At 33.5% G+C, this 57,671-nt stretch carries 42 protein-coding genes and 1 tRNA gene (1 of these 43 running past the window's edge); 32 read left to right on the top strand and 11 right to left on the bottom strand.

Annotation, left to right across the window (positions count from 1 at the left end):
* The 3 genes in view from glf to NTX22_17320 are tightly spaced (each overlapping or abutting the next) and all read left to right on the top strand, a layout consistent with a single transcriptional unit that may run on beyond the window.
* Positions 1 to 434, top strand: the end of a protein-coding gene (gene glf, locus NTX22_17330; protein ID MCX6152291.1) for a UDP-galactopyranose mutase. 658 nt of this gene lie to the left of the window's left edge; the window shows 434 of its 1,092 coding nt (coding positions 659-1,092); its start codon lies beyond the left edge, outside the window; its stop codon occupies positions 432 to 434.
* Complete coding sequence (locus NTX22_17325) at positions 431 to 1,369, top strand: glycosyltransferase family 2 protein (GenBank protein MCX6152290.1); 939 nt, start codon at positions 431 to 433, stop codon at positions 1,367 to 1,369. Before glf ends, NTX22_17325 begins: the two co-directional genes overlap by 4 nt.
* On the top strand, positions 1,362 to 2,423 hold the full coding sequence (locus tag NTX22_17320) for a glycosyltransferase family 4 protein (GenBank protein ID MCX6152289.1): 1,062 nt from the start codon (positions 1,362 to 1,364) through the stop codon (positions 2,421 to 2,423). Before NTX22_17325 ends, NTX22_17320 begins: the two co-directional genes overlap by 8 nt.
* A 428-nt stretch (positions 2,424 to 2,851) precedes the next feature.
* Here NTX22_17320 and NTX22_17315 read toward each other — a convergent pair whose 3' ends face one another.
* Positions 2,852 to 3,010 carry a hypothetical protein gene (locus tag NTX22_17315; GenBank protein MCX6152288.1) on the bottom strand — a complete coding sequence of 53 codons (159 nt, stop codon included), beginning with the start codon at positions 3,008 to 3,010 and terminating at the stop codon, positions 2,852 to 2,854.
* Positions 3,011 to 3,337: 327 nt separating this feature from the next.
* Here NTX22_17315 and NTX22_17310 point away from each other — a divergent pair, with 327 nt between their 5' ends.
* Genes NTX22_17310 through NTX22_17300 form a run of 3 tightly spaced genes read left to right on the top strand, consistent with a single transcriptional unit; the run spans position 3,338 to position 5,720 of the window.
* Positions 3,338 to 4,006, top strand: a complete 669-nt coding sequence (locus NTX22_17310; protein MCX6152287.1) for a hypothetical protein — start codon at positions 3,338 to 3,340, stop codon at positions 4,004 to 4,006.
* Position 4,007: 1 nt separating this feature from the next.
* A complete protein-coding gene (locus tag NTX22_17305) occupies positions 4,008 to 4,970 on the top strand; it encodes a glycosyltransferase (protein ID MCX6152286.1) in 963 nt (320 codons plus the stop codon).
* A gap of 9 nt (positions 4,971 to 4,979) precedes the next feature.
* Entirely contained in the window at positions 4,980 to 5,720 is a 741-nt protein-coding gene (locus NTX22_17300) for a class I SAM-dependent methyltransferase (protein ID MCX6152285.1), read from the top strand.
* A 62-nt stretch (positions 5,721 to 5,782) separates the two neighbouring features.
* On the opposite strand, the gene NTX22_17295 is transcribed toward NTX22_17300, so the two are convergent.
* On the bottom strand, positions 5,783 to 6,481 hold the full coding sequence (locus NTX22_17295) for a glycosyltransferase family 4 protein (GenBank protein MCX6152284.1): 699 nt from the start codon (positions 6,479 to 6,481) through the stop codon (positions 5,783 to 5,785).
* A gap of 332 nt (positions 6,482 to 6,813) precedes the next feature.
* Positions 6,814 to 7,593 (bottom strand): WecB/TagA/CpsF family glycosyltransferase, encoded by a 780-nt coding sequence (locus NTX22_17290; GenBank protein MCX6152283.1) that lies wholly within the window; start codon positions 7,591 to 7,593, stop codon positions 6,814 to 6,816.
* Between the two features lie 86 nt (positions 7,594 to 7,679).
* On the opposite strand from NTX22_17290, the gene NTX22_17285 reads away from it, so the two are divergent.
* The 4 genes from NTX22_17285 to NTX22_17270 all read left to right on the top strand — a co-directional run bounded on the left by NTX22_17285 (position 7,680) and on the right by NTX22_17270 (position 15,625).
* Entirely contained in the window at positions 7,680 to 12,992 is a 5,313-nt protein-coding gene (locus NTX22_17285; protein MCX6152282.1) for a C25 family cysteine peptidase, read from the top strand.
* Positions 12,993 to 13,025: 33 nt separating this feature from the next.
* On the top strand, positions 13,026 to 13,748 hold the full coding sequence (locus NTX22_17280; GenBank protein ID MCX6152281.1) for a T9SS type A sorting domain-containing protein: 723 nt from the start codon (positions 13,026 to 13,028) through the stop codon (positions 13,746 to 13,748).
* A 16-nt stretch (positions 13,749 to 13,764) separates the two neighbouring features.
* Positions 13,765 to 15,123: a hypothetical protein gene (locus tag NTX22_17275; GenBank protein ID MCX6152280.1), complete on the top strand. Its 1,359-nt coding sequence runs from the start codon at positions 13,765 to 13,767 to the stop codon at positions 15,121 to 15,123.
* A gap of 133 nt (positions 15,124 to 15,256) precedes the next feature.
* A complete protein-coding gene (locus tag NTX22_17270; GenBank protein ID MCX6152279.1) occupies positions 15,257 to 15,625 on the top strand; it encodes a VOC family protein in 369 nt (122 codons plus the stop codon).
* Between the two features lie 115 nt (positions 15,626 to 15,740).
* Here NTX22_17270 and NTX22_17265 read toward each other — a convergent pair whose 3' ends face one another.
* Complete coding sequence (locus NTX22_17265) at positions 15,741 to 16,133, bottom strand: DUF3795 domain-containing protein (GenBank protein MCX6152278.1); 393 nt, start codon at positions 16,131 to 16,133, stop codon at positions 15,741 to 15,743.
* A 30-nt stretch (positions 16,134 to 16,163) separates the two neighbouring features.
* Positions 16,164 to 16,496, bottom strand: a complete 333-nt coding sequence (locus tag NTX22_17260) for a cupin domain-containing protein (protein ID MCX6152277.1) — start codon at positions 16,494 to 16,496, stop codon at positions 16,164 to 16,166.
* 221 nt (positions 16,497 to 16,717) lie between these two features.
* On the opposite strand from NTX22_17260, the gene NTX22_17255 reads away from it, so the two are divergent.
* The 6 genes from NTX22_17255 (at position 16,718) to NTX22_17230 (ending at position 24,209) form a co-directional block, all read left to right on the top strand.
* Positions 16,718 to 19,087: a TonB-dependent receptor gene (locus NTX22_17255; GenBank protein ID MCX6152276.1), complete on the top strand. Its 2,370-nt coding sequence runs from the start codon at positions 16,718 to 16,720 to the stop codon at positions 19,085 to 19,087.
* 51 nt (positions 19,088 to 19,138) lie between these two features.
* Positions 19,139 to 20,302, top strand: coding sequence for an isoprenylcysteine carboxylmethyltransferase family protein (locus NTX22_17250; protein ID MCX6152275.1), 1,164 nt, complete (start codon positions 19,139 to 19,141; stop codon positions 20,300 to 20,302).
* A gap of 14 nt (positions 20,303 to 20,316) precedes the next feature.
* Positions 20,317 to 21,360 carry an MBL fold metallo-hydrolase gene (locus tag NTX22_17245; protein ID MCX6152274.1) on the top strand — a complete coding sequence of 348 codons (1,044 nt, stop codon included), beginning with the start codon at positions 20,317 to 20,319 and terminating at the stop codon, positions 21,358 to 21,360.
* 176 nt (positions 21,361 to 21,536) lie between these two features.
* Positions 21,537 to 21,992 (top strand): methyltransferase domain-containing protein, encoded by a 456-nt coding sequence (locus NTX22_17240; GenBank protein ID MCX6152273.1) that lies wholly within the window; start codon positions 21,537 to 21,539, stop codon positions 21,990 to 21,992.
* A 172-nt stretch (positions 21,993 to 22,164) separates the two neighbouring features.
* A complete protein-coding gene (locus NTX22_17235) occupies positions 22,165 to 22,842 on the top strand; it encodes a response regulator transcription factor (protein ID MCX6152272.1) in 678 nt (225 codons plus the stop codon).
* Positions 22,842 to 24,209, top strand: coding sequence for a HAMP domain-containing sensor histidine kinase (locus tag NTX22_17230; protein ID MCX6152271.1), 1,368 nt, complete (start codon positions 22,842 to 22,844; stop codon positions 24,207 to 24,209). The genes NTX22_17235 and NTX22_17230 overlap by 1 nt, the downstream gene beginning before the upstream one ends.
* A gap of 58 nt (positions 24,210 to 24,267) precedes the next feature.
* On the opposite strand, the gene NTX22_17225 is transcribed toward NTX22_17230, so the two are convergent.
* A complete protein-coding gene (locus NTX22_17225) occupies positions 24,268 to 24,669 on the bottom strand; it encodes a GNAT family N-acetyltransferase (GenBank protein MCX6152270.1) in 402 nt (133 codons plus the stop codon).
* A gap of 66 nt (positions 24,670 to 24,735) precedes the next feature.
* On the opposite strand from NTX22_17225, the gene NTX22_17220 reads away from it, so the two are divergent.
* Positions 24,736 to 25,860: a helix-turn-helix domain-containing protein gene (locus NTX22_17220; GenBank protein ID MCX6152269.1), complete on the top strand. Its 1,125-nt coding sequence runs from the start codon at positions 24,736 to 24,738 to the stop codon at positions 25,858 to 25,860.
* A 126-nt stretch (positions 25,861 to 25,986) separates the two neighbouring features.
* On the top strand, positions 25,987 to 28,293 hold the full coding sequence (locus NTX22_17215; protein ID MCX6152268.1) for a TonB-dependent receptor: 2,307 nt from the start codon (positions 25,987 to 25,989) through the stop codon (positions 28,291 to 28,293).
* A 136-nt stretch (positions 28,294 to 28,429) separates the two neighbouring features.
* On the opposite strand, the gene NTX22_17210 is transcribed toward NTX22_17215, so the two are convergent.
* Complete coding sequence (locus NTX22_17210; GenBank protein MCX6152267.1) at positions 28,430 to 29,464, bottom strand: fatty acid desaturase; 1,035 nt, start codon at positions 29,462 to 29,464, stop codon at positions 28,430 to 28,432.
* 257 nt (positions 29,465 to 29,721) lie between these two features.
* Complete coding sequence (locus NTX22_17205) at positions 29,722 to 32,493, bottom strand: UPF0182 family protein (GenBank protein ID MCX6152266.1); 2,772 nt, start codon at positions 32,491 to 32,493, stop codon at positions 29,722 to 29,724.
* 286 nt (positions 32,494 to 32,779) lie between these two features.
* Between NTX22_17205 and NTX22_17200 the strand changes: the two genes are divergently transcribed.
* A complete protein-coding gene (locus NTX22_17200) occupies positions 32,780 to 33,187 on the top strand; it encodes a PEGA domain-containing protein (GenBank protein ID MCX6152265.1) in 408 nt (135 codons plus the stop codon).
* A 30-nt stretch (positions 33,188 to 33,217) separates the two neighbouring features.
* Here the strand turns inward: NTX22_17200 and uvrA are convergent, their stop codons facing one another.
* Positions 33,218 to 36,049 carry an excinuclease ABC subunit UvrA gene (gene uvrA, locus NTX22_17195; GenBank protein ID MCX6152264.1) on the bottom strand — a complete coding sequence of 944 codons (2,832 nt, stop codon included), beginning with the start codon at positions 36,047 to 36,049 and terminating at the stop codon, positions 33,218 to 33,220.
* Between the two features lie 92 nt (positions 36,050 to 36,141).
* On the opposite strand from uvrA, the gene NTX22_17190 reads away from it, so the two are divergent.
* From NTX22_17190 to NTX22_17155, 8 genes are all read left to right on the top strand, one after another.
* The gene (locus NTX22_17190) at positions 36,142 to 36,759 is read left to right on the top strand and encodes a YigZ family protein (protein MCX6152263.1); all 618 of its coding nucleotides are present in this window, start codon (positions 36,142 to 36,144) and stop codon (positions 36,757 to 36,759) included.
* Positions 36,760 to 37,024: 265 nt separating this feature from the next.
* Positions 37,025 to 37,453 (top strand): Rrf2 family transcriptional regulator, encoded by a 429-nt coding sequence (locus NTX22_17185; protein MCX6152262.1) that lies wholly within the window; start codon positions 37,025 to 37,027, stop codon positions 37,451 to 37,453.
* A 15-nt stretch (positions 37,454 to 37,468) separates the two neighbouring features.
* Entirely contained in the window at positions 37,469 to 40,123 is a 2,655-nt protein-coding gene (locus NTX22_17180; protein ID MCX6152261.1) for a cytochrome c3 family protein, read from the top strand.
* Positions 40,124 to 40,224: 101 nt separating this feature from the next.
* On the top strand, positions 40,225 to 40,785 hold the full coding sequence (locus NTX22_17175; GenBank protein MCX6152260.1) for a cytochrome c family protein: 561 nt from the start codon (positions 40,225 to 40,227) through the stop codon (positions 40,783 to 40,785).
* 163 nt (positions 40,786 to 40,948) lie between these two features.
* On the top strand, positions 40,949 to 42,226 hold the full coding sequence (locus tag NTX22_17170) for a hypothetical protein (protein MCX6152259.1): 1,278 nt from the start codon (positions 40,949 to 40,951) through the stop codon (positions 42,224 to 42,226).
* Position 42,227: 1 nt separating this feature from the next.
* Positions 42,228 to 43,433, top strand: a complete 1,206-nt coding sequence (locus NTX22_17165; GenBank protein ID MCX6152258.1) for a cytochrome C — start codon at positions 42,228 to 42,230, stop codon at positions 43,431 to 43,433.
* Positions 43,434 to 43,446: 13 nt separating this feature from the next.
* Positions 43,447 to 44,322, top strand: a complete 876-nt coding sequence (locus NTX22_17160) for a CxxxxCH/CxxCH domain-containing protein (GenBank protein MCX6152257.1) — start codon at positions 43,447 to 43,449, stop codon at positions 44,320 to 44,322.
* Between the two features lie 56 nt (positions 44,323 to 44,378).
* On the top strand, positions 44,379 to 45,566 hold the full coding sequence (locus NTX22_17155) for a hypothetical protein (GenBank protein MCX6152256.1): 1,188 nt from the start codon (positions 44,379 to 44,381) through the stop codon (positions 45,564 to 45,566).
* 306 nt (positions 45,567 to 45,872) lie between these two features.
* On the opposite strand, the gene NTX22_17150 is transcribed toward NTX22_17155, so the two are convergent.
* The gene (locus NTX22_17150; GenBank protein MCX6152255.1) at positions 45,873 to 46,010 is read right to left on the bottom strand and encodes a hypothetical protein; all 138 of its coding nucleotides are present in this window, start codon (positions 46,008 to 46,010) and stop codon (positions 45,873 to 45,875) included.
* 162 nt (positions 46,011 to 46,172) lie between these two features.
* On the opposite strand from NTX22_17150, the gene NTX22_17145 reads away from it, so the two are divergent.
* The 4 genes from NTX22_17145 to NTX22_17130 all read left to right on the top strand — a co-directional run bounded on the left by NTX22_17145 (position 46,173) and on the right by NTX22_17130 (position 55,123).
* The gene (locus NTX22_17145; protein ID MCX6152254.1) at positions 46,173 to 47,891 is read left to right on the top strand and encodes a hypothetical protein; all 1,719 of its coding nucleotides are present in this window, start codon (positions 46,173 to 46,175) and stop codon (positions 47,889 to 47,891) included.
* Positions 47,892 to 47,914: 23 nt separating this feature from the next.
* Positions 47,915 to 50,542, top strand: a complete 2,628-nt coding sequence (locus tag NTX22_17140; GenBank protein MCX6152253.1) for a glycoside hydrolase family 3 C-terminal domain-containing protein — start codon at positions 47,915 to 47,917, stop codon at positions 50,540 to 50,542.
* A 105-nt stretch (positions 50,543 to 50,647) separates the two neighbouring features.
* Positions 50,648 to 52,468, top strand: coding sequence for a right-handed parallel beta-helix repeat-containing protein (locus tag NTX22_17135; GenBank protein ID MCX6152252.1), 1,821 nt, complete (start codon positions 50,648 to 50,650; stop codon positions 52,466 to 52,468).
* A gap of 159 nt (positions 52,469 to 52,627) precedes the next feature.
* Positions 52,628 to 55,123: a T9SS type A sorting domain-containing protein gene (locus tag NTX22_17130; protein MCX6152251.1), complete on the top strand. Its 2,496-nt coding sequence runs from the start codon at positions 52,628 to 52,630 to the stop codon at positions 55,121 to 55,123.
* Positions 55,124 to 55,482: 359 nt separating this feature from the next.
* Here NTX22_17130 and NTX22_17125 read toward each other — a convergent pair.
* Positions 55,483 to 55,557, bottom strand: a tRNA-Asn gene (locus NTX22_17125).
* A gap of 259 nt (positions 55,558 to 55,816) precedes the next feature.
* Here NTX22_17125 and NTX22_17120 point away from each other — a divergent pair.
* A complete protein-coding gene (locus NTX22_17120) occupies positions 55,817 to 57,502 on the top strand; it encodes a methylmalonyl-CoA mutase family protein (GenBank protein MCX6152250.1) in 1,686 nt (561 codons plus the stop codon).
* The last annotated feature ends 169 nt before the right edge of the window (positions 57,503 to 57,671 follow it).

The raw sequence follows: 57,671 nt of genomic DNA, 5'->3' as shown, positions 1-57,671 counted from the left end.
TTATGAATAATGTAAAATTTAATAAAATAATTTATACAGGACCGATTGATTACTTTTTTGATTATGAGTTTGGAAAGTTGCCATATAGGTCTATTAGGTTTGAATTTGAAAAAATAGAAAGTAAAAAATACCAGGAAGCAGCAGTTATAAATTATGTTGAACCATCATTTGAATTTACAAGGGTTACAGAGTACAAATACTTTTATGATCAAAATTCCGATAGAACGACAATTTCCAAAGAATATTTTCAGGAGGAAGGTGAACCATATTACCCGATACCAAATAAAAGGAATTTTGATATTTATAAAAAGTATGAAATGCTTATCGAAAGTATAAAGAATGTTCTTTTTGTTGGAAGGTTAGCAGAATATAAGTATTACAATATGGATCAGGTGGTGGCTAATACTTTAAGAATTTCATTTAGAAATATATGAATGTGGACAATTACAAAATAGCTGCTGTTATAGTTACTTATAACAGATTAGAATTGTTAAAACAATGTTTAGATTCCATAAATAAACAAACAAGAAAATTAGATGAAATTATAGTTATAAATAATTCTAGTACAGATGGTACCTTCGAATGGCTGAATGAACAAAACGATTTAACAATTATTTCTCAAGAGAATAGTGGGGGTGCCGGTGGATTTTACACTGGGATTAAAACAGCTTATGAAAAAGGATATGATTGGATTTGGTGTATGGATGATGATGTGATTCCAGAAAAGAACACCTTGTTTAATTTAATTTGTTTTTTAAGTGATCAAGTCGATAATATATCGGCAGTTGCTAGCAAAAGAATCAGAGAAGTTTCTCAGGAAAAAGCTATTGGAGAGATTATTTGTACAGATTTTTCAAAAATTAGGCATGACTTAAGGTATAAAATAAAAATCCCTGAAAGTGAGATTGAAAATAAACCTAGAACCATATTTGCAGCTACTTTTGAAGGAATGATGATTAACAAAGATGCCATTCATAAGGTTGGATTTCCTAATGAAAAATTCTTCATTTGGTATGATGATTTGGAATACTGTATTAGGTTGAATCAATTTGGAAAAATATACTTAATCCCATTTTCCATTCTAATTAAAAAAGCGATAAATCAATTAGGAATTCAAAACTCCAAATGGGAAATAAAGAAACATTTGTATGGGATAAGAAATCTTACTTATATAGAATTTCATTGCATTCATAATCAAAGACTAAACCGAATTATTCAAATATTAAGTCTTATATCTTATTTTACAAGATTTTTAAGGATCGTTTTTTATAGTTCTGAAAAGTTTTACTTGAAAGGAAGATATATTATGCAAGGATTCGAGCAATTATATTTTGGATATAAAAAGAAACTTGGATTGATTAATGACTAACAGAGTATTAATACTTACAGATGATTTAAAATTTACATGTGGTATATCGAGTTATTTATATAATTTTTTATTGGAAAATAAATCAACTGAATTCGATTATTATATCTTATGTTCAGGAGGAGATGCTGTTGAGCGTTTTCAAGAAATAAATGCGCAAATATACGTTGATAATATCTTCAGTGAAAAAAGGAAAAGTTATTTAAGATTCTTTATAGCAATTATTAAATTATTCTTATTTATAAGGAAATATTCTCCTTCTATTATTCATTCTCAAAATTATTATGCTGCAAATATAGCCAGGTTTGTTTCAAGGTTAACTAAAATTAAAACTGTTCAAACACATCATAATTTTTTTAAGAAAACAAACAAATTAAAATTATTGGCAAGCGAATATCAGATTGTTGTTAACGATGATATAAAAAAGTATATATGTTTAAACTATACTAATAATGGAAATAGAATTCAAACAATCAGATACGGGATAATTGAACAAAATGTTAGTTTGCCTAAGAGGAATAATTTGTTGAGAGTAATTAATGCAGGTAGGTTAATTCCAGAGAAAGGATTTGATCTGTATCTGGATGCCATAAAGCAACTACCAAAAAATATTTTCAACCAGGCTGAATTTTATATAGCGGGTGAGGGGAGCGAGAAAACAAGACTAGTAAAACGAATTGAAGAAGAGGAAATTAATGTTACTTATCTTGGTATACTTGAACCACTGATTCGCTTTTTAAAAGAAACAGATATTTTTGTTTTTACAAGTTATTGGGATGCTGAAGGATTTCCAATGTCGATTTTAGAAGCGGGAATGTGTAAAAACCTTATAATTAGTTCTAATTTTAGAGGATTATTCCCTTTCTTTATAAATGATTTTCATGGATTCATTTTTAAGAAGCAGAATACCCTAGAGTTATCAGGAAAAATTGAAAAGGCTGTAAATAATTTCAATTCTCTTCAAGTACTTATTAATAATTTTTATTTGGATATAAAGAAAAACTTTTCATTAAGTATTTCTGTTGAAAAAACTTTGTCAATTTATAAATCATTGTAGTTAAGAAAGCAGAAATATGCTAACAAATAGGAGGCAGTCATTATTAACTATCTTGTTGTTAAATCTTTTAGTGTATTCTTACATCATTTTTCTTTACCCTGGTTTTTATACCGATGACTATATTTTATTTACTATTATCCATTTAAATCCAGAAAAATTTTTTCTACTTAAATCAGACTACCCCTTTTACCTTTTTTTACGTCCAGTATCGTATTTTACATTTTGGCTGGACTACCAACTTTGGGGGAATAATCCTTTCCTTATTAAGTTAACAAATTTAATTTATCACCTAATATTGGTGTATAATTTATTCAGATTTTTCGAAACTATATGTCAAGTTTTCAAGATAGAGTTAAACTATAGAATTTGTTTTTTATCAATATTTCTTTTTTCCTTTCATTTAGATGTTCTCTATTGGAATAATTGGATTAGTGATCGAACAGAACTATTATATTTATTATTTTATATAGCATCATTAAGGTCTTTTTTTCAATACTGTCTGGATCAAAATAATAGAAAACTATTTTTGTTTCTTCTATTTTATATTTTATCAGTCGGAGCAAAACAAACAGGGTCTCATCTGCCATTTCTACTACTATTATTTTTATATTATTCATTTACATCACAGAAAATATGTTTAAACAAAAAAGCTTTTTTAGTACTGGCTTTATCAGGAATAATTTTCTTTATAACAGTTGTTACTAATTTGTATTTTGCTGAATCGTCTGTTTTTCTTAACAATATCTGGAAAAAACCTTTTACAATAATTGGTATTTTTATCCATACTTTAATCCCAATTTGTTCCCAAAATATTTATAATTATTTCCTTATGAATAAAGCATATGTATTGGTGTCATCTATAATTTCTATTCTTTTAATAATTATATTCATAAAAAAAAATAGAATTTAAAAAAATGTTTTTTCTTCTTCTTTTGGTTATGATAATTGGATTCCCTAGATTTTTTGCTGATGGAAGTATAAGAATAAATACCATATTTGTTTTCTGGTTATCATTAAGCACATATTATTTCTTTATTTGTAAACCTATTAACACCAATCTTATAAAAGTAATAATACCTGTATTCATAGCATTTGTTGTTATATCATTTTATCTTAGAATAGAGGATGATTTAAAAATCCGAAGGAATCAACAAGAAACCATATTTGAGCTTAAGAATCTAATAAACACTAATTCAAAATATCTAATTGTTACTAGTGAATTTCCAGAGTTAGTAAAGTATCAATTATATTATATTAATTCTCATGAGTTTGGATATGTAAAGAATATTGAAGATTTACCTTTTTCTACAAGTATTTCCTTTAATTATTATGATCCAAAACGATTTCGTCTACCTGTTATTAGAGTTGAAAGAATCAATAAAACACTAAGAATCAAATCCTATGACAATTTAGTTTATTTGAATATTGATAAGAAAAATGTCTATTGCAATACATTACTGAATATGAAGGTATTACCTCATAAAAGTGGAAGGGGATTTAGTGATATTCAATTTGAAATTCCGGATACTTTTATGAATTATCGATTTATTTATTTTAATGGTAAAAATTGGAAGTTTGTGTAAAATGGTTTCCATATTAATGCCAACCTATAATTGTGCACCCTTTCTTCAGGAAGCAATTAATAGCATTTTAAGACAGACTTTTTGTAATTTCGAATTTTTAATTATAGATGATGGTTCTACGGATGATACACAGAAGATAATTTCAAGCTTTTCTGATAATAGAATTAATTATATTAAAAAAAAACATTCGGGTCTTGCTGATAGCCTAAATTATGGACTGAACAGAGCAAGATACGATGTAATCGCAAGAATGGATGCGGATGATATTGCACATCCTAATAGAATTAATAAGCAATTGAAAATTCTAATCCAAAAATCTGATGAAGAAATAATCGCTAGCTGGTATGCTGTTTTCAAAGATGAAAAAATTAAGTATATAGTTAAGACTCCTGAGAATTATGAAGAAATAGTTAAAAATTTAGCGTTGTATTCAACCATTCCTCATTCCGGTTGTATGTATAATCGAAATATAATTTTTAAATATGGGGGCTATTCTGGTAATGCTTTTGAAGATTATTCTCTTTGGCTAAGAATAAAAGGTAGTATTAGGTTCTATAATATTCCGGAAGTACTTAGTTTTGTCCGATATAGGAGAAATTCTCTTTCTAGAGCTAGCTTAACAATAAAACATAAATTGATTTATAAAATTCAAGAGCCATATTATCAAGACTTAGGATTTAACTTTTCGATAACGAATATAAATGAAGTAAACAAAATAAAAGGTTGGCGAGAGTATTTTTATGGTTCAACTACATTGGCAAGAAAATATTGGTGTAGAACTGGAACAAAAATTTTATTTGATTACAGACTTTTATTAGCATTTGTGGTTTCATTTTTACCTAATAAAGTATTTATTAAGTTCAAGGAAGTTAGGTTTAGGTTTCGAATAAATTATTTCATTCACTACTTTAGCAAAGAAAACAAAATACTCCGCGAATTATTAAATGCTAGTTTGCAACAATAAGAAATAGGAATGGATGTAGACATAAATCGTTTAAAAAAAATTTGGGAGGAATTAGCTGAAGAGGATCCTTTTTGGGCGATTTTGTCTTGTCCACAAAAAAAAGGAAGGAAATGGGAGGTTGATGAATTCTTTGCTACCGGTGTAAATGAAATACAAGACTTAATGAATTTTCTTGGTAGAAAAAATATTATTTATAAGAAATTCCATGCGTTAGATTTTGGTTGTGGAGTGGGAAGATTAACTCAACCTTTAACAAATTACTTTGACTTTGTTACTGGTTTGGATATCTCACCCAAAATGATTGAACTATCAATTAAGTTTAATCAGAAAGATAATGCAAGGTATATTTTAAATCAACAACTCAACCTCTCCTGTTTTCTAGATGAATCTTTTAGTTTTATTTATTCAAATATTGTTTTGCAGCATATTCCTAAAAATGTGACATTTAATTACTTGAAAGAGTTCAGTAGAGTATTGTGCGAAGGAGGAATACTTGTTTTTCAATTACCAGATAGGATGACGAATAAAATATTTGATGCTTTATGGAATAATGATTTTGTTCATAAATGGATTTATCCATTTTTTCTGCAATTTCGAGGGAAACTAAAGTCCAGGATGGAACTTCATCCAATTTGTAAAGAAAAGGTTGAAACATTTATAATAAACTCTTCTTTGAATTTATTGGAAATAATTGAGAACAGAAATTCTGGTCCAAATTGGATTAGCTACACATATGTTGTGAAGAAATGACTGGTATTTATAAATTAGTTAAAAATCTTAGCATCATGAAAATTATAATAATTGAAAAAGGTTTATATCTTTTTAAACAATTTATAGTAATCCTCAATTGTCTGCTCGATATTATAATTATTCTTAACATCTGTTTTTCCGTTTGTAATTAATGAAAGGTATAGGTCTCGATTTTCAATAAGATTTGTTATTTTTTCAACTAAATCAGTAAAATTCCCACTTATAAACAATAATCCATTATAATTATTTTTGATTACATTTTTAATCCCTCCAACATTTGAACCGATTACTGGAATCCCCAAGTTCATAGCCTCTATCAAGACGATTCCTTGTCCTTCAAATTTTAGAGAAGGAAGAACAAGTATTCCAATATCTTTATATATTTCTGTTATTTCCATTTTAGGTGTATCAATTATTACACTCTTTACAAGTTTGTTTTTTGATACAAAATTTTTAATTAGAGGCTCTTGTTTTCCTTTCCCTCTAAAAATTAATTTAATTTTTGGGTATTTTATAATTAAATGTTTAAACGCAAACAGTAGTGTACTTATCCCCTTATCCTTTTCATATCTGCCCACATAACCTATATTAAAAACTGAATTATGTATAACCTTTTCATTGATTTCAATCCTATGTGGAATAATTACAATATTCTTTTTGCCATGATTATGCAAATCATTATAAACTTCATCTGTTAGTGCTACATATGAATGAGCGAACAACAATCTATTACGAAAATCATTGAAGTAGTTTTGAGCCACATAAATAATTCTTACTTTTTTAAATAGTAGTGAAATTAAAAATGCATAAATGAAAAATTTTCTATGGTGGTATACCAATAAGTTTACTTGCTTTAGTTTAATTATTTGATTAATTGTCAGCAAATTCTTAAGAAAATTAAGTATGCCAGGTTTAAAAGTTTTAAAGACAGAAATATTTTGATCTATAATTCCTTTTTCTGAATAAAATCCTTCTTTAGAAAAAATTGATATGTGTTGAAGTTCATGAATAAACCTATTCGCATAGAGAATAGTAGATTTTTCTGCTCCCCCCAAATCGAGGCTGTTAATTAAATAAAGTAGTGAAATTTTATCTAGTTGCAATTTTTACTTTTAAATATTTGATGAATATTTGAAGTATAAATCTTAATGACTGATTTAAAATAAAATGGAATATCAACTATAACATATCTCCTAAACAATCTTTTAGGTTCTGACATTAATCTCCACAACCATTCAAATCCTAATTCTTGGAAAAAAATCGGAGACCGTTTTTTGAATCCAGTATAAAAGTCAAAAGTTGCTCCAATTCCAATATTTATTTTTGCACCAATTTTATTCATGTGTTCATACAACCAAATCTCTTGTCGTGGGCAACCAAGTGCCAAAAATAAAATATCAGGTTTAAAGCGTACTAGAGTATTTACAAGTTTTTCGTTTTCAATCTTTGATTCCTCAAATTTATATTGTGGAGAAAAAAAAAGTTTTTCTTTTAAGTAAGGAAATTCGTCATCGATATATGATTCCAATTTTCTTAGTACTTTCTCTTCTGACCCAATAAACGCATATCTTAAATGGTCAGATCGAGATAAATTTAAAAGAAACTGAAATATATCATTTCCAGTAATTCGATTTACCTTTATGTTATAAATCATTCTTAAAAGACTAGTAACTCCGATACCATCTGGAACAACTATATCAGCTTTTGTACAAATATCTTTGAAAATTAAATTTTGTGTTGAAATTCTTAGAAAATCAAGATTGAAGGTGATAATTAAAGAGTTATTAGTTCTCTCTAATAATTTTTCAACCTCCTCGAAAACTAATATTTTAGAACCGGTTGAAATCTTGATATCGTTTAGTATATGTCTCAAATTTACAACTCTTTTAACTTTATTTTTTCATTATACAAAATTCTTCGATATATTTTGACTTATTTTTCAAGTTAATTTGAACGAAAATGAAAAAATTTACTCTTTTCCTGGCATTACTATTTACTATGTCGGTTTTACACTCACAAGTTCAATTTATTTCGGAAAAAATTCAAGAAAACAAACATATTTTGTACTATCAAAATGATTTTAATTTTAACCTAAAACAGATTGCTGGTCAAAATAAATTAATTTTTGATTACCCTTTCGATGAATCGAAGTCGGAACAATTTAACTTACCAGTTTCAGATATATTTGTTCCTATTCAAACAAACTCCAATCCAGTTGTGAAATTCACTATTGAAAATGAAGAACAAATTGCAGCATCACCGGAGATAAATCCAACGGTTACGTTTGATAATCAAAAAATATTCCATTATGAATATAATACATCGATTCCAAAATATTACAATACAAAATTCTTACTAATAAATGGTCAATTAATAAATGACGGTAAAAGTTATCTTCACCTTTCAATTTCTCCTTTTATTTTTGATCCCAATAAGAGAAACATTCGAAGAATTTTAAAATTCCGTTTGGAAATCATTTATCCAAACAACATTACCGCAACTTTCTCTTTTAATAACAATTTAAATTCTATATCAGAAAGTAAAATCAATTATAACAATAACAAATTTGGCAACCATATCCTTATTGAAAATGATTCAACAGACGATTGGATTGATTATAATGCAAATTATATCAAAATTGGTGTTGCTAAAAATGCCATTTATCGATTAAGGTATAGTGACCTGAATTATTATTTTAATTTTTCTTCCGTTAGTCCTAAATCATTTAAACTTATAAATAAGGGGAAAGAAATTCCGATTTTTGTTTCGGGTGAAGCAGATAATTCTTTCGATCCAAATGATTATATCGAATTTGTTGGTGAACGCAATATGGGTGGTAAGAACCGTGATTTAAATATTTTTGGAGAACCCTATAACGAATATATTGATAGGTACTCGGATACAACTATTTATTGGTTTACATGGAATGGAGAAAATGGTAAGCATGTGGTAATTGGAGATAATGAATCGGCAAGTCCAAGTTCAGATACTTTAAAATACTATAATGAAGTTATTCATTACGAAATAAATAATTGGTTTGATTTTTCAATGGCAGATCAAGTTAGACGAGAAATGCCTTTTTGGTATGAGAATAAGACTTGGGTTGATAATCAACTAGGCGTTGGGACCCGAAATTATACATTTGCAATTTCTAATTTATATTCTGAGGGAACTGTTAATGTATTTTCCAGGCTTCAAGATTATGCTTCAAATATATCTCAGAACGCCCACCTTTTAGCTATTTCGGTTAATAATGCAGAAAGACAAGATTCGGGATATATTAATAAATATGGTCAAAAAATCCTTCGAGGAAAATATCCTGTGAAAGATTTAAATGATGGAAATAATTCATTAAAAATTCATTCCTTCACTACAACTGCAAGTTTAAATACTTGTGCTTTCGATTGGTACGAAGTAGAATATCCAAGATGGGTAATGACTTATAATGATTCTCTGATATTTTCCTTTCCTTTTATTGATTTGTCTTCGGCCATTAAAGGAATTAAAATTACAAATGTTTTAAGTGATTCAATTGTTGTTTGGAAATATGGCGGATCTTTTAAGAAATATAATTTAACACGAAGTAACAACGAAATTATTTTCTTTGATACATTAACAAACCAAAATAAGTTTATTTTAATTAATAAAAATAAAATCCAAACACCTAAGTTTTATTACGTAAAGCAGTTTGTCAACTTAAGAAACTCACAAAATCATGCAGATTATCTTGCAATTACTAATAAAAAGTTTATCTCCAAAACAAACGATTACGCCTCTTTTATTTCAAATAGTTATAATGTTAATGCAAAAGTAATTGATGTTGACGACATTTACGACGAGTTTGCCTATGGTTATTTTAACCCAGAAGCTATTAAAGATTTTTTAAAAGCTACTCATAGCTATTGGCAATCTCCCTATCCGGAATATGTTTGTTTAATTGGCGGAGCTACCTATGATTATCATGGGAATAAAACTAAATTTATGAATATTCCGCCTAAATATAATTTCGTTCCTTCCTTTGGTGCTTCTGTAAGCGATAATTGGTTTGTAACCTGGGATACAACGGGAGCATATGTACCTCAAATGAATGTTGGGAGAATACCGGTAACTTCTGAGCAAGAACTAAGCTACTACATGAATAAACATATTAATTATATTTCTAAAGGGTTTGATAGTTGGAATAAACGATTTATCTTTTTTTCTGGTGGGACTGGCGATAATCAGAGTCAGTTGGATCAACTTCGTGAAGTCAATAATTATGTTATCGATAATTTTGTTTCACCTCCTCCTGTTGGCGGAATTCAAAAACATTTTTATAAAACCATTAACCCTAATACGAATTTTGGTCCCTATACAGAAGGTGAGTTTCAAAAAACTATTAATGATGGAGCAGTTATTATTTCTTATTTAGGGCATAGTGGGACTCAAACATGGGACAACTCAATTACACAGGCTTCACAATTAAATAATAATGTAAATAGAAATCCTTTGATAACAGATTTTGGTTGTTCAACAGCTCGGTTTGCTGAACCTGATGTAACTTCTTTCTCGCAACTATTTGTTACATCTAATGAAGGGGAAGCAATTGCTTATATCGGAAACTCCTCTCTTGGATTTTTATCCTCATCATTATTAGCTCCAAAATTATTTTATGAAAAAGTTTTGAAAGATTCAATATACACAATCAGTGAAGCCCTAAAACAAGCAAAATTAACCATGCTTCAGACGTATGGTAGTTCAGGGGTTTACCAATTATTTGCTCTGACCAATACACTAATTGGTGATCCAATTGCACGACTCCCGATTCCTAACAAAGCGAACTTATCAATATCTGCTGCGGATATACATTTAAAATCTGCAAATCCATCTGATCTCACGGAGTCTCTCTCAATTTTTATTAAATTTTATAACTATGGTAAAGTTACTAGTGATTCTTTTACGATTGTTATAAAAGATGCTGTAAATGATTCATCTAATTTTAGCTTATCGTTAAAAAAAACTCTACCAAAATTTTCAGACTCTTTAGTAATATCAATTCCAATTCGAAAGAAACCGGGTGAACATGTATTGACCATTCAACTGGATGCTGAAAATTCAATTGATGAGTTGTCTGAAATGGATAATTTTGTAACTGTTAAATATTTAGTAGTTGGTTCAACAATAAAAACATCGCTTCTTAATTCTGTTGAAAATGGATTGGGTAATACTTTGCGATTATTTAATCCAAGCAGTAAACAATTGAGCGATTCTTTAGAAATGGAATTTGCAACCAATGAAAATTTTAAAAACAGCAGAACTCTATTTAAAACTTTAGATACATTAATTACATCACTTAGTATTGCAGATTTTGAAAATAACAAACGGTACTGGGCAAGAGCAAAAATTGTTGGAAATACTCCATTTGGTTCATTCTTTTCTTTTATTAAAACGAAAGAGAGTAAATATTTATTGAGTGATAGTCTTTCTTTCTCGAGAACAACTTTAGCAAATTTGAAATATCAAAAAACGGGGATCGAATTTGATTCAAGTATTGTTGCTTTTTCCGCTCTCTCTGCTGGTTTTTATGATGGTAATTCGGCTCTAATTCAGAAAAATGGAAATAGCTATATTCCAGAAAATACATTGCGAGGTCACCATATCTGTTTATTTGATGATAGTAGTTTTGCTTTTAAAGGTTATCGACATTTTGATTTATTGGGCGGAGGAGCCACAGAAATCAATAATTATATAAATTTTTTAAATACTCTCTCAGATAAGTTTACCGTTATAATAGCGGTGTCAAATGAAGGAAGTGTTTCCTCTCCAATTTTAAAAAACCTAATTAAAAATTTTGGAAGTAAGTTTATTGATAGCTTAACATTTGGTGGTTCCTGGGCAATCATTGGGAAAAAAGGAGCATTTCCAGGCTCAGTCCCTGAAGCCTATTCCCAACCATTTAAAGGAAAAGTACAAATTGATACAACTTTTTATTTACCGAATAAAAATGGTTCGCTATTATCTTCTGAAATCGGACCAGTTGGGCGATGGGATTCACTTTCAGTAAATCAATTAGTTAGTAATGAACTCATTAGTTCTTATCGTCCACTAGGGATAAGAGATAATGGAATTGTTGATACTTTGAATTTTTTATCATTAAATAACAATGCTGCAAATTTAAGTTTTATTGACGCCAAGGTTTATCCAAAAATTAAAATTCTATCAAATTTTAAAACTGATTCAGATTCCATTTCCCCCAATTTGTCATCATTAAGTGTAAAATTTCATATGCTTCCAGAACTTGTCACTAACTACCAGGTTGTTTCCGTTTCTAAAGATTCTCTCATTCAAGGTGATAGTACTAAACTAAAATTTTATGTTTATAATGTTGGCGAATCACAGGCTGATAGTTTTAAGGTAAAAGTCGATTTGGTCAAACCGGATAACTCGCAAAGAATTTTAATGGATTCTTTAGTTGTTAAGTTGGATTCTATGAGCCGAAAGTATTTTGAGTATAATTATCTGAGTAATCAATATGATAACTACGGTAATATGAAATTTAAAATTTCAATTGATTCAGAAGGTAAAGTAAGAGAATTATACAAGGACAATAATATTTATGAGATTCCTTTCATCGTTAAAAGGGATACAACGAAAACATCTGTTTCATCGGCTTCCGTAAATGTTACGTTTGATGGCGTATCTATTTCTGATGGTGATTTTATTTCCCCATCTCCTAACATTCAAATGACTCTGACTTATCCTGTCTGGTTTTCTGTTAGTGACACTTCTGCAGTTCAATTCTTTCTTGATGAAGAGAAGGTAAGCTATTCCCAGCTTGATATTAATTCGGATACAATTAAGCGAAAAATTATTTTCAGGTATCTTCCAACATTGAATGATGGTGAACATACTTTTAGAGTCTTTGGCAAAAATATAATTGGGAATTTAGAAAACGGACCGGGATACGAAAAAACTTTTCAGGTTTCTAATGATTTAAAACTTATTGATGTATATAATTATCCTAATCCTTTTAAAGACAAAACAGATTTTACTTTTATTCTTACACAATTTCCTGATGAATTAAAAATAAAAATATACACAGTCGCAGGAAGACTGATCAGAGAAATTGACGGAAGACAATATCCGCTGCGCATTAATTTCAATAGAATTAATTGGGATGGAAAAGATCAGGATGGAAGCACTGTTGCCAATGGAGTTTATTTGTATAAAGTGATCGTAAAGAAAGATGGGAAAACAGAAAACGTTACTCAAAAACTTGCTATTGTTAGATAAACTCTGCAAAAAAATATATTTGGAAAATGTAGTTTGAAAAATCATTTTAAAATTATTTTGTTAACTGTTTTCCTTTGCCAGATTCTTTCAGTGGAAAATATTTCGCAAACTAAAGTGGATCATTTTTCAAATGAAAATTACCTTCCAGTAGAATTGATTTATTTCTATCCGCAAATTACAGCAAATGTTGTATGGCTTTATTGGGGAACCGCAACGGAAGTAAACAATTATGGGTATGATATTGAACGAAGCGACAGTTCACAAAATTGGGAAGCAATTGGATTTGTTTTAGGTCATGGTAATAGTTTTTCTCCCAAGGATTACAATTTTGAAGACAGCACTCTTACAAAGAACGGAATTTATTTTTATAGACTTAAGCAAATTGATACAGACGGGGGAATAGAATATTCTGATACGGTTAGAATTTTGTTTTCCGGAATTACTTCAGTAGAAATAAATAATACCGTGACAAGTTTTAGGCTTAACCAGAATTATCCTAATCCTTTTAATCCAAGTACGATTATTAGCTGGCAATTGCCCGCAAATGGAAATGTTTCATTAAAAATTTATGATGTATTCGGAAGAGAAATATCAACTCTAATTGATGATGAAATCCTGCAAAGAGGGAGGGTTGGAAAATATCAGGTTGAATTCAATTCAGCAGGTTTAGCCAGTGGAATTTATTTTTACAAAATGGAATTTCAATCTTCTGATTCAAAATATATTTCTGTTAGGAAAATGAATTTTATTAAATAGATAAGTGGGTGGAACCATGAAAAAACTGTTACTGATTTTTTTAGTACTTCTTTCACAAATTGGATTTTCGCAATTTGGTTATTTTCCAAATCCAAACCAGGGTGATATTGCTGGTGGACTCGGATTAACCTGGATTGACAATCAACCTCATTACACTTTTCACTTCCGACCGGAAATTGCTTTTGCCAATTTTGGAGTTGGAATTGATCTGAATTTGGAATTTGATACTCAGGGAAATTTGCGTAAGGAAAATTTTAATGAGTTCTCCGATTATCTTAGTATTATTCGTTATGTCCGCTACGGACAAAAACACGAAGAAACTTATGTTCGTCTTGGTGCGCTCGATTATGCCTCTCTTGGGCATGGTAGTATAATGTATATGTACAACAATAGTCCAAGCTACGATACCAGAAAAATTGGATTAGAATTCGATCTGGACTTTGATAAAATTGGGTTCGAAACAGTTTATGGAAACTTCGGTCAATCCGGAGTAGCTGGAATCAGAGGTTTTGTTCGTCCATTGAAATGGGGTGAAAGCGCTCCCATTCCAATTATTAGTAATCTGGAAGTTGGAGCTACTTTTGCTACTGACTTTAATAAGTATGCAGGAGTTATTGAAGGAACATATATTGATTCGACGAATACATTCCAAATAGAAAAAGATAAAGGAGCAACTAAAATAATTGGGTTAGATGTAGGTTTACCAATCAGTTTATCCAGCTTTGTTACACTTACACCTTATTTCGATTTTGTTAAAATAATAAATTTTGGAAGCGGCACCGCTGCTGGATTGATGTTGGATTTAAACGGTTTTGGTCTTGTAACAGTAAGAGCCAAATTAGAAAGAAGATGGAACGGTGATAATTATTTACCTTCCTATTTTAATTCAATGTATGAAATCCAAAGATTTGCTTTGGATACTGCGAATGGTTCATTTTACAGTAAAGCTGCTGGACTGAATGCTTTTAAGGATGTTGGGAATGGATTCTACGGGGAAATTCTTGTTCGCCTTCTTAATACTTTTGATATTATTGGGAGTTATCAGCGACTTGATAAAAATCCGAAGAGCGGTTTGCTCCATTTAGCTGCTGATATTTCACCTAAAGAGGGATCCTATGTTGCCCGTGTTGGTTATGATAAAATAGATATCCAGGGTGAAAAGGATTTGTTTACACTTGATGACCGCTCTTATCTTTATGCCGAGGCAGGATATAAGCCTTATGTTTATCTCCTTGTTTCTTTAGTTTACCAATGGACGTTCTCACCGATTAGAGATGCTGATAGTAAGGTTATCGATTACAAACCACAGAAAAAAATTGAACCAAGAGTTTCATTTATGTATCCATTCGATTTTGGTCCAAAGCAACCCAGGTAGAAATTTTTTGTGGCTCATATCCCAAATTTAAGACGTCCATCAGGGCGTCTTTTTTTTTCAGAATTTTTCATTTTCATAAAAATTTATTATAATTTATATAATACACAACACAACATTAATTTAAGGAGGTAAAGTGGTTAACGCTATCAACTGGTTCGAAATTCCAGTAATCGATTTCGCAAAAGCAAAAAAATTTTACGAATCGATCTTTGGTTATACAATGGATGCCCAGGACATGATGGGTTTTCAAATGGGTTTTTTCAAGTGCGATAAGGAAGCTGTTGGCGGAGCAATTGTTAAAGGTGAAGGTTATAAACCATCTACAGAAGGCACTGTTGTTTATTTAAATGGTGGTGATGATTTAACCACTGTTCTTTCTAAAGTAGAAGCTGCCGGTGGAAAAGTTGTTTTACCAAAAACATTAATTACAGCGGAAATTGGATATTGGGCATTTTTTATTGATGTAGAAGGAAATAAAATTGGTCTTCATTCAGTTCATTAATATTTTACTAAATGAATTAAAATAATTAAAATCATGAACAAGGAATTATTAATAATGAAATTAACATTTCGGAATTTTGTATTCCTTGTTTATTATTCGATACAAAATATGTTGTTCATTTCTTTCTGAAATTCATCAATCGATTACGGCTTTCGTATGGCTGAATGTAGAGATTATAATCTTCCTTAGAAATATCTTTATGATTTTTAATCGCCTCTTCCATCGCGTCCATTCTGGTTTTCAATTTATCACACCCAAACTCATTACAATATCCACAATTCACTAATTCTTTCCCAAGAACACATGGTCTAACAGTACAATTTGAATCGAGCAGCTTAGCGTCTTTTAAGCAACCATCACAGCCAATTTCTTCCGGAGCCAAATAGAAATCAAAATACTGATGCCACTTTTCACTTATCTTCTTCTTGTCATCAAAACTTTTTATGTTGGGATTGAATGCGGGGCACAGATCGCATCTGTATCCACAACGGGCTAATATTTCTTCCATAATAATTTCTCCTTTACAATTCCAACAAAATTACTTTTTATTATATCTATCTTTTTGATTAAAGAAAGTAATATCGGCATAACCCGCGTAAATCTTAGCCGAGTGTTTTACTCCTTTTAGAATGAAATACCTATCACCTTTTAAATAACTCTCCTGTACTCCATCAATTGTTAAATCAATTTTTCCTTCCAGAACAATTCCCCATTGACTTTCATGAAAATGCTCTGGCACTTCAACATCCTCACTGAATTCCATAAAGATTATTTGATGATTTACTGCTTGCGATAGATAAGAGGTGATTCCTTTAATTGGAATATCCGCTTGTGGTAAATTTTTAATTGGTTGTGGGAAAATCTCTTCCAAAGTAAATCCTTTTAAATATTTCTATTTTTTTTTCAAAAATAATTAAAACCTACTATAAAAGTATATATAAAATTTTCTGTTTTATTTCGTAGAGAATTAAAGAAAATTTTTTATTTCTGACTTCGGCTTTTCATCTTATTTTCATCTTTCCCTGATAAGTTTGCTCCAGAGCTTTGAGTTTTTCATCGCTCTTAAATTTTTGTAAATAATTTGGAGAAAGAATGAAAAGTACATTCTTAATAATTTTACTTTGTTTCTGTATTTCAATTTTTGCACAGAAAAAAGGCAGCGTTAAAGGAAAGGTAATTGATAAAAAAACAAAGCAGCCTTTAATTGGCGCTAATGTTTCTGTACAGGGTACTTCGCTTGGCGCATCAACCGATGGCGAAGGATATTATCTCATCAGCAATGTTGACGAAGATATTTATAAGCTGCAGGTGAGTTACTTGGGATATAATAATTATTTAGAAACTGATGTGCGGGTTATCAGGAATAAAACAACATATGTTAAAGAAATAGAATTAGTCGAATCTTTTATTTCCAGCAAGGAAGTAAATGTAACGGCAGGTGTATTTAATGAAGATAAAGAATTTCCAGTTTCTGCATATGGATTTGAACGTGAAGAAATTAAAAGAGCGCCCGGAGCAGCAGGTGATATATTCAGAGCAGTTGAAACAATACCCGGTGTATCAAGCAGCGGCGGTGAGTTCAGTTCCTTCTCTGTCCGCGGTGGAGCGCCAAGAGAAAATATTATTATGGTGGATAATATTCCTTTCTCGAGTATTTCACATTTTACGGAATCAAGCGGCAATGAAGAAATTCAGGGCGGGCGTTTCAGTATCTTTGCTTCAGGATTAGTTGAGAAAGCAAAATTTCAAGGGGGCGGTTTTGGTGCCAGGTTTGGCGGAAAGAATGCCTCTCTTTTAGACCTATCTATTAAAGAGGGAAACCGCGAAAGCTTCTCACTTAATGGTACATATGATTTACTTGGCTGGGAAGCCAATTATGATGGTCCTTCATATCTCTTTAAGAATTCAAGTATGGTTTTTTCTGCACGTCATCAGGATTTTAAAACATTATTGGATATGATTAACGAGTTAAGTCATGGGCACCCGAAGTATTCCGATTTTTTATTCAAATTCACTTCCGAAATAAACCAAAGCCACAAAATTTCACTACTATCAATTTACTCAACCGAAACATACCAGCGAACAGTAGAACATATTTTTAAATTGAAAAATCCGACCGATCCTGATTTGGTAAATCAAAATGAGGACAAGATTTTAACAGGTCTTAACTGGCGTTGGCTTACTTCGCCATCCAGCGTATTAAACACTAATGTATATTTCAACAAAATTGACCGCACTGATAAAGTTGGTACAGCTTACCTTGATAAGGAAAACGGAATTGCTCCACAAAAGGAAAAGGTATCAACAAGATTTCCAATTATTCAGGACAACTCTGTTACTGATGTTTTTGGGGCAAAGTCGGAGTTAAGCTATTCCGTTTCGAAGAATGTTTTATTTAGTTCCGGAATTCAATTTCAAACATCAAAAAGAAATTTTAGTCTTTCGCAATTTGGGGAAGACACAATTTATACTTATAACAGCAACGATTTGCCTTATATGAACGGTAATAAATATTATATTACAAATCCTGCTGATGTAAACTTTTCGTTCAAAGGAAGAAGAAATGAAGCGGCAGCTTATACTGAAGTTTCTTTTTCTCCAATTGAATGTTTGAATATCAATTCGGGATTGCGATTTGAATATGATGACATGATTAAAAAATCTTTTATCTCGCCAAGAATAAGCGGTTCGTATCAATTGTCTCCGATTCAAACTATTAACTTTGCTGCTGGTATTTATAATCAAGCGCCTGAAATTGAATATCTGACAACCAATGGAAAGAATAGAAATCTTACTAACGAAAAAGCGGCTCACTTTATTTTCGGCTTTACCAATTACCTGAGCGAGGATATTAAGCTTACCATTGAAGGGTATTATAAACAATTATGGGATTTACTCGTTAAACCGGCATATGGCAGTAATGCTATGGTTAACAACGGTAAGGGTTATGTATACGGATTAGATTTTGGTTTGTTAAAAAGATTTTCCGACAAATATTACGGTCAGATAAACTACTCATATTCTGTAAGCAAAAGAAAAAATGCAGACGCGATGGCATATTATAATTCCTCTTTCAATCAGCCGCATATATTTAATGTACTTATTGGTTATCAGTTTAACGATAACTGGTCAATCTCTGTTAAGTGGAAATATGCTACAGGAAGACCGTCTGATACATATATAGTTTATTCCGATGTGTTGAATAACCCAAACAAGGTTAGATATTCAATGGAGATACTTGCAAAGAATAACAAACGTTTTGACGACTACCATGCACTGAACTTTAGAATTGACTATCGACATCAGTTTATTAGCAATCTGGCGTTGATTGCATTTATTGATGTTATAAACGTCTATGATAACAAAAATACTTTTCAGGAAACTCTGAATTCCAGAACCGGCGAAGTTATTAAAGAAGGCTCAATGGTTTACCCAACTTTTGGATTCAAGTTTGAGTTTTAGTTTAGTTCAATAAAGTTATCCATTATAAATGTGAATTATATGAATACACTTATGAAAAAAGAGAATTCTTATATCTTGGATAATAAACAACCGATTGGTAAAAAAACTTTTTGGATTGCATCCTTATTTTACATCCTGATTGCGTTCGAGTTTATGTTTATGGCAAGTCCTTTTGCAATTTATTTTTATGCAGTTTATGGAAAAGGATTGGGCTTTCTTAATGATAGTCCGATTCTTGCCTGGTTATGCCGAGCCTTTCTTCCGCATATTGTTAAAGAAACATATAATGGATTATTGGATATACATAACATAATCGGCTGGATTCTCATAATATTTGGTTTTACTGGTTTCTGTTTTGGCGCTGCACAAGTTTACTATTACAAACTTACACGCAAGAAAGAAGTAATCGGCGGTATTTACCGCATCATACGCCATCCGCAATATGCTTCACTTATAATTTGTGGTTTGGGATTGCTTATCTTATGGCCAAGGTATATAGCTCTTCTTTCTTATCTGTTTATGCTTTTTGTTTATTACTTTCTTGCAAAAATGGAAGAGCGCGAATGCGAAGAAAAATTTGGCGAGACATACATCGAGTACAAAAGAAAAACACAAATGTTCTTCCCAATTCGAATTGCGGAATTCAATAATTATTATAAACTGCCTTCATCTGGATTTATCAGATATCTAACTATCGTCACCTTATATATAATAACTGCTGTATGTGCAATTGGATTAGCAAATCTTCTTGAAGAGATTTCTATTAATAGTCTGTATGCAAAGTTTAACAAAGATGCGGCATATATTTCTATTTCAAAAATGGAGCAAGCAAAACTTACCAAACTTGTTAAAATAGCTAATGCTAATCCGGAAGTTCAAAAACATTTGATGAGCAGTCAGGGAAAAAATAATAAGTTCATCAATTATATATTACCAGTAAATTGGTATGTGCAGGAGATACCAATGAACAAAGTTTACGAAGATACAGACCATTACCTGCCAGATAATTATGATAAGAACATTTATAAAATTGTTTTTACAAAAGCAATTTTACGTAACGGACAAGAAGCAGAAGGAAAAGAAATTCTTTTTAGCGCAGCCAAAAGAATTCCGGTAATTGAAGTAATTGTAAATCTATCAAAAAATTCAGTTACACGAATTGCAAATCCGCCGGTTAATTTCAAGTATATGAATATTCCCGTTCCATTATATTGATGGAGAAAAATAAAATGTTTTTTGGCAAAATTGTTAATATTTTTTTAATGCTGATGGGCGTAATGATTATGCAATTGCTTTGCGGTTGCTCAGTATTATACAATGGTGCGCCATCCGATCACTTTGACGGAAGCCGGTTCTTTAATAAAGAACCCGATCACAATTTTTGGGATGAAGTGAAATGGCTGTGGCAAATGGATACTGTAGAATGGCCTGAATATATTGAAGATGATCCACAGCCTAAACCAGAAAGTTATGTTGGTGATGGCAAACTGAAAGTTACATATATAAATCACGCGACAGTTTTAATTCAGGTAGATAGCCTCAATATTCTTACAGATCCTATTTGGTCGGAATATGCGGGACCTTTTTCATGGTTCAGTCCAAAAAGAATCCGCAAGCCTGGGGTAGATCTAAATGATTTGCCGAAGATAGATTTTATACTGATAAGTCATGACCATTATGACCATCTTGATTTAAAAACATTAGAGCAGTTATTAAAAAAGCATCATCCGGTAATATTAGCAGGATTGGGAATAAAGGAACTGCTTGAAGATGAAGGTTTCGATAATGTTTATGAGCTTGATTGGTGGAATGAATATAAAATTAATTCATCAGAAACGAAATTTATTTTTGTTCCATCGCTTCATGGTTCCGGCAGAACTTTGTTTGGAGGCAATAGAACTCTTTGGGGCGGATTCGTAATCCAGTCAAAATCAGGAAACATTTATTTTGCCGGTGATACAGGCTACGGAAATTTTCTTGATTCACTAAAGAAAAAGTTTTCTGATTTCAGGTTAACAATCCTTCCTGTTGGTAATTATGAAAAGAGATGGTTTATGAAGACCCAACATATGAATCCTGAAGACGCGGTTAAAACGCACAGGTTGCTAAACTCCAGACAAAGTATTGGAATTCATTATGCAACATTTGCAGAACACCCGGAGCAGGCTGTTGATGCACATGAGAAAGACCTGAAATCAGCATTAGTTAAATATAATATGCCGGATTCTTCATTTTTGATTTTGAGATTTGGTGAAGGACTTTTTGTTGAATAAAAAAAATAAAGAAGCCGTGAATCGGAGAAAAACAACTTTTATAACATTGGATTTAATTTTCCGCAAACATTTTCCTATTCACGGATTCATCTTGCAAAAAGTGTTATTTTTGAAACATTGTTAAAGGAAAAAATGAATGAACATGTTTGCTCCTGGTGGATTGGATTTTTTTTATAATGCCATTCAGGAAATTATACCACAATCCGGTAAAGATTCTCTTCCCATATATTAAACCGGGAATGAAAGTGCTTGATGTTGGAAGTGCGATGGGATATTTTAGTTTACCAATGGCTCAGCTTGTTGGTGATTCGGGTAATGTTATATATGTAGATTTGCAGGAGAAGATGCTGAGTAATCTTAAACGAAGAGTTGCTAAAGCAAATTTGCAAAATAGAATTGAAACACGCTTAAGTGCATCTACATCACTTCAGATTAATAATGTAAAAGAGCAGATTGATTTTGCACCGGCGTTTGCAGTAGTTCACGAAGTACATGTTTATAAAAGATTCCTTTCGGAGATTTATAATTCATTAAAAAAGTATAGTTATCTTTTAATTGCAGAACCGAAAGGTCATGTTAGGGTTAGTGATTTTAATAATACCATTGAAACAGCTTTGAGCATTGGTTTTTAAATTAACTGACTCTCCAGCGATTAGCAGAAGCTTAACAGTTTTGTTAGAGAGGAATTGAAAATATTTTTGGTTTCTCCCTTTATTCTTCTCACTGACAAGGACAGAAAAACAGTGTGAAGTCAATTTGAACAAAAACATAAGACAAAGAAATTTACTCTGTAGGAATAACGAATTGAGAATTTTAATAATAGAAGACGAAAAAAAAATTGCCGATGCAATTTGCAAAGGATTACAGAGAGAAGGTTATGCCGTTGACCTTGCCAACGATGGTGTTGAAGGCGAAGAACTTGCAATAATCAATTCGTATGATTTAATAATTCTGGATATTATACTTCCAAAACAAGATGGCTGGCAAACCTGTACAAATTTACGCAATAAAAAAATTATTGTTCCAATTTTAATGCTTACTGCACTTGGCGATGTTACGGATAGGATAAAAGGATTAGACCAGGGTGCTGATGATTATCTTTCAAAGCCTTTTCATTTTGGAGAACTGCTTGCACGGATTCGTTCTCTTATCCGACGTAATACTGTTGTGAAAACAACTAAGATTGAAAGATTCGGAGTTGTTCTCGACCAATGTTTACACCAGGCGGCTAGAGATGGAAAGGAAATATCATTATCCGCTAAAGAATTTTCTTTACTGGAATTGTTTATGATGAATCCGGACAAAATTCTTACTCGGGAAAAAATCTCCGAGCATTTGTGGGATATGAATTTTGATCCAAAGAGCAACGTAATAGAATCGTTTATAAAATTTCTCCGACAAAAAATTGATAAAGAATTTGATAAACCTCTAATCCACACAGTACGCGGAGTTGGTTATTTATTTTCCGATAAGGAGAGATAATGCTTACAATCAGGAAAAAAATTGTTTTAAGCTACACAATGGTATTTGGATTTCTGCTTATAATAATTTCTATTTTTGCAATTGATGATATTCGGAGAGAGCAAAAGAGAATGGTTTCTACTCAGCTTGCTGATTATTCTCAAAAACTTAGGAGTGAGCTAACAAGACAAATATACAGTAAAGAATTTCCTAAACTTGAAAAATTTAACAAAATAAATTCAGAAGGATTAATTCACCGTCAGTTTATGATTTTAAATTCCGATTTTAAAAAAGTTGTGGTAGTCGGTGAATTCTCTAAAGATTTTTCTACCGAAATGCTGAAACTAAATGTTGAAAAATGGTTTGAAGTTAAACAGGATAATCATGATTTCTACTGCACGGTAATTAAGGAGGAATTAGATACATCCAGAAAATATTTTATTGTGGCTGCATCATCTTTGCAGGAATACAAACGCCAGATTACAATACATATTTTCTTTTTTATTATTGTAATTCCAATTACATTATTTATAACAGCAGCAGCAGCAAACTTCATTTCAAAATATTCTTTCAAACCAATATTGAATATGATTGACACAGTTGAGACTATTACAGCCACAAGCCTAAGTAAACGAATTGAACTACCTAAAGTAAAAGATGAAATAAGAAAACTTGGAGAAACACTTAATGATATGATTAACCGTCTCGATAAATCATTTGAAAGCCAAAAACGTTTTATAGCCGATGCTTCCCACGAAATTAAAACTCCGCTTACAGTTATCCAGACAGAGCTTGAACTTGCAGAACTCAGTTCTAAAGAAGAAGAAATAAAAGAAAGCATAAAAATAGCTTTGACTGAAATTGAAAGATTAAATGTTCTTTCTAATTCATTGCTGGCGCTTGCAAAATTGGATGCTTCTCCGCAGGCATTAAATTATGAATTAGTAAGATTGGACGAGTTAGTTATCGAATGCATACAGCTGATGAAAAGCGTTGCTTCTGTAAACCGTGTAGAACTTTATCCTTCAATTTCAGATATAATTGAATTGCAGGCAGATAGAGAAAAATTAAAAAGTGTAATAATAAATTTGATTGATAATGCAATCAAGTTTTCAAAAGTAAATAGTAAAGTAGAAATAAATCTTGAAAAGAATAATTCCTCTGCAATTCTAAAAATAAAAGACTATGGATGCGGCATTCCGGAAGCTGAGTTGCAACATATCTTCAAAAGATTTTATCGCTCAAATGAAACTCGCGGAAAAATTCCCGGGAGCGGATTAGGTCTTTCGCTTGCGCAGGAGATTGTTAGAATTCACAAAGGCACTATTTCGGTTGAAAGTGAAGTAGGAAAGAGAACAACTTTTATTGTGCAACTGCCGTTAAGTTAATTTTATTTCCATATAAACTGCCCCTGCAATAGGATTAAAACGGTATGGCATTATTTCCTTAAATCCTAAATACTGATAAAGTTTTATTGCAGCAATCATATTTGGAACTGTATCTAACTCTCATAAATTCATAACCAATCTTCTTAGATTCTTCAATGAGGCTTTCACATAATTTTTTACCGATCTCTTTTCCTCTGAATTCAGATTTAACATAAAGCCGTTTCATTTCGCAAACATTCGCTTCATGTTTTCTAAGTGCAACACATCCTGCAGGATTGGATTTGTAAAATGCAATTAGTAGTCTGCCGGAAGGCGGGGAATAATCTCCGGGTAAATTAGCTAGTTCATTATCAAAATTCTGGAAACACAATTTAAAATCAAGTGAGGATGCATATTCCAAAAATAGTTGGTGGATGAAATTCAATTCATCCCGGGTTTGGACTGGTTTTATTGCTAACATCGGAATGTAAATTTATAATTCAAATATTTCTCGCTAAATTTACGCTGTAATTTTCAAAAGTCAAATATGAATATAATAGCAGTAATTATTTTGCTTGGCATTGTCCAGGGATTTTTTGTCGGGTTCTTTCTGGTTACTAAAAAAAGCGGTAACCGAAGAGCAAATAATATCCTTGGTGCTATATTTTTTGTATTGTCAGTAAGCATGGGCTATTATTTTTTTTATACTGCTAATCTGTTTTTCAAATACCCGCACCTGCAAAAAACCACTTTCCCAACCACGCTGTTATTTGGACCACTTATTTACTTCTATGTAAAAATCCAGACCGAGAGAAACTACAAATTTATATGGAATCATGCGCTTCATTTTATACCATTTGTTTTAGTAATTATTTTAAACTTACCATTTTATTTAAAAGACGCTGATTATAAGCTTGTGTATCTTTCCAATCCTGCAATTATGAAAAGTAGTATGGATATGCTTATTAGCATTTTCCAGGTAATCCAAACTTCCACCTATATTATTATTACAAAAAAATCAATCAATGCTCATGTACAAAGATTAAAAAATGAAACTTCTTCACTTGAAAAAATGAATTTGCATTGGTTAAATATTTGTCTTAATGCTATCATTTCAATTTTTGTGTTCATCGCAAGTCACCTGGTTCTTATTTATCTTGGTGTTGATCTCAGTTCAATTTACCACGTTACTTTACCAATAATTATTACAATCTTTATTTTCGTATTTGGTTACCTTGGACTGATTCAACCGGAAATTGTATTTCCGCTGAATGATGAGATAAGTGTAAAGAAATATGAAAAATCAAATTTAACTGGTGAAAAAGGGGATGAGTATCTTAAAAAGCTTTTAGCTTTGATGACAAACGAAAAGCCATACATTGATAACATACTTACTTTGCAAAAACTTGCTGATAGACTTCAAATAACTCCACATCATCTTTCACAAATTATAAATGAAAAACTAAATCAGAATTTTTTTGATTTTATAAATACTTACCGGGTTGAAGAAGCAAAAAAAATGTTAATCGATCCAAATGTTCAAAATCTAACTGTACTTGCAATTGCAGAAGAATGTGGTTTCAATTCAAAATCTTCATTCAACACTTCTTTTAAAAAATATACTGGTATTACTCCTTCTGAGTTTAAAAAACAAACTCTGCAAACTTTGTAAACCTAAAACTCGTGCGGATTTATAAGTCCGAACCATAATATCTGTTCACTTTTATAAGAAAAGGCGAATTGATCTGTATCCATCGATACTTTTGCTCCAGAAATTTTTGCAAAATCAGGAGTAACAATGTCAGACAGAATCAGATTTATTTTAACAGTTATCCTCTCAATAATATTGGTAATAGTTTTGTCCGCTGTTTTATTTAGTCAGGAACCCAAGGGAACTATAAACGGAAAAATTATTAGTCAAAATTCAAAAGAAGATCTTGTCGGCTCTACAATTTTAATTCTGGATACAAAACTTGGCACAACAACAAATTTGGACGGCAGCTTCACAATTCCAAATGTGCCCGTGGGAAATTATAAATTGGAAATTCGATCAGTAGGTTACGAAAGTTTAATAAGAACAGATGTATTTGTTCGTCCAGAAAGAATTACACAAATTGAAATAGAATTAAAGGAAACATTAATTCAAACAGAAGGAGTTACTGTAACTGCAGGTTATTTCCAGAAAATTGACGCCGATAATCTTGGTTTGGTTAATTTCAATTCAGAAGAAATAAAAAGATCACCCGGTTCCATGGGTGATGTAAGTAGAATAATTTTATCTTTACCGAGCACATCTAAAGTATCCGATGAAAACAATGACCTTGTTGTTAGAGGTGGTAGTCCGAGCGAGAATGGTTTTTTTGTTGATGGTATTCCGATTCCAAATATAAATCATTTCCCTGCTATTGGTTCCACCGGGGGACCAATTGGAATTCTGAATGTTGACTTAATTGATAATTTTAATTTTTTAACAAGCGGTTTCTCGTCATCATATGGCGACAAACTTTCTTCTATAGTTGACATTAAATACCGGGAAGGAAATAAAGAAGAATTTGATCTGCAAGCTGATTTAAATTGGGCTGGTTTTGGTGGTGGAGCTGAAGGTCCATTACCGGGCAAGATAGGATCGTGGATGCTTTCGTTTAAACGAAGTTATTTAGATTTTTTCCAGAAAGCTGCCGGAATGGGAATGCTTATTCGTTACGGAGATGCTCAGGGAAAAGTAACATATGATATAAATAAAAACCATAAAATTACTTTGCTTGATATTTTTGCAGACGATTATGAGAAGTTTAATAGAGATGATGCGATTGAGCAAGGAAGTAGTTATTATGGAATGATAAAGAATTATCAGAACACTGCGGGAGTTTCCTGGCGGGCATTATGGAACAAAGATTTTTATTCAACAACAAATATTTCCTTATCAACACAAAGTTTTAAAAATGATTTCAATAAAGTAAGCACAAGTGAAAAACATTATTCTTCTAACAATCTTGAGAATTCATTTAATTTAAAGAACTCAAACTATTTACAACTTAACAAATGGAATAAGCTGGAACTTGGAATTGATATAAACTTTAGTGTTGGCAAATATGATTATACTATGTACTCTGATACCAATAGACTTGGAACAGTTGATCCGACTAATGTTGTTAATAGAAAAATTCATCCACAAAGAGCAGGAATATTTTTATCATACGTTGTAAATCCGTTTGATAGATTTACTGCATCCATCGGGATTAGGTCAGATTATTATTCTCTTAATGAAGTTATGAAGTGGTCGCCAAGATTATCTATTGCGTATGATTTGACTGATCAACTTAGATTAAGTGCTAATACGGGAATTTTCTATCAGCAGTTACCGATGGTGTTGCTATCACAAAAGGAAAAGTTTAAGAAACTGAATAGTGTAACCGCATATCACTTCGGAGCAGGATTGGAATTTTTAGTTACACCGGATACAAAACTTTCGCTTGAAGTATATGATAAGGAATATGAAAATCTTCCTTTGACAAAACAAGATCCAAGTTTATGTGTGATTGATGGTGGTTTGAGCGGAAACTCTTTTGGTAACTATGATAATTTGGAAAACATTGGTAAAGGTTTTACAAGAGGAATAGAATTGCTTATTCAGAAAAAACTTGCAGAAGATTTTTATGGAATTATCAGCGGATCATATTTCCGAAGCAGATATCAAGACTACAACAGTGCCTGGAGAAATAGAATTTATGATAACAAATTTATTTTTAGTTTTATCGTTGGGTACAAACCAACCAACGATTGGGAGTTTAGTTTGCGCTGGACTTATGCCGGCGGAATTCCTTATACTCCGTTCAACATTGAAAAATCAAGCCAAGCAAGACTTGGAATAATTGATGATTCAAAAATAAATGAAGAACGTTATCCGGATTATCATTCACTAAATATCAGAGTTGATAAGAAATTTTTCTTCAGCTCACAAAGCGTAGATATTTATCTTTCAATCTGGAATACTTACAACAGAAAGAACATTACAGAGTATGTTTGGAACGCTGATAAAAATTTACAAGAAACAATTTTTCAGTGGAGCATTATGCCGATATTTGGAATCGAATGGGAGCTTTAAGTAGAATGAAGAATGTAGAATGTAGAATGTAGAATGTAGAATGTAGAATGTAGAATGTAGAATGAAGAATTGGCAAATTTAAAAAATAAGTGCCCCGATATGAAGTCGGGGACTTTTAATTAAAATTGATGTTATACTAAATTGTAGCGGTAATATGATGGACTTTAATCTTTTTAAGTTTATGGAAACTGATTATTTTTTTTTGATCTTCATCCCATAGACTTAAGAAAATACTTTTTAGGCTTGTGTGCAAATTTAATGTTACCGCCTTCTGAAAAACCAAGTTATTCTTATAACATTTTTCCAGCAAATAATTTGGAATTACCGGACTAAGATGATGAATATGATGGAATCCAATATTACCGGTAAACCATTGAATTATTTTTGGCAACTTATAATAAGAACTTCCCTGCATTGCAGCCAGAGAGAAATCCCAATTATTTTTATCTGCCCAGTAAGTATCTTCAAATTGATGCTGAACATAAAACAGCCAGTTACCCGCAGATGCTGCTAAAAAAATGATAGGTAATTGCACTAATAAATAAGCTTTTAATCCAACCAACCAAATCAAGGAGCCTACAAGCAATATAATTACCAGGTCTGTCCAGTAAACATTGGATTGAACTTTCTTTAAAGCTTTATTTTTTGATGTGGGGAACCTGTACCAAAGCACAAATATTATTGCCGGTATAAAAAAGAATAAAAATAATGGATGCCGGTATAACCGGTATTTTATTTTCCCCCAGGTTGATTTCTGAAGATATTCCTGAACAGTCATTGTATAAACATCCCCGATCCCGCGATATTCCAAATTTCCTGCATGAGCGTGATGAATACCATGTCCTTTCCTCCAATAAAAATAAGGAGTCCAGGTGATAAAGCTGCACAACAAACCAATCCAGCTATTCGCTTTATGAGATTTTAAAAATGATCCGTGTCCACAATCGTGCTGAATTATAAAAATACGAACCTGAAATCCTGCTGCCGGAATTGATAGAAGAAGAGTTAACCAGTAACTAACTTCCAGGGTTCGATACATTGCATACCATAGAACAAAAAATGGTATTAATGAATTACCTAATTGCCAAATACTTTTCCAGGTGTGAGATGTTTGATATTTTGCTACAAGATTTTTCCAGTCGTTAGGATTTATTTTAGTTATTGTTTCCATTCCTTTTCCTTTTGAAGCTGAACTGATAAAAAAATATTCACCAGTATATCAGCATCAACTTAATGACACCTAAACATTATAATGCTATTTAATAGTTCCAGCGGATTATTTTATACATTACCGTATGGTTTTGGTTTAAACTGTTTTAATCACCAAGAGAAAATGAAGAACGAAGAACGTAGAGTGAAGAATGCAAAATTGGATTTATTAAATAGCCCCGAAATTATTCCGGGGCTATTTGTAGATGGTCTATAATTCTATTTTGATTTTTCTGATAACTGTTTAAGATAGTTCTGCAAATTCTCTAATTCTTTAGAGGATTCACCGAACTTTTTTTCACCTAAATTTTTAAGATAGTTATTAAATGCATCGTTGGCATTTTTAATTAATTGGCTGTTTGTTATTGCTGGTTGTTCCTTTGTTCCCTGCATTTGCTGTTCGGCTATTGGCAAAGGCTGATCTGTTTTATTAAACAATCCTTGCAATGCTTTGTCGAATGTTTCACCATAACTCAAATTATCGCCGTGCATAACAACAACAAGTCTCAGTTCTGGATAAGCGGCTGTTTCCGCTTGAAGATAAATCGGTTCAACATAAAACATAGTTTTATCAACTGGAATTGCAAGTGTGTTTCCGCGTATTACATTGGAACCACGCTGATCCCACAATGTTAATTGTCCGGAAAGAAATCTATCCTGATCAATTTTTGTTTCAACCTGCTGCGGACCGAGCACCTGTTTTTCTTTAGAAAATTTGTATGCAATAAATTTACCGTAGTTACCAGGATCGCACATTCCGGCAATCCAGCCAATTGAAACTTGCCTGTTCTTTGGAGTAAATGGAAGAACAAGAGCAAACTGCGGTTTATTAAGTTCCGGTAATTGCCACATTATATAATATGGATCAACCGGTTTAACATCTTTATAATATTTTTCCGTTGCCCGTATCCATAAATCTTCCTGGTTATAAAATACACGTGGATCATTCATATGATATTTTGCATATATAAGTCCCTGTGTAAGCAGCAGATCTCTGGGATACCGTACATGAGCATGAATGGATTGCGGCATTTTGTCTTTGGTTTTAAGCAGGTTAGGATAAATCTTGTTCCATACTTTAATTATCGGATCTTTATCATCAAAGATATAAAAATTAACATCACCACTAAATGCATCAATTACAGCTTTAACAGAGTTACGGATATAATTTTCTCCATCAAGATATCCTGCAATCTGGTTCTCCAGAATTTTTGCAGTTTCACCTTCTTTAAATTCTATTCTTTCATTTGATGAAAACGGTTCGCTGTAAGGAAAATAATGTGAAGTTGTATAAGCATCTATAATCCAGTATAGCTTACCATCTGCAAGCACTATATATGGATCTTCATCAAACTTAAGGAAAGGTGCAAGCAGTTTTACACGTTCTTCAATCTGCCTATGAAATAAAATGCTGCTCTTCTCAGTTGTATAAGATGAAAAAAGGAATGAACTTCCATCAAATTTCCATCCATATAAAAACTTACGCCAGAAATTGTTTATCTCAACTCCGCTTTTGGTTTTATAATTATAGTAAACATTGTCTTCACCACTGGGATAATCAAATTCATCTTCCTTTGAATTTACAACCACATGAGTATTTGTAACTTCACCAAAATAAATTCTTGGCTGATCAACTTTTAGGTTAGGGAATTCACTTACAGGAGGAATATCTTTTATTAGAAGATGAGGTAAACCCTGTGGAGTGAATTCACTAACAGATGCTAAAGTAATTCCAAATCCATGTGTGTATTTAAATATTCTGTTTACAAAAGTTTGGCTTTGCTGCGGAAGATTATTCACTTCCAGTTCTCTGGCAGATATCATAACCTGCCTGTACTTATTATCATAAGTATAGCGGTCAACATCTACATCTGTAAATTCATAATAAAGTCTGATTTCCTGAAACTGTTTGTAAACTGCCTGAAGCGCATGCCAGTCCCATAATCTAATATTATTAAAAATCGCAGGATTGCTGTCAACGGTTGTCTGCGTAAAATCTCCTGTTATAGGATATTCTCTTTCTTCGATATTATTCAAACCGAAGCCATATCGAGTAAGCTGAATATTGTTTGAGATGTACGGCACTTCAAAAGTTATTTCATTTGGTTGAACGCGCAGCCATTGGAATAATCCTGGAATTGCTGTAATTGCAATAAACCAAATCGAAAATAAAACGACTAATGAGAAAATTAAAAATGCAATCCGTAATTGTCCTAATCGCTTAAAAACATTTTGAAATTTCCTTTGTGCAAATCTTCTTATTGGTGGAATTAAAAACATCAATGCAAAGATTATAGTAATTACAATTATTATGCTGTATGCAGGAAGTAAAATATTTACATCCGTCCATCCAGGACCAGCAACTACTCCCATTTTTGAGTACATAAGTTCATAACGATTTAAATATTTACCTAAAGCTAGTATTAAAAGAAAAATTCCGATGTTCAAATAAAGCGGTTTTAATTGTTGTTCAGTATTCTCAACCGGAAATTCAAAACGCATTTGTTCGCCAGAAATTTTAAAAAAGGTTGTGAATATGATAGCAATTAAAGAAATAAAAGATAAAGTAAAGAGTAGTGAATTAACATTTTGCAGGAAGGGGAATTTGAACAAATAAAAACCAGCGTCGTTATTAAATATTGGTTCTGTTATTCCAGCAGGCACGGCATAAAAATATTTAAGGATTATTTCCCAATTGGTATATCCCCAAAGTCCTCCGATAACAAGAGAAATTAAAAGAATTACTGAGCGGGCAAATTTTTTATAATTGGTGATATTTAATGTGAGAACGAAAACTATTATTCCGCTGATTACTGCACCGGCAATTGCAAAGCCAGTTTGGCTGAAAATTGAGATCCAGAATCTGTCCCCATATCCAAGCGATTGATACCAGAGCATCTCGCCGTAAAAATCCATATACCAGAAAAAGAAAATTGTGAATAAGCCGAGGATTAAACCCATTGAAATAAAAGATTTTTTATTTCTTTTCATTCCGAGAAATAGGAGCGATCCTGCAGCTGCTAGAAGCACAAATAGAATGGCATTGTACATATTAGTCTCTATCTTTTTCATCAAAATAAGGAAATTCATAATAAAAAGGTTGATAAAAAATTTTCACAATTTCTTTACTTATTAACTATAATGATTATTTTGACTTTCATTTCCAGGTATCCTTATTCCAATATACTGAGCAATGCAAAAGTTATTTTGAATTTATCTCAATTTATTACGATAATTTTCGATTATTATTTAGAATTACTTTAAATAAAGAGAAACGATGATGAAATGGTTTATAATTGTAGGTCTGTTTTTTTTATCAACCTTTTTATTCATTTCCTGTGCAACGATATTAAATTCTACAACGCAGGAGATTGAGATAAAAACAACTCCCCCAAATGCAAAGTTGATTATCGATGGAAAGAAATTCGGAACTACTCCACAGGTTGTAAATATGGAAAGGAAGAATAACCATATAGTAAAACTGGATCTCGACGGATATGATATTTACGAAACCCAGATAACAACAAAACTTTCATTCTGGTTCTGGGGAAATATTTTTAATGGTTTTATTCCCGGTGCAGTGGTTGATTTATTTACAGGTGCGATGTACAATTTATTGCCTGAATCATTTAACATAGAATTACAGCCATCAATAAAGACAGATTTAAAAATCCAAAAGAAATAATTATTTGTTTTCTCAGTTAGCTAAAAATTTCTAATGAATAGACAACTCTTTCTTTAAATATTTACCTGTTAAACTATCTTCAAATTCAATTATTTCTTCAGGAGTTCCTTCGGCAACTATTTCACCACCAAATTCACCACCGCCTGGACCAAGATCGATTACCCAATCAGCGAATTTAATTACTTCCAGATTATGTTCTACAACCACAACTGTATTCCCTTTATCAACAAGCTTGTTCAAAACGTTCAGTAAAATTTTTACATCCTCAAAATGAAGTCCGGTTGTGGGTTCATCAAGAATGTAAATTGTATTTCCTGTTCCAATTTTGCTAAGTTCGGTAGCAAGTTTTACGCGCTGCGCTTCACCACCGGAAAGTGTTGTTGCCTGTTGCCCAAGTTTAATGTAACCTAATCCAACATCAAATATTGCCTGCATTTTTCTTTTTATTCTTGGGTGATCTTCAAAGAAACTTAAAGCCTCTTCAACTGTCATATCCAAAACATCCGAAATAGATTTTGTTTTGTAAAGAACTTCAAGTGTTTCATGGTTATAACGCTTGCCGTTACAAACATCGCATTCAACATAAACGTCTGGCAGAAAATTCATTTCTATTTTTTTCAATCCATCGCCCTGGCAATCTTCGCATCTTCCACTTGCAACATTAAAACTAAATCTGCCGGTTTTATAACCCCGCATTTTAGATTCAGGAAGTTGGGCAAACAAATCGCGAATAAAAGTAAACAGACCGGTATAAGTTGCGGGATTAGAACGCGGTGTTCTTCCAATAGGTGATTGATCAATTTCGATTGCCTTATCGATATGCTCTAATCCGGTTATTTCTTTGAAAGGAAGAGGTACAACCTTAGAGTGGAATAATTTCTTCATTAAAATTCTTACTAAGGTTTCATTTATAAGTGATGATTTACCTGATCCACTTACACCGGTAATTGTAGTAAATGTACCAAGTGGAATTTTCAAATTTACTTTTTTAAGATTATTACCTTCTGCACCTTTCAGAAGGAGGTTCTTTCCGTTTCCTTTTCTTCTTATTTCTGGGACATGAATTTTTTCTTTATTTGTAAGATATTTCAGTGTTAGAGAATCATGTCCATCTTTGGTATGAATAATCTTTTTTGTAAATCCAGCCAAGCAAACTTTTCCACCATGTTCACCGGCTCCAGGACCAAGATCAACAATGTAATCTGAGCTTTCAATCGTTTCTCTATCGTGTTCAACAACAATAATTGTATTACCAAGATCTCTCAGATTCTTCAAAGAATGTATTAGTTTTATATTATCACTCTGATGTAAACCGATGCTTGGTTCATCCAGAACGTAAAGAACACCGGCAAGCTGGGAACCAATTTGAGTTGCAAGTCTTATCCGCTGGCTCTCGCCGCCAGATAAAGTTCTGGCTGTACGATTGAGTGTTAAATAATCTAATCCTACATTTAAAAGGAAAGATAACCGGGAGATAATTTCTTTTAAGATTTGTCTTGCAATTATTTCTTCTCGTCCTTTTAATTTTATTTTCTTAAAAAATTCCAAAGCGTTAAGGATGGAAAGATTTGTCACTTCAGTAATATTAACCCCATTAAACTTTACTGAAAGAGATTCCTTTTTTAATCTGCCTCCGTTGCAAGTTGAGCAGGTCAAAGTGTTCATAAAAGATTCAGCCCATTCGCGGATGTGGCTGGATGATGTAGTATCGTAATAATGTTTTATGTAATTAAATACACCAGAGAATTTGTGCACGTAGGTTACACTTTTACCACCGCCAAAAGTATATGTAAATGGAATTTTTTCTTTGGTCCCATAAAATAAAATTTGTTTTTGCTCTTCAGTCAAATCTTTTAATTTTGTATCGAAGGTGAATCCATTCAATCCTGCAACCGCCCGAACCTGGTTAAAGAACCACATTTGTCGCGGTTTGCCTAATGCGGCAATTCCTTCTTCATTAATTGATTTTTCCCAATCCGGAATAATTAAATTTATATCAAGCTCTTTCTTTTCACCAAGACCATCGCAGTCGGGGCAGTATCCGTATGGTGAATTAAATGAAAATGAATTTGGAGCCAGCTCCTGGAAACTAATTCCACAATCAAGACAAGCAAGATTTCTACTAAAGACTAAATCTTCTTTTCCATCACTGATAATAATATTTCCGTTACCATAATTTAAAGCTACTTCAATAGATTCAGTTAATCGCGATCTTGATTCTTCGATCACCTTAATTCGATCTACCAGTATCTCAATGTTATGAATTTTATATCTGTCAACTTGAAATCCTTTTGTAATTTCGGACACGTTTCCATCGACTCTAACACGTAAAAAACCATCGCTTAAAATTTCCTCAAACAGTTCACGGTAATGTCCTTTTCTGCCTCTTATAACCGGAGCTAAAATAAAAATCTTTTCTTCATTTTGATTTGTAAGAATCGTATCAATAATTTGTTCCGTAGTTTGTTTTGCCACTGGTTTACCGCAGTTATAACAATGTGGTGTTCCTAATCTGGCATAAAGTAACCGGAGATAATCATAAATTTCGGTTACAGTTCCAACGGTTGATCTTGGATTGTGGGATGTAGCTTTTTGTTCAATAGAAATCGCTGGACTTAAACCTTCAATTAAATCAACATCGGGCTTTTCAAGTTGATCTAAAAATTGACGTGCGTATGAAGATAATGATTCAATATACCTGCGCTGTCCTTCAGCATAAATTGTATCAAAAGCTAAAGATGATTTACCAGAACCAGATAATCCAGTAATAACAACTAAGGAATCCCGTGGTAATTCCACATCAATATTCTTTAAGTTGTGTTCTCTTGCACCTTTAATAATTATTTTATCTTGTAAACTCATTCTTCAGATTTATTATTTTTAATTAGTTATTTTAAAGACAATGATTATGAAAAACAAATATTATTTGAATAAAAATTTTATCCGTGCATTTTATGGATTTGGAAAACTACTTTACAGTAAAAGATATAACTGAAACAAGAACGAAAGAGAAAGGTTCTGTCTTTATGTGTTTTTCTTATCCAGTTCTTAATTTGGATGAAGCACATTTAATTTTAGAAAGCTTAAAGAAAAAGTATTTTGATGCCTTACATCATTGTTATGCTCTTACTTTTACAGATAATTCTACTAAGTATTCTGACGCTGGCGAGCCAGCTGGTACTGCTGGAAAAAGAATTCTAAATGCAATCCAGCATTTCAACTTGAATAATGTTTTAGTAGTTGTTGTTCGATATTTTGGCGGAACCAAATTAGGAATTGGACCATTAGGAAAGGCATATTATGATTCTGCATTTAATAATTTGAATGCTGCAAATAAAATTGAAAAAAGAAAATTTATTAGAATTAGTCTTTTTGCTAAGTTTGATCTTACAGGTGATGTATACCAACTGCTTTCTAAAGTGGAAGCAAAAATCCTTAATTCTGTTTTTAAGGAAAAATTCTGTCTGGAATTTCTGGTACCAGCAAAGAATCATTCTCTGTTTATTGAGGAGATTAAGCAAATTGGTAGAGGGCAAATTAAGTATGAAATTTTAAATTCACTATTTCAATAACCATCCATTTTTGCTGAATAATTACCCATTCTTAGAAAATAAATTCCCGAAGGCGGGAATTTTTATCCTCAATCTATCCAAAATTCGAAAATTTAATAAAAGACAACTGGTATAATTGTTGAAATTTTTATTCGATTTCTCATTTTTTTTTTTTTATTGGAAAATGGAGTTGACAAAAAAAAGATTTATATCTAATTTCAATTCGGATATAAAACCATTTTATCCGATTCAAATAATTATTTTAAAATAATTTGAGGCAGAAATCATGATCTATACAAAAACAGGTGAATATGCAATCCGTGCTGTTTTATTTTTAGCCAGACAGCCAAAAGATTCTTTGACTATGTCTGCGGCAATTGCTAAAAGTGAAGAAATTCCAACTCACTATCTTGCAAAAATATTGCAACGGATGGCGAAGTATGGATATGTCGATTCATTTAAAGGCAGAGGTGGTGGATTCAAAATAACCAATTTGGCAAAGAAAAGCTCCATACTACAAATTGTTGAAAGAGTTGAGGGACCAATTATTAATCAAAAGTGCGTAACTGGATTAAAAGAATGTTCCGAAGAAAATCCTTGTCCATTGCACGAAGAGTGGGCGCAGGTAAGAGATCGAATTTATAATTTGATATCAAGTAAAACGGTTGAAGAAGTAGCAAAAAAGTATGCTGAAACGTTACAGAAGAATAAGTAATATTTCCGGAGATTTATGAAATTTATTTCTGCTGTAGTTTTTATTTGTTTGAGCTCGCTAATTATGGCGCAAACAACAAAGACTGCTTGTATTGATTGCCATAGTGATAATACTTTAACGATTGAAAGAAACGGAAAACAAATTTCCCTTTTTGTAGATAAAGATCATTTTAATAATTCAGTTCATGCTGGTTTAGAATGTACAGATTGTCACTCCGGTTTCAATTCAGAAAATATTCCTCATAAAGAAGGCAATGATATTTCCAGGGTTGATTGCGCTCAGTGTCATGATAGTCCATCATTTTCCAAAAGCATTCATGGAGAAAAAAAAGTTGAATGTTTTGCATGTCACTCAAAACATGAAATTAAGCCAGCTAAAGATTTTTCAAAAAACGAAGTTGTGTTTTGTGTAAGCTGTCATAAATCTCCGTCTGTAAGATCCTATTCAAAAAGTACACATCATGCCGGATTTTTAAAAGGTAAAAAAGCACCTAATTGTACTGATTGCCATAACAAATCTGCGCATGAAATTAAATCGGTTAAATTTACCAAAGTTGAAGAGGAAAAACTTTGTGCATCATGCCACAAAAAAAGTGATGATGAGTTTGCAACAAGTGTACATAAATTAGCAAAGAAAAACAATACACCCGGTTGTGTTAATTGCCATGGTGCTCATGAAGTATTCAATAATAAATATTCTATTTCCTCTCGTTCATGTTTAAAATGTCATCTTGATAAAAATAATTTTGAAAAAGCTGGTAAAATTAATTTAGTAGAATTTGTTAAAAATTATCAGACAAGCATCCATGGCAGAATTGGAGTAGATGGCAAAGAAGCGGCAACCTGTGTTGATTGCCATGATAACCATATGGTATTAGGTACAGATGCAGCAAAAAGTAAGATTTCAAAATTTAATATTCCCAATACTTGTGGTAAATGTCATTCAAATATTTTAGCTGATTACAAAAAATCTTCCCATGGTGTTTCTTTTTTTTCCGGTGCTAACTTAGCGCCAAGCTGTACTGATTGCCACGGTGAGCATAATATTGAATCAGTTGATAAATCCCCATTGAGTAAATTGAATGAACATAAAGTATGCTTTACCTGCCATGTCAACAACATCGAAGTAATAAAGCTTACCGGAAAATCTAAAAATGAAATATTGGGTTACGAAAATTCAGTTCATTTTCAAGCACTAAAAGCTGGTAATGAAAATGCCGCCACCTGCTCCGACTGCCATGGCGCGCATAAAATGCAAACAACAAAAAATGCTTCCTCAAGAATTAAAAGAGAAAATATTGCCAATACCTGCGGTGATGGAGCAAATTGCCATCCTGGTATTGCTTCTGATTATATGGAGAGCATTCATGCACAAGCTGTAAAGAAAGGCGTGATGGATGCCCCCACGTGTATAGATTGCCATGGCAATCATCAAATATTTGCAAAGGATAACCCGAAAAGTAAAGTTGCCTCGGGAAAAAATGTAGTTCTACTTTGCAGTTCCTGCCATGGTGATGTTGAAATGATTAGTAAGTATGGCGTTCCTACAACAAAAGCAAGTTCTTATAATGAAAGTTACCATGGTTTAGCCGTTCGTGGTGGTTCCAAATATGCGGCTGATTGTTCAAGCTGTCACGGAGCGCATAAAATAAAACCGAGCTCCGATTCAACCTCAAGTATAAATGATAATAATCTTTCTAAAACTTGTGGAAGATGCCATCCGGGTGCAAGCATTACAGCAGATTTTAAACAAGTTCATCTTACAGGATCTAAAGCTGAATCCCCGCTTCTTTACTGGATTACCAGAATTTACATTGTATTAATTCTCCTGGTAATTTCTGGAATGTTAATTCATAATATTCTTGATTTTATTAGAAAGCGTAAAGAGAAAAAGAAACATGCCAGGGAATTAAAAGAGTTAAAGGAACAAGGCAAATACTATTTGAGGATGACGCTTAATGAACGTATCCAGCATTTTATTATGCTAACAAGTTTTATTGCATTAGTGGTTACCGGCTTCGCTTTAAAATACCCGGATGCCTGGTGGGTAATTCCGTTTAAATGGATACTTGGCGAATGGGCGTTTCAAACCAGGAGTTTCCTGCATAGATCATTTGGAATTTTTATGATTACCATCTCATTTTATCATTCTTACTATTTATTTTTTACGAAGAGAGGAAGACAAATGCTTTTTGATTTCCTTCCAAACTTACAGGATCTTAAAGATGTAATCACAAATGTTAAATACCTTTTAGGTATAAGCAAAGTAAAACCATTGTTTGGAAGATTCAGCTATATGGAAAAAGCTGAGTACTGGGCTTTGATTTGGGGTGTAATAGTTATGTCAGCAACAGGCTTGATGCTTTTCTTTAATACTATTTTTCTTTCAATTGCACCAAAAATATTTTTAGATGCGGCTACTTTAGTTCATCTTTATGAAGCATGGCTGGCAACTTTATCTATAATTGTCTGGCACTTTTACTTTGTTATTTTTAACCCGGAAGTATATCCTTTGAATACTGCTTTAATTACCGGAGTTTTATCCGAAGAAGAAATGAAGCATGAGCATCCATTAGAATTGGAAAAAATTAAAGAAATTGAAAATACTTTTAATAATGATTCTGCAAAAAATAGTGCTGATGCAGGAATCAAAAATAATAATGCGGAATAAAGCGCTTAAAAATATCTTGTTTTAATTAATAAAATTATTTTATATTGCATCTGGTAAATAAATCTGTAGGGCAATATAATATTTATCATAAAGGAGGAAAAATGACCAACTTAATAAAATTCTGTTCACTTCTTATTATTGTTTCTCTAACATTCGGTTTCACTTCAATTAATTCTTTTAAGGAAGATAAAAAATCCGGATTTGTTGGTGCTGAAAAATGCGGTATGTGTCATAAGTCTGACAAGGCAGGTAAGCAATTTACCATCTGGCAGGGAAGTAAACATGCCAACGCTTATAAAGCTTTACAAACGCAAAAAGCTGATGATATAGCCAAAGCAAAAGGATTTAAAACCAAAGCAGTTGAAACAAAAGCCTGTCTAAAGTGCCACGCTAGTGGTTATGATGTTGATGCCGCTCTTAAAACTGCAAAGTTTAAAGTTGAAGATGGTGTTCAATGCGAAACTTGTCATGGTCCAGGTTCGGAGTATCAACAAATGAGTATAATGAAAAATCGAGATCAAGCAATTTCCAAAGGTTTGGTTATTCATAAAGAAAAAGAAAAATTTTGTACCGGCTGCCATAACTCAGAAAGTCCAACTTTTAAATCTTTCAAGTATGAGGAAGCCTGGGGAAAGATTGCTCATTCGATGCCTAAAGGCTGATGAGTTTAGAACGATTTAGTTGAGTATTAGTTTTTCTGATACTGGATACTTGTTGCTGGGTTTTTAAAAAATTAATATTCAGAAACAAGTATCCTTCATCTTTTGGTTATAAAGTTTTTAAATATTTGATAGCTAATATTTTTAAAATTAAAGCAGGCTGCAGATGAATAAAAAATTTTACTATTTGATTCTTATATTTTGCTTGCCCTTGTTTAACTTCGCTCAAACTATTAATGGAAGATTTTCATCTTCAATTTATTCGTTTGAACGGTTTGAATCGGCTGACGTTTCTAACACTTACCTCCGCTCTTATCAAACACTTAACCTGAATGTGAATAAAGATTTCTTTTCTTTAAGATCCTACTTTACACTTGAAGGTGATCTTTCTAAAAATGTGGATAATGATCCACGACTTCGATTTTACAATCTTTATTTAGAAACAAGAAAACTTTTTGATGTTGCCACAATTAAACTTGGCAGGCAGCCATTGTTCAACAGTGTTGCAGGAGGTGTGTTTGATGGAATTACTGCCGATTTGCGATATAGTGATTATAAAATTACCGGGTATTATGGCGGTAATGTGCCGGCTTATCAAAAGCTTGAGCTGACTAAGAAATGGAAGGATGATTATATTTACGGTGGAAAATTTACAATCAATGCATTTGAAAATTGGAAGATAGGGTTAAGCTACGTAAATAAAAATTTCCGAATTTACGATTACTGGGCAACGCGGTTGGATGAAAATTTAAATCCAATTTCTGTGCTTGTTCAAAGCAAATCAAATCAATATAAATTTGCATCGGCTGAAGTTTCTTATGAATCGAAAAACTTTTTTAATATAGATACACGTTACGATTTTGATTTTAATCTTACCAAAACTTCTAAAGTTGAATTTAACGGCAGGTATATGGGAGTTAAAGATTTAGGCGTTGATGTTTATTATAATTACAGAGAGCCACGAGTAAGATACAATTCTATATTTTCAGTTTTCGATTATGGTAATTCGCAGGAAATTGAAACTGGATTGGATTACAAGCTTGGTGCTTACACCGTACTCGGAAAATTCGGATATGTTAAATACAAGGATGATAATTCTGAACGAGTTACTGTAGGTGTAAATTCACCTTATGGAAATATCAGCTACAGAAAAACATTTGGATATGCCGGCGAACTTGATGCAGTTTCTCTTTATGCAGCAAATACATTTTTTGATGGATTAGTTACTCCTTCTGCCGGTGTTACTTTTACAACTTACAAACTTACTGAAGCTGATCCTAGAAATGATTTAGTAACAATACTTGGCAATGTGAACGTAAGACCATGGCGAGTCTTGTCATTCGATATTCAGGGGCAATACCTGAACAATAAAATTTACAAGAATGATTTTAGGTTCTTCCTTAAACTAAATTATTGGTTCAACACAAACTTAAACCTGATTTAATATGAAACTAAAATATTTTTATTTAATCATAATATTTTCCGTTGCAGGATTCATAACATTCAGTGCGTTTGCTTCCGGCGAAGATGTAAATCCTGGAAATGGAAATGAAAAGATCATAAAGTTTTCTCACGCAGTACATAGTGAAGCCACAGATTGCAAGGGTTGTCATTCTAAAGTTTCCGATAGTAAATCATTGAACGACAGATTGCTTCCTGACCACACAGAGTGTTCACAATGCCACGACGTTCAGGATGAAAAAACATGCAACACTTGCCACTTCGATAATAAATTCGAGCCGTTAAATCAAACTAAATCTCAAATGATTTTCAATCACAGTTTTCACATAAACGAAAAAAAGATGGAATGCGAAATCTGCCACACTGGTTTGAAAGAAGTTGATTATAGTTTTAAAGCGGTAAAGGCAATGCCGCAAATGGAAACCTGTTACCAGTGCCATAATAATGAACAAGGAATTGCAACTAACGAATGCGAAGCTTGTCATTTATCTACAGCTAATTTGATCCCGCAGAATCACCAGACAAGCAATTATAAAAAGACACACAAATTTGCTGCTGAAGCAAATGATGCAAACTGCGCAATGTGCCACGATAATAATTCCTGCGCTGGCTGCCACGTTGGTACAAATATGTTGACTGAAAAAAATACAGCAAAAGATTTTTATGCACCTTATTCACCTCATAATTTTGTTGATGGTACAAAGCAGCAAAAAATTACTCGCGTACACGATCTGAACTTTACTTATACTCACGGTATAGATTTGAAAGGAAAAGAAAGTGAATGCCAAACATGCCACCAGGCAGAAACGTTTTGCGCTGAATGTCATAATTTAAGCGGTGGTGATTACGCTATTGCAGGAGTTATGCCTACTTCGCATAAAGCTAAAGATTTTATGATCATAGGTGTTGGTAGCGGTGGCGGACAGCATGCTACTGAAGCAAAAAGAGATATTGAAAGATGCGCCTCCTGCCACGATACTCAGGGTGGTGATCCTGCCTGCATAACCTGTCATTTTGATAGCGATGGAATAAAAGGTACAAATCCTAAAACGCATCCAAATGGATTTATGCGAGACGAACAAGGCGATTGGCACAACGATAGTAATTCACTCTGTTTTAATTGTCATATTTCTACCAACAGTCCTGGTGTAGGATTTTGTGGTTATTGCCACAGTTCAAAAAGAGATTAACAGCGAGTTTGATATGGAAAAAAAAGTAAAATATATAATTTCATTTTTCTTGTTTGGATTGCTTTTCCTATCCTGTGCAGATATAAAAGAAAACATCCCAACTTCCTTTTCCGGTGTTGCAGTTCATAGTGCGGGATTTGCTAAAGCTGGAAATCCTGATTTTCATGGGACATTTATTAAAAGCAGCAATTGGGATATGAAACGATGCCAGCAATGTCATGGAATAATGTACGATGGAGGCTTATCTAAAGCTTCTTGTCTTACTTGTCATAACCAACCCGCAGGACCAGAAAACTGTGCAACTTGCCATGAAGATAGCCGTGATCTTAATGGAAACACTGCAATTACAGAACGTGGAGTTGGTGCGCATAAAGTTCATCTTGAAGGTAATTCAAAAGGAAAAACTCTTTCCTGTTCAGAATGCCATAATGTTCCTGTAAGTGTTTATCAAGCAGGTCATATTGATGATGGTAAAGCCGAAGTGATGTTCAATAGTTTTTTTGCAAATATTATAACGAATAAACCATCAACTTCAGAATATGATTCTCAACTTCCACTATTTGAACCAAATCCACAGTACAATTTTACAACTGCGGGCTGCACTAATACTTATTGTCATGGTACATTTAAAAATGGTAACACACAGAATGCACCTGTATGGACAAATCCATCCTCGGCAGCATGTGGAACTTGTCATGGTGATCCTACAAAAACAACGATTGCTGAAAAAGCATTACCCAAAACTCAGGCGGAAGGTGGAACACACGTAAATGTACTTACTTGTTCTGCATGCCACGGAGATGTTGTGAATGCAAATTTACAATTCATAAATTCATCAAAACATATTGATGGTAAACTAAATTTATTTGGTAAGGATATAGATTATTAAAGAGGGATTTTGGTATAATCAATTTATAGTTCTTAAAAAAGAAAAAGGAGGGATATGTGAGAAAAAAAAATATCTTTTTTTGTCTTCTGGTAATCGGAGGATTTTTAATAATTTCCTTTGATGGATGTAAAGGTCCTGCGGGTCCAACAGGTCCAGCGGGTGATACAACTTTACTTAACCTGGAAGGATTCAAGGAAGGGATTAAATGTGGCGACTGCCATGACCCTGACCAGGATACAACCTACTACGTCTGGGCTAAAAGATATCAATGGCAGTTATCTAAACATTTTGTTGGTGGAGATTTTGAACGTAACAGTTCAACATGTGCAGGATGCCATACAACCGAAGGTTTTATCCAGGAAATGCAAGGTAAAACAGTTACTAATCATGTAGATGCCTCGCCGCCAGGATGTTTTGCATGTCATTCACCGCATGCTAATGGTAATTTTGCACTACGCACTATCAATGCAGTTACTATTACTTCTCCAATTCAAGGTATGGCAGATTATTCTTTTAATTATGGTAAAGGTAATCTTTGTGTTCAATGCCATAAACCACGCACAATAAGTCCTAAACCAGATCCAACCAAAACTGCATTAACCGATACAATTACCATCAACAACAATAGATGGTATCCTCATTACGGAGTTCAGGGACAAATGCTGATGGGAAAAGGTGGATTCCAATTTGCTGATTATACTTATACAGGAAATTCCAATCACACTGATAATACAACAATTAAACAAGAAGGCTGTATTTCTTGCCATATGGCAGATGCTACCGCAGGTTCCGGAATAGCAGGTGGTCATACAATGAATATAAGCTATGACAATACTTCGCATCAACCTGTATCTCTAACAACAGGTTGTACAACCTCAGGTTGTCATGCTGCTGGTTTTAAAGTTGATTATATTGGTGCATCCTCAACATTAACCAATGGACTTGGAAGTCACACGGCAATAGAAGCATATCTGGATACATTGCAAACTTTATTGCTTGATGTAAATGTAGTTAACAAATGGAATGTTGGTGCAAAGAACCCGTGGATAGTTGTTTCTGCTACAGACGGTAGTATTACAATCAATGCCGGTAGTGGAAGTAATGCACTTAAAATCCGCCCGGCATCCAGAGCAGGTGCTTTATTTAATTTCTTGTTTGTTGAACATGATAAAAGTAAAGGATCACATAATACTCATTATGCTGTCGAGTTGCTTAAATCTTCCATTGTGGAATTACGGAAATAATAGGTTAGTGTTTTTCAAATATAAGAGGGACTATGGAAGTCCCTCTTAAAATTTTTCTTTTACTGTTAATAAAATATTGGTTTGTAGAGTAAATGGTTAAAGGGGAACCTTAGGTAAACGGTGAGAAGCTTTACGAAACGGATTTTGCTTGTAGTAAGTTGTTCTTTTTTATTTTTTCCTATCAGTAAAACTTTCAATACTCATATAAAAACCGTCAATAAAGTATGCAAGCATCTGTTTAATGAAATGATATTATGACAAACCTTTTGATGCCATTCGAATACGACCCAATATTCTTTCAGAGATTTAATAAAATTCTATTTGTGCAACATATCGAAGAAAGAATGCTAATCCACCTCTTCCTGAAATTTTTTCGTTAGTTATTTCAATTTTACTAATTTGTTCGCCAAAGATGGATTGGTTTTTATGACTGTTTTTTAGCATCTTTGTTTCAACTTTTGGGTTGTTTGTTTCAGTTTTTTCAACATTACAAAGGTATTATTTTTAAAATACTTAATCGTCCAAAAGGCTTTTTTAACGATCTAATCGCTCGAGTTGGGTCCAATTAAAGCGTAATAAACGTCAAATGAGAATGGAATAAGAACGATGAAAAAAGTTTATACAATTTTTCTGTTCTTCTTAATTATATATAACCTGTTGCCACAGAATGATTATAAGAGACCAGTTTTACCAATTGATACTATCTGTTCACATAAAGTAATTCGCAATAATAATGGAGAAATTCTTTCCTGGTACAAACCCCAATTGCCGGGTGCCGGTTATATTCATGTTGTAAAATTAGCTTCTCAGTTTGTAAAAGATTGTCCGGTTGAACCAACGACCAAATTAAAACTTTATATGGTTCATGCCGATTTTGACGGACCAAGACAAAACAAAGATTTTTATAAAGGAACAAGCGGATCTGATTGGATGCCTAACCCTGCTTGTATATTTGCCGGATTCGTACAGAGTCTTGCTTTAGATTACCGAATATTTTCGGGCGACAATTCCTATATTGCTATTGTTAGAGATTGTTTGGATCAAATGATATCAAATGGAACTACACCATCAAATTGGACTTGGGCGAACTGTCCATATGCAAGTGCAGATCCAAGAAGTATTGTTTACAATGGAGCTACCAAATGGGAAAATGAAGGACGAGGAGACGGACTTTATGTGATTGAACCGGATAAGGTTGGCGAACTTGGAATAGCATATTTAAAATTTTTCGAAATCACTGGAGAAGAAAAATATTTTAGCGCAGCTATCAATTGTGCAGATGCTCTGGCTAAAAACATACGCAACGTTTCTGCGCCCGATACAAAATTTGCCACTAACTTTTCTATATCATCACCCTGGGCATTTAGAGTAAATGCTAAAACCGGTAAAGTTAAAGATGACTATTGCTCCAATGTAGTTACTCCTGTCCGGTTGTTTGATGAACTAATACGTATAAAAAAAACCATTCCTCTTGAAAAGGAAAAAATTGAAGCTTATCAAAAAGCTGGTAAGCAGGCTTGGGACTGGCTTTTCTCAAAAAATGGTCCTATGAAAACTTTTATTTGGAATGGTTATTTTGAAGATGTACCCAGCGATACAAATAGAATAAACAGAGTACAAATTACTCCGATGGAAACCGCCCGTTATATTTTAAACCATCCTGAGAAAGATTCTAATTGGAGAAATGACATCCCAGCACTTTTACATTGGGTTGCCAGCACTTTTGCCGTTGAGGGAATGGATGCAATTAGAGAACAGACCTGGTGCTATGAACCAATGGGCAGCCATACGGCGCGTTATGCTTCTATCTGCGCACTGTGGTATGAAAAAACCGGGGAAGATAAGTATAAAGAAAAGGCTTTTCGCTATTTTAATTTTGCTACTTATATGTGTGAGGATAATGGTTATGTATGGACCGGACCAGATTGGACCACCGCATGGTTTTCGGATGGCTATGGTGATTATATCCAACATTTTATGCAAGGATTAGCTGCGGTTCCGGAATGGGCTCCACCTGATGAAAATCATTTACTAAGCTCATCATCAGTTATAAAAAAGATATTTTATTCAACTGATAAAATTGAGTTTACAACTTATGATGAATCTTCTACAGAAGTTTTACGCCTCATGTTAAAACCTGAAATTGTAAAAGTGAATGGTTCTGCAATAGGGGAAATTAAAAATCTTTCCGATCAGGAAAATAGTCAAATCAAAGAAGGTTGGATATGGAAAGGTCTGGATAACGGAGGAGTTTTGCGGATCAATCATACTCAGGGATCAGAAGTAGAAATATTAATGGCAAAGAACTTAATACAAAAAAAATAATCAAAGTAAAATAGGATACATAGATGAAAAAAATTCATTTCTTATTGTTTGTTTTCTCATTCTGCTTAATATTAACTTTTAATTTAACGGCACAGAATGAACCTTATAAAAATCCGACTTTACTAATCGAGGAACGGGTTAATGACCTTGTTTCAAGGATGACATTAGATGAAAAGATTTCGCAAATGATGAATATTGCTGTGGCTATACCGAGGCTTGGTATACCATATTACGACTGGTGGAATGAAGGGCTGCACGGTGTGGCTCGCACAGGCATTGCAACTGTTTTCCCACAGGCAATTGGAATAGCTGCAACATTTAATGATAGTCTTCTTTATAATGTTGCAACTGTAATATCAGATGAGTTCCGAGCAAAATATAATGCTTATATAAAAGATAAAAATGAAGGCTTCATTGGTTTAACTGTATGGTCGCCGAATATAAATATTTTCCGCGACCCCCGTTGGGGAAGAGGACAGGAAACTTATGGTGAAGATCCTTTCCTTACTTCAAGGATGGGAGTTGCGTTTGTTAAAGGCATGCAGGGCAATGATCCTTTTTATTTGAAGACGGTATCAACACCAAAACATTATCTTGTCCACAGCGGACCCGAACCTTTACGGCATGTATTCGACGCCGAAATAAATGAACGGGACTTTCTTGATACTTATGCTCCTGCTTTCGAAGCATGTGTCAAGGAAGGTAAGGCTTATTCTATTATGTCTGCGTACAACAGCTTTAGAGGTATTCCCGTCAGTGCAAGCAAGTATCTTCTTACAACATTACTAAGAGATACATGGGGCTTCAAAGGTTATGTCGTATCGGATTGCGATGCGGTCAGAGATATATATTCGACTCATAAGTATGCTTCATCTATGGAGGAAGCAGCAGCCTTAGCCGTTAAAGCCGGGTTAGATCTTAACTGCGGCACTCTGTTTAGTCATCTCAAAGGTGCTGTTGAAAAAGGATATTTAACTGAAAAAGACATTGATGTGTCTGTAAAAAGATTAATGGAAGCACGCTTCAGGCTTGGTGATTTCGATCCTGAAGACAAAGTACCTTACAATAAAATTTCTCCGGACATAAATGATTCACCTGAACACCGCATGCTTTCGATTATCGCTGCTCAACAGAGTATGGTTTTGTTGAAGAATGAAAAAAATCTCCTACCCTTGAAAAAAGATTTAACTGCCATTGCAGTGATTGGACCAAATGCCGACAATGCAACAGTAATGTATGGAAACTATAACGGTGTACCTTCCAAATATGTTACTCCTTTACAGGGAATAAAAAATAAAGTCTCAAAGCAGACTAAAGTTTATTATGCCATTGGGAATGATTACGTGGAAGGAATGGCAACAATTGAGAATGTCCCAACCGAATATTTATTTTCGGAAGACCAGCATGGATTAAAGGGAGAGTACTTTACCAATCCGGACATCTCCGGAAATCCTAAAGAAGTAAGAATTGATACACTCATTGATTTTAACTTTGAAGGCAAAACCATTCCAAAAGGATTTCCTTTAGAAAACTTTTCCGTGAGATGGACAGGTACATTGTTAGCGCCCGAAGATGGTAAATATCAATTAGCCCTAACAGGCGACGACGGGTATAGATTATTCTTAGATGACAGCCTTTTGATTGATGATTGGACTGAACATGCACCAACTACTAAATCCGGCACGATTGAAATACAAAAAGGAAGCAAGCATAAAATAAGAATAGAATATTTCCAAAAAGCAGGCGGCGCAAGCATTAAATTTTCCTGGCATGTGTTTGGAAAAGACCGTCTTAAGGAAGCCCTTGATATTGCAAAGAAGTCGGATGTAATAATTTATTGCGGCGGTATTTCCCCGTCACTTGAAGGTGAAGAGATGGATGTTCCGTATGAAGGATTTAAAGGCGGCGACAGAACTTCAATTGATCTGCCGGCAGTTCAGGAAAAAATGCTAAAGAAATTACAAACCACCGGTAAACCTATTGTATTTATTATAATGAATGGAAGCGCGCTATCAATAAATTGGGCAGATAAAAATTTACCCGCTATTCTTGAAGCGTGGTATCCCGGTCAGGAAGGAGGTACCGCAATTGCCGACATTCTCTTTGGTGATTACAATCCTGCCGGAAGATTGCCTGTTACTTTTTATAAATCTATAGATCAACTTCCGACATTTGAAGATTATAATATGAAGGGACGAACCTACAGATATTTTGAAGGTGAGGCTTTATACAAGTTTGGTTACGGTTTAAGCTATACATCATTTAGATACAGTGATCTTCATATGCAAAAAAAAATGAAAACGGGTGACACACTAAATGTAAAAGTAACAGTTGAAAATAATGGGAAGATGGACGGCGATGAAGTTGTGCAGCTTTATATCAAACATTTACAAACACCAGTTCCAGTTCCAAATATTGCGCTTGAAGGATTTAAAAGAATTCACCTGAAGAAAGGTGAGAAGAAAGTTGTTGAATTCAATCTAACACCTTATAACATGTCGGTTATAGATAACTCAAATAAACGAGTAGTTATTTCTGGTGAAGTAGAAATATTCGCAGGTGGCGAACAACCGTATACGGCTGGTTTGAAGAACAAAAAAATAATTAAAACAAAGGTTGTACTTTCCGGTAATGATTTTATGATCGAATAGTGTTCAGTGGTAATTCAATTGTTATTCAGTAGTCAAGTTTTAAAGTTTGGAAGCATTTACTTTGAATAATAACTCCATCTAAGTTCAATGATAAGGAGGATCAAAATGAAAACGATAATCGGAATTTTCTCAATCATTTTATTATCTGCCACATTAATTAATTGTACTGAACTACACGTCTCTAAAAATGGAAACAATTCGAATCCAGGTACATTAACAGCACCGCTGAAAACAATCCAACATGCTGCAGAACTTGCACAGCCGGGTGATATTGTCATCGTACATCAAGGAGTTTATCGTGAACGTATTGATCCTCCTCGCGGAGGCGAATCGGATTCAAAACGGATTATCTATGAAGCAGCACATGGGGAGGAAGTTGTTATCAAAGGTTCCGAAGTTATCAGGAACTGGGTGAAAGATCAGGGGGATCTTTGGAAAGTAATTATTCCAAATTCATTCTTTGGAAAATTCAATCCTTACAATGACCTCATCCACGGCGACTGGTTTGATCCTGAGGGCAGAGAGCATCATACAGGTGCTGTCTATCTTAACGGCTACTGGCTTACGGAAGCTGCCAATCTTGATGATGTAATGAAACCTATTGGAACTGAGGCACTCTGGTTCGGAAATGTAGAAAAAGATAGTACAACAATCTGGGCGCAGTTCAAAAGAATCAATCCAAATAAACAAATGGTCGAGATCAACGTTCGTCAGACAGTGTTCTATCCGAAAAACACAGGCATCAACTACATTACTGTGCGCGGCTTTATTATGGAGCATGCAGCAACACCGTGGGCACCACCCACCGCAGAGCAGATTGGCTTAATTGGTACTAACTGGAGTAAAGGCTGGATTATCGAAAACAATGTAATCAAGTATTCAATTTGTACCGGTATCTCACTCGGTAAATCCGGCGATCAATGGGATAACACTTCTGAAAATGCTGCAGAAGGTTACGTCAAGACCATCGAGCGCGCATACACAAACGGCTGGATGAAGGAAAGTATTGGACACCATTTCGTTCGCAACAATATCATCTCTCATTGCGAGCAAGCGGGCATCGTCGGCAGTCTTGGCGCTATATTCAGCACGGTCACCGGTAATACCATCCACGACATTCGCGTGCTAAAATGGTTTGCTGGCGCAGAGTTGGCGGCAATCAAGTTCCATGCAGCTATTGACGTCACTATCAGCCGGAACCACATCTATAAAACCATCCGTGGGTTATGGCTCGACTGGATGGCACAGGGCACGCGTGTCTCTGAGAATCTATTTCATGATAATGGTGAAGATGTTTTTGTAGAAGTAGATCATGGACCATTTCTGATGGACAACAATCTTTTTCTTTCACCTGTGTCACTGGTAGACCAATCGCAAGGAGGTGCTTACGTTCATAACTTATTTTCCGGGACATTAAGTGTACTTCCTTTCGACAGCCGTTTGACACCATTCCTCAAGCCACATTCAACTGAGACTGCAGGATTTCACGATAACCCATTGGGGGATGATCGCTATTATAACAATATATTTGTGCAACACTTCGATATGAGTAGTTACGATGATGTTCAATTACCCGTATGGATGGATGGCAATGTGTTCCTAAAAGGTGCCAATCCTTCTAAGTTTGAAAAGGATCCTCTCTTCAAACATTACTTTGATCCTATGATCAAGTTAATTGAGAAGTCAGATGATTTTTACCTTGAAATTAAATTCGATAAAGAATGGTCGAAAGAACGAAAGCATAAAATAATATCAACAGAGATACTTGGAAAAGCCTCTATACCAAATCTTTCTTATGAACAACCTGATGGCTCGCCTGTTAATGTTACTACAGATTACTTTGGCAAGCGGCGAAATGAATTGAATCCTACACCCGGACCTTTTGAGAATCCGGGAGACGGATTATTATCAATTAAGGTATGGTGATTGTTCAGTATTACTCGTTCACAGCAAAATCATTGCACTTACTGAAATTAACTGACATTTGGAACAAGCACCAAATATTTTACAGCAAAGATTATTATAAATAAATCTAAGTCGATAATTAACTACTTATTTTTTCATTTAAATAAGGAGAGTAATAATATGAAAGGGTTACTAAGCTTTTTCTTCGTATTTATCTTCAGTGTATCCGTTTTAGCCCAATTGGTTGATGGCTACGACTCTGCACCGGCAGATACCAATTATTGGATTAAATATATCGACTATGCTCCAACAGACACACTGCTGTTAGATTACATTACAAGTCCGGTAAAGGTAGGTCCCGGTGCTATGAAAGTTACCTATCGTACAACCGGCTGGGAAAGCTGGGGACAAAGACTCGTGTTTGAGCATTGGAATCTCAACCCAAATTTAACATATGATTTTTCCGGTTATGACAGCATAAGTTTTTGGTATTACAATGAAGTACCGGCAGATACCGGATTTGACTTCCTTCTTCGATTCAATCTTTACGAAGTCAGCAATTCACCAAGCGGCAATAATACATATTCGTACAGTGATATCGAAAGATACTTTTCATTTCTTCATATAATGACGAATGCTCCCGGCTGGCATTATGTTTCGCTTCCATTAGTTGCAAACGGCAATTATGATGATAAAGGATTTACTTTAACGCAGTGGGGAGGGACTTCATACGGCAACGGCACCTTAGATCTTGATAAGATTAAAGGCTGGGGCTTTGAGTTAAACACGAATGTGCAAACTACAAAGATTGCAAGAGGAAAATTTATAATTGATGATCTAAGATTGAAAGGAGCCCACGAGCGCCCGTTTGTTATTTTTAATGGAGTAAATTTAAATCCACAGATTGCGGAACCTGCTGTCTTTGGTGGTGCAACTGTTGCTGTTGCAGAAAAAATAGGTCCTGTAACAAACTCAAGTTCATTAAAATGGATGATGGCTAACCAGGATGGAAATGGCAAAAACGGATTCATTTTAAATTTCCTTTCAAACACTGATTTAAATGCAAGTTGGATACCCGACAGTTTAAATTTTAGCATGAAAACATTTGCGGGTGGAACTACTTTTAGAGTTCAGTTTGAATCTGCAAGTACAACTGTAGTTGGAACACAAGCAAAGCTTGGTATGACTTTCACGGCGGAAAATGATACTTTGTGGCATCAATATGGTCTTGCATTACTGGCATTTACACCAATGGATGGAACAACCGGTTTTGATCCTTCAAACATTAATGCATTTTCAATTATGACAGAAAATGCAGATAACAGTGTAACAGGTAAGGTTACTTACTTATCAAATGTATGGACGGGCAACCCGGTCTTGGATGTGCTGCCACCTGTAGCTCCTACAAACATTTCGGTAGCATCTGATAATGCAAAATATACAAATACTATTACATGGATTGATGTTCCCAAACAGTTAAATGGAACATATAGTATTTATTATTCATTAGATCCGATTACAGATATAAATGCACCCGGTGTTGAGATTGCAGCTACAGGAATTGGTGCAGGAACACAGTCATTTATTCAACCATTAAGAGCTCCGGTTACTGATCAAAATGTTTCATATTATTATGCAGTTGTCTGCCAAAGCCAATCTCAAATAATAGGAACACTTGCACCTACATTATCATCAACTACAACTAAAGCAAAAGGTGTTGTAACTATTTCCTTAAATGCTCCTACAGCAAATTTTGCTGCAGATGGTAATTTAACTGAATGGACAAACGTTACTCCTATTCATATGGCACCTTCTGGGGGCGGTACTATTGTAGACAATACCGTTATTGATAATGACGCTGACCTTTCTCTTAATGCATATCTCGCTATGGATAATAATTATTTATATGTAGCCTTTGATGTTGAAGATGATATTATTTCACATTCTCAAGCAACTACCTGGTTGAATGATGCACCGGATCTTTATATTGGATTGTATAATTGGCATGGTGCTTCTCATGGAGGTTATCAAAGAGGTGTAGAACCTGATTATCATTTTAGATTTTGTTTCGACAGATTGCTTGATGATTCAGGTATCGATAATATACTTGTTCCCGGATCCGAATATTACTGGGGGGAAAAATTCCCAACCGGTTATGTAGTTGAAGCACGTATTCCTTTTGCGATTTTAGGAAGCTTGTTTAATGATAATGTTTTTAGTCCTACTGAGGGTTATAGAATTAAACTTGATATTGGAGTTGGCGATGCTGATGCTACTGGAGAAAGAGAAGGTATTTTAACTTACTCTCCAGAAGACCAGGACATGTCTTGGGCGGATGTTTCTCTATGGTCTTATACATGGATTGGAAATCTTTGGAAGCCTGTTGGTGTTGAAAAAGATGAAAATGCTGTTAATACATATTCATTAAAACAGAATTATCCTAATCCATTTAACCCGGCAACAAAAATAACTTACACTCTTGAAAAAACCGGATTAGTTACATTAAAGGTTTACGACTTGCTTGGTAGACTTGTTACTTCTCTTGTAAATGAACAGCAAAATTCAGGTTTGCATTCAGTAAATTTTAATGCTTCTAATCTTACAAGCGGAATATATTTCTATCAAATAAATTCTGGTAAATTCACTAGCACTAAGAAGTTGATGCTGATCAAATAACGACATATATCGCATTAGCAAATAAACGCAGGGTGACAATCTGCTCACCCTGCAAATTAAGATTAAAAAGCATGACTTATGAGTTTAAAACAAGTTATGCTTGGTGTTGATATTGGCGGCACCAATACTATTTTATAAATAGTGGATGAGAAAGGTAACTACTATTTGAAGTTTGAAATTTCTACTGAGGGACATCAACCTGCCGATTCTTTAATAAACCGTTTATTTCATTCTTTCATTTAAGAGTGGAGAGACTGATGGCGTTATTGAACTGAAAATACGGGTGATGGGAAGTATGAAAAATTGTGGTCGGAAATAAAAAGTGGGGTTTGTAAACCAGTTAGCACACCAGACACCTTTGGCTCCGCGAGTAGGGCTCGAACCTACAACATCTCGGTTAACAGCCGAGTGCTCTACCATTGAGCTATCGCGGAATAATATTTCGTGGTGTAAAAATATAGATAACCATCAAATAAATCAAGTTGGGTTTAACTTATTTTCGAAAATAAAATAATTTTCTATTTTCCCCCCATTCATTCCAATAATTGAGAATCATTAATGGCAAAATAAATAATTATTGTTTGGAAAAACTAAATTTATTGATTTTTTTTATGCTTGTATCATAATTAGATGTCATTATCTTAAAGGCATATAACTTGCAATTAAAAGTATCTGAAAATTATTTAGAGGAAGATGATGCCTAACCTAGAAGAACTTCGGCAAAAAGTCCAGACCGCTTATGAGGTTTGGGAAGATAACAATTATAATAAGACCATATCAAAATTTCCCGAACAAAGAAAAGAATTTACAACTGCTTCTTTTAATCCTGTAAGGCCACTTTACATTCCAAACGATATAAATCAAGAAAATTATGTTGAAGAACTCGGTTTTCCTGGACAATATCCATTTACGCGTGGAGTTCAACCAACCATGTACCGTGGAAAATTCTGGACTATGCGGCAATATGCTGGATTTGGAAACGCCAAAGAATCAAATGAAAGATATAGATATTTACTTGCACAGGGGCAATCGGGTTTATCTGTTGCTTTTGATCTTCCAACACAAATTGGCTATGATAGTGATGATCCAATGGCTAATGGCGAAGTTGGAAAGGTGGGAGTTGCCATTGATACACTTGCAGATATGGAAATTTTATTTGATCAAATTCCATTAAATAAAGTTTCTACATCGATGACAATCAATGCCCCGGCTTCCGTGCTCCTGGCAATGTATATTGGAGTTGCAGAAAAACAAGGTGTTACAAGAGATAAAATTATTGGTACAATTCAAAATGATATTTTAAAGGAATATATTGCCCGCGGTACTTATATTTTTCCACCAAAACCTTCTATGAGATTGATTACAAATATTTTTGAATTCTGTTCCAAAGAAGTTCCAAAGTGGAATACAATTTCAATTTCCGGATATCATATAAGAGAAGCTGGTTCAACCGCTGCACAGGAAGTTGGATTTACATTAGCAGATGGTATCGCTTATGTTAATGCAGCAATAAAAGCTGGACTTGATATTGATGAATTTGCTGGACAGCTTTCTTTCTTCTTTAACTCCCACAATGATTTGCTGGAAGAAGTTGCTAAGTTTAGAGCCGCAAGAAGATTGTGGGCTAAAATTATGAAGGATAGATTTGTAGCAAAAAAACCAAAATCGATGATGCTTCGTTTCCATACACAAACGGCTGGTTCTACTTTAACCGCCCAACAAGTTGATAATAATATCGTACGGGTTACAATTCAAACTTTGGCTGCTGTACTTGGCGGAACACAAAGTTTGCATACAAATTCGCGCGATGAAGCTCTTGCTCTTCCAACAGAGGATTCAGTTAGGATAGCTTTACGCACACAGCAAATTGTTGCATATGAAAGCGGAGTGATAAATACAATCGATCCGTTGGCAGGTTCTTACTATATCGAAACTTTAACAAATCAAATTGAAAAAGAAGCAGAAGAATACATCGGAAAGATTGATGCATTAGGCGGAATGATTGAAGCAATTGAAAATGGTTATGTGCAAGGCGAGATACAAAAAGCCTCCTATCAATTTACCCGAGAGATGGAAAAGGGTGAAAGGATAATTGTTGGTATGAATAAATTCCAGGTTAAAGAAGGAGAGCCAACAGGCTTACTTAAGATTGATATGAAAGTCCAGGAAGAACAAATGAAATTCCTGAGTAAAGTTCGTTCAGAAAGAAACAATATTGAAGTGACTGAAAAACTTAGAGCGCTTAAAACGGCGTCAGAAGGTGAAAATAACTTGATGCCTTTTATTGTTGATGCGGTAAAATCCTATGCGAGCATTGGAGAAATTTGCAACACACTGCGCGAAGTATTTGGAGAATATAGAGAAAACGTGGTAGTGTAGAACTAAGAACGTAGAACTAAGAACGTAGTGTGTTGTCCGGAGTTAAGTTTACACATGAAAAATAAAAAACTTAAGTTCGGAGGACAAAACAGTGCAGGAAAAAATAATCAAACGTTATAGTAGGGCCTTTAAACAAAAAGTAGTAAAGGAGATAGAAGAAGGAAAAATA

Source organism: Ignavibacteriales bacterium, assembly GCA_026390815.1.
Taxonomy (GTDB): Bacteria; Bacteroidota; Ignavibacteria; order Ignavibacteriales; family SURF-24; genus JAPLFH01.
The sequence above is the reverse complement of the archived record's forward strand: the minus strand, read 5'-3'. Positions and strand labels throughout refer to the sequence as shown.

Excerpts from the sequence above, each read along its gene's own strand:
- NTX22_17325 (MCX6152290.1), top strand. The coding sequence starts at position 431 with ATGAATGTGGACAATTACAAAATAGCTGCTGTTATAGTTACTTATAAC.
- NTX22_17320 (MCX6152289.1), top strand. The coding sequence starts at position 1,362 with ATGACTAACAGAGTATTAATACTTACAGATGATTTAAAATTTACATGT.
- NTX22_17315 (MCX6152288.1), bottom strand. The coding sequence starts at position 3,010 with ATGGCAGATGAGACCCTGTTTGTTTTGCTCCGACTGATAAAATATAAA.
- NTX22_17310 (MCX6152287.1), top strand. The coding sequence starts at position 3,338 with ATGTTTTTTCTTCTTCTTTTGGTTATGATAATTGGATTCCCTAGATTT.
- NTX22_17305 (MCX6152286.1), top strand. The coding sequence starts at position 4,008 with ATGGTTTCCATATTAATGCCAACCTATAATTGTGCACCCTTTCTTCAG.
- NTX22_17300 (MCX6152285.1), top strand. The coding sequence starts at position 4,980 with ATGGATGTAGACATAAATCGTTTAAAAAAAATTTGGGAGGAATTAGCT.
- NTX22_17285 (MCX6152282.1), top strand. The coding sequence starts at position 7,680 with ATGAAAAAATTTACTCTTTTCCTGGCATTACTATTTACTATGTCGGTT.
- NTX22_17275 (MCX6152280.1), top strand. The coding sequence starts at position 13,765 with ATGAAAAAACTGTTACTGATTTTTTTAGTACTTCTTTCACAAATTGGA.
- NTX22_17265 (MCX6152278.1), bottom strand. The coding sequence starts at position 16,133 with ATGGAAGAAATATTAGCCCGTTGTGGATACAGATGCGATCTGTGCCCC.
- NTX22_17255 (MCX6152276.1), top strand. The coding sequence starts at position 16,718 with ATGAAAAGTACATTCTTAATAATTTTACTTTGTTTCTGTATTTCAATT.
- NTX22_17250 (MCX6152275.1), top strand. The coding sequence starts at position 19,139 with ATGAAAAAAGAGAATTCTTATATCTTGGATAATAAACAACCGATTGGT.
- NTX22_17245 (MCX6152274.1), top strand. The coding sequence starts at position 20,317 with ATGTTTTTTGGCAAAATTGTTAATATTTTTTTAATGCTGATGGGCGTA.
- NTX22_17240 (MCX6152273.1), top strand. The coding sequence starts at position 21,537 with ATGCCATTCAGGAAATTATACCACAATCCGGTAAAGATTCTCTTCCCA.
- NTX22_17230 (MCX6152271.1), top strand. The coding sequence starts at position 22,842 with ATGCTTACAATCAGGAAAAAAATTGTTTTAAGCTACACAATGGTATTT.
- NTX22_17225 (MCX6152270.1), bottom strand. The coding sequence starts at position 24,669 with ATGTTAGCAATAAAACCAGTCCAAACCCGGGATGAATTGAATTTCATC.
- NTX22_17220 (MCX6152269.1), top strand. The coding sequence starts at position 24,736 with ATGAATATAATAGCAGTAATTATTTTGCTTGGCATTGTCCAGGGATTT.
- NTX22_17215 (MCX6152268.1), top strand. The coding sequence starts at position 25,987 with ATGTCAGACAGAATCAGATTTATTTTAACAGTTATCCTCTCAATAATA.
- NTX22_17210 (MCX6152267.1), bottom strand. The coding sequence starts at position 29,464 with ATGGAAACAATAACTAAAATAAATCCTAACGACTGGAAAAATCTTGTA.
- NTX22_17205 (MCX6152266.1), bottom strand. The coding sequence starts at position 32,493 with ATGAAAAGAAATAAAAAATCTTTTATTTCAATGGGTTTAATCCTCGGC.
- NTX22_17200 (MCX6152265.1), top strand. The coding sequence starts at position 32,780 with ATGATGAAATGGTTTATAATTGTAGGTCTGTTTTTTTTATCAACCTTT.
- uvrA (MCX6152264.1), bottom strand. The coding sequence starts at position 36,049 with ATGAGTTTACAAGATAAAATAATTATTAAAGGTGCAAGAGAACACAAC.
- NTX22_17190 (MCX6152263.1), top strand. The coding sequence starts at position 36,142 with ATGGATTTGGAAAACTACTTTACAGTAAAAGATATAACTGAAACAAGA.
- NTX22_17185 (MCX6152262.1), top strand. The coding sequence starts at position 37,025 with ATGATCTATACAAAAACAGGTGAATATGCAATCCGTGCTGTTTTATTT.
- NTX22_17180 (MCX6152261.1), top strand. The coding sequence starts at position 37,469 with ATGAAATTTATTTCTGCTGTAGTTTTTATTTGTTTGAGCTCGCTAATT.
- NTX22_17175 (MCX6152260.1), top strand. The coding sequence starts at position 40,225 with ATGACCAACTTAATAAAATTCTGTTCACTTCTTATTATTGTTTCTCTA.
- NTX22_17170 (MCX6152259.1), top strand. The coding sequence starts at position 40,949 with ATGAATAAAAAATTTTACTATTTGATTCTTATATTTTGCTTGCCCTTG.
- NTX22_17165 (MCX6152258.1), top strand. The coding sequence starts at position 42,228 with ATGAAACTAAAATATTTTTATTTAATCATAATATTTTCCGTTGCAGGA.
- NTX22_17160 (MCX6152257.1), top strand. The coding sequence starts at position 43,447 with ATGGAAAAAAAAGTAAAATATATAATTTCATTTTTCTTGTTTGGATTG.
- NTX22_17150 (MCX6152255.1), bottom strand. The coding sequence starts at position 46,010 with ATGCTAAAAAACAGTCATAAAAACCAATCCATCTTTGGCGAACAAATT.
- NTX22_17145 (MCX6152254.1), top strand. The coding sequence starts at position 46,173 with ATGAAAAAAGTTTATACAATTTTTCTGTTCTTCTTAATTATATATAAC.
- NTX22_17140 (MCX6152253.1), top strand. The coding sequence starts at position 47,915 with ATGAAAAAAATTCATTTCTTATTGTTTGTTTTCTCATTCTGCTTAATA.
- NTX22_17135 (MCX6152252.1), top strand. The coding sequence starts at position 50,648 with ATGAAAACGATAATCGGAATTTTCTCAATCATTTTATTATCTGCCACA.
- NTX22_17130 (MCX6152251.1), top strand. The coding sequence starts at position 52,628 with ATGAAAGGGTTACTAAGCTTTTTCTTCGTATTTATCTTCAGTGTATCC.
- NTX22_17120 (MCX6152250.1), top strand. The coding sequence starts at position 55,817 with ATGATGCCTAACCTAGAAGAACTTCGGCAAAAAGTCCAGACCGCTTAT.